Raw genomic sequence first — 57,403 nt, 5'->3', positions numbered from 1 at the left:
TCGTCGTCGCCTACGACGACTCCGACGGCTGGTACGACCACGCCTACGTCACGCCCCGCAACGGCTCCAAGGACACCACGGCCGGCTCCAACGGCAAGGCCCTGGACAGCGCGGCCTGCCAGTCCGGCCCGGCCGCGTCCGGCGGGTACGCCGACCGCTGCGGCCCCGGCACCCGGCAGCCGCTGCTGGTCATCTCGCCGTACAGCAAGGTGAACAAGGTCGACCACACGCTGACCGACCAGGCCTCGATCACCCGGTTCATCGAGAACAACTGGCGCACCGGCCGGATCGGCGACCACTCCTTCGACGCCACCGCGGGTTCCCTGAACGGCATGTTCGACTTCAAGCACCCCAACGGCAAGCAGGTGCTGCTGAAGTCGGACGGCTCCGTGAAGTCCGTCGGCCCGATCCGCCACGTCGCTCCGGTCAGCACGCGGATCACCCCCGGCCCGGCGCTGGTGGACACCGCCGCCACCACCGGCTCCGGCGGGTTCCCGGCGGTTCCGGTGACCCTCGGTGCGGGCGCCCTCGTGGCCGCCGGCGCCACGGGCACCTACCTGACGCTGCGCCGCAGGCAGCGCGCCACCGCCTGACGCCCACCGCGTCCTGACACCGCTCGGCACGGTCCTCCTCCCCGGACCGTGCCGAGCGGTGTTCCCACGCGCCGACGATGGCTGGAACCAATCACCCATTCGGGCGGAACGGGGCATTCCTGGAACGTCGGCGCGACCTCGGGAGTCCTGTGGGGTGAAGGAACAGACCACAGAACACACGGGGGTGTTCGACCTTGACCGACATCATCGAAAGGACCACCGGGAGCGACGCGGGGGAAACCGCGCCGACGCCCGACGAACTGGCGCCCTACACGGCGCCGCTGCCCGTCCCGCCGGTCCTGCGGCCCGGCGGCGCGGACGTCCTGCGCGAGACGGAGATCGCGCTGCGCCCGGCCTGGATCCGGCTGCACCCGCAGCTCCCGCCGACCCTGATGTGGGGATACGACGGGCAGGTGCCGGGCCCCACCATCGAGGTGCGCCGCGGGCAGCGCGTCCGCATCGCCTGGACCAACCGGATCCCCGAGGGCAGCGAGTATCCGGTCACTTCGGTGCAGGTGCCGCTGCGCACGGACGGCCGGCCGCAGGCGAGCACCGAGCCGGGCCGCGAGGGCGTCGAACCGGACAAGGACGTCGCCGCCCTGCCCGCGTGGACGGTGACCCACCTGCACGGGGCGCAGACCGGCGGGGGCAACGACGGCTGGGCGGACAACGCCGTCGGCTCCGGCGACGCCCAGCTCTCCGAGTACCCGAACGACCACCAGGCGGTGCAGTGGTGGTACCACGACCACGCCATGAACATCACCCGGTGGAACGTGCACACCGGCCTGTACGGCACCTACCTCGTCCGTGACGACGAGGAGGACGCCCTCGGACTCCCGTGCGGGGAGCGGGAGATACCCCTGCTGCTCGCCGACCGGAACCTGGACACCGACGAGGACGGCCGGCTCAACGGGCGGCTGCTGCACAAGACGGTGGTCGTCCAGCAGCAGAACCCGGAGACGGGCAAGCCGGTCTCCATCCCGTTCACCGGCCCGTACACCACGGTCAACGGCCGTATCTGGCCGTACGCCGAGGTGGCCGCAGGCTGGTACCGCTTCCGGCTGGTCAACGCGTCCAACGCGCGCATCTACGAACTGGTCCTCGTCGACGAGGACGGCAACCCGGTGCCGGGCGTCCTGCACCAGATCGGCAGCGACGGCGGGCTGCTGCCCCGCCCGGTGCCGGTCGGCTTCGACGCCGCGCTGCCCACGCTGACCGCGGCCCCGGCGGAGCGATTCGACCTGCTCGCCGACTTCCGGGGCCTGGAGGGCCGGAAGCTGCGGCTGGTCAACAAGGGCCGCAACCAGCCGCCGGGAGTGCCGGACCCGGCGGGTGACGTGCGCTACCCCGCCGTCATGGAGTTCCGGGTCGGCTGCGCCGACGAGCCCGACACCTTCGAGCTGCCGGAGGTGCTCTCCGGCTCCTTCCGCCGGCTCACCCACGACGTCCCGCACGGCCACCGGCTGATCGTGCTCACCCCGCCCGCCACCAAGGGGGCCGGCGGCCACCCGGAGATCTGGGAGATGACCGAGGTCACCGACCCGGCCTCCGTCCAGCTCCCCGCCGACGGCGTCATCCAGCTCACCGGGGCGGACGGCACCACGAAGACGTACCGGCGCACCTCCCGGACCTTCAACGACGCGCTCGGCTTCACCATCGCCGAGGGCTCCTACGAACAGTGGAGCTTCCTCAACCTGGCGCCGATCGTCCACCCGATGCACATCCACCTGGCGGACTTCCAGCTGCTGGGCCGCGACGCCTACGACGTCTCCGGCTTCGACCCGGCGACGGGCGGCACCGTCGAGCCGATCGCGTACGACGCGGCCACCCGGCTCCCGCTGGCGCCGAACGAGCTCGGGTACAAGGACGTGTTCCGGGTGCCGGGCGGTCAGGTCCTGCGGGTCATGGGGAGGTTCGACGGCGCGTACGGCCGGTTCATGTACCACTGCCATCTCCTCGAACACGAGGACATGGGCATGATGCGGCCCTTCGTGGTGATGCCCGAGGAGGCGATGGCCTTCGACCACGGCGCGGCCCACGGCGGCCACGGCGCGGATCACACAGGCTGAGCCGGTACGACGGGGTCACACGGGCTGACCCCGTCGTACGGTCCGCGTCGGCCCGTACCCGCTGGATACGATGATCAAGGTCACCTTCCGGGGCTGTCGCACACCGTGACGGCCGCCGCGGCCCGCTGCGTTGACCTGCGGGGATTCGTCGGTGTCCGCTGCTGGCGCGGTCACCCGCCGGGCGGCCGCGGCCGGACCCCGGGTGTGCGGTTGTCGTCCGTCGTGCGGCACGGGATGCTGAGGGGGCACGGAGGGAAGCGGTGCCATGGATCGTTTTCCGCACGCGGCCGACGTCGACTTCCACAGCCCCCTGGATCTCTCGAAGGCCGCCGCCGCGGTGCTGGACGCCGAAGGCCGCGTCTCCGGGTGGGGTGCCTCGGCGCAGCGCCTCCTCGGCCATTCCCCCGAGGACGTGCTGGGCCGGTCGGCCGCCCGGCTGGTGGCGCCGGGACAGCGGCTGTCCGCTCTCTGCCGGGCGCACCACCCCCGGAGCACGGTCCTGGACCTGTGCTGCCGGGACGGACGCACCCTGCGCGCGGCCGTGACGGTCAGCCCGCTGTCCGACCGGGGCGGCGCCGCCACCGTCGTCGTCGCGGCGGATCTGGCGGCGTTGCGGGGCTGGGAGGCGCAGCTGGCGATGTTGCAGGGGCTGGCCACCGAGTCGACCGTGGGGCTGACCGTCTTCGACACGGACATGAACGTGGTGTGGGGCAACGCCTCCACCGACATGGAGCTGGCGGGGGTCGCACAGTACGTCGGCCGGCCCGCGAGCGACCTCTTCCCCGAGGGCGAGTTCATCTCCCGCCACCATCCTCCGGACGAGGACCAGGTGATGGCGCACGTCCTGGCGACCGGGGAGCCGATCCTGGGCATGCACTACCGCGGCCGGGCCCCCGCCGACCCGGTCCGTGAGCACGTCTGGTCCTGCTCGTACCACCGGCTGGTGGACGCCCGGGGCGAACCGCTGGGGCTGTTCGAGGAGTCCCTGGACGTCACCGACCGCTACCGGGCCCAGGAGCGGCTGTCGCTGCTCGTCCGCGCGGGCAAGCGGATCGGTGCCTCGCTGGACGTCCGCCGGACGGCCGCGGAGCTGGCCGACGTGGCCGTACCGCAACTCGCCGACGAGGTGCTGGTGGACCTGCCGCCGGCGGTCATCGAGGGGCGGCAGCCGCCGACGGGCTCGGCTCCGGGGCACAGTCTGCTGCGGATGCACGGCCGGACCCCGGAGGAGTTCCGGACCAGCCCCGTCTCCTACCCGCCCACGTCACCGCAGGCCCAGAGCCTGGCCACCAGCCGCCCCGTCGTCGACGCCGGCCAGGCCGGCGGCGGGTCCCCCGGCCGGTGCTCCAGTCTGTTCGTCCCGCTCCTCGCCCGTGACGCGGTCCTGGGCCTGGCCACCTTCCGGCGCAGCAGCAACCCCGACCCCTTCGGGCCCGAGGAGCAGGCTCTCGCGGTGGAGCTGGCCGAGCGGGCCGCCGTAGGCATCGACAACGCCCGCCGGTACACCAGCCAGCACGCGGCGGCCCTGGTGCTCCAGCGCAGCCTGCTGCCGCAGCGGCTGCCGGAACAGAGCGCGGTCGACGTGGCGTACCGCTACCTCCCCGCCGACAGCCGGGTGGGCGTGGGCGGCGACTGGTTCGACCTGATCCCGCTGTCCGGTGCCCGGGTCGGGCTGACCGTGGGTGACGTGGTCGGCCACGGGGTGCACGCGGCGGCGACCATGGGCAGGCTGCGCGCCACCGTACGGACGCTGGCCCTGCTGGACCTGGACCCGGCCGAGCTGCTCACCCGCCTGGACGGTCTGGTCGCCCTGGACTCGGAGCCCCACGGGGACGACGGGCTCAGCGACGAGGCGCTCGGGGTGACCTGCCTGTACGCGATCTACGACCCGGTGAGCGGCCGGTGCGTCTGGGCGAGCGCGGGCCATCCGCCGCCGGTCGTGGCGGACGCGAACGGCTCGGTGGCGCTGTCCGCGCTGGCACCGGGGCCGCCCCTGGGCCTGGGCAGCCTGCCCTACGAGAACGTCGAGCTGAGCCTGTCGAACGGCAGCGTGGTGGCGCTGTTCACGGACGGCGTCGTGGAGGACCGGCGCACCGACATCGACAGCGGGATCGACCGGCTCGCCCATGTGCTCACCTGGCAGCGCTGCCCGCTGGAGGAGCTGTGCGACCGGGCGATGGCGACGCTCCCGCCGGGGCCGCAGGCGGACGACGCGACGCTGATGCTCGTGCGTACCCGGCGGCTCGACACCCGGCAGGTGACGGACCTGGAGCTGCCGCCCGACCCGGCGATGGTGGCCCGGGCCCGTACGGACACCGAGCGCCAGCTGGACCGCTGGGGCCTGTCCGACCTGTCGTTCACCGCCGAACTCGTGGTGAGCGAGCTGGTCACCAACAGCATCCGGTACGCCACCGGGCCGGTCGTGCTGCGCCTGATCAGGGACCGCTCGCTGCTCTGCGAGGTCTCCGACAACGCGCACACGGCCCCGCATCTGCGGCGGGCACGCCGGGACGACGAGGGCGGCCGGGGCCTGTTCCTCGTCGCCCAGGTGTCCCAGCGCTGGGGCACCCGGTACACCTCGTCGGGGAAGACGATCTGGGCCGAACTGGCCATCCCCTGACGGCCGCGGCGATCAGCTCCCGGCCGTCTCGGGCCCGGCCGTCAGCACCCACCAGTACTTGGCCAGGTCGGGCGGCCGGTACGCGAGCGGGATCGCCGTGGCGAGGACCCGCACGTGCAGCAGGTCGCGGCGCACCGCCCCGCGCGGCGGCGCGGGCGTGGCGTCCGGGGTGGCCGACACGGGGGCGGCCGGCAACCGCTGGTACGTCGCGCGGGGAAGGGCGAGCGCCAGGGTGATGGCACCGGGTGTGCGTCGACGACGTGGGACGGCCGCGGGCTGCGGCCGTCCCACGCGCGGGTGGCGGACCGGACCGGTCAGCCCTCGATGCGGTGGGTGGTCCAGAACGACGTCAGGTCCGTGCTGGTGGCCGCCTGGGCCGCCGCCTTGAACTCGGCGGTGGTCGAGACGCCGTACCAGTGCGAACTCGCGTAGCTCTTCAGGAGGTTGGTCATGGCGGTGTCGCCGATCAGGCGGCGCAGGTCGTGCAGGGCGCACTTGCCGTAGCCGTAGACGACGGTGGAGTAGCGGGAGGAGTGCGCGTCCCAGTACGCCATGGAGTTGGTGATCTTCTCGGCCGACGAGGCCCAGGACACGCTGTTCCAGCAGTTGGTGCCGGTCAGGCCCTGCGCCAGGTCGGTGGCGTAGTCGGTGAACGCCTCGTCCAGCCAGGGGCTGTTGTACTCGTCGTCGCCGACGATGCCGTACCACCACTGGTGGCCGATCTCGTGGGTGAGCGCGGTGGTGCTGACCAGGTCGAGGACGAAGCCCGGGTACTCCATGCCGCCGAACCAGAAGTTGTTGTCGATGACGGCGTCCAACTCGCCGTACGGGTAGGCCCCGAAGCGGCCGGCGTGGGCGTCGACCGCCGACTTGGCGGTGGTGAGCATCGACTGGGCGCTGGAGGAGCTGATGCCCGAGACGGAGTAGATGTTGATCGGGACGCCGCCGGGCGAGGTGCCGGAGATCTTGCTGAACGGACCGGCCGCCCAGGCGAAGTCACGGACCTTGGAGGCGGTCGCGGTGGTGACGGTGCGGCCGCTGGTGCCGGGGGTGTCGACCGAGGTGCCGGTGGCCGGGACCAGCAGGCTGCTGGGGTGGTCCAGGGTCACCTTGAAGTCGGCGGCCAGCGAGTAGAAGGACTCGCCGTTGTTGGTGTACGGGTCCAGGTGCCAGCCGGAGCCGTCCCGGACCGCGAGGACGGGCAGCGCGTTGCCGATCATGCTGAACGCGCCGTCGTAGCCGAAGCGGTCGGCGCCGCTGGGGACGGTGATGCCGAGGTCGAAGCCGATCGTGGTGCTCTGGCCCTGTGCGAGCGGGGTCGGCAGGGCGATCTCCAGTGCCGTGCAGGCGACCGAGAGGGCCCCCGCGGTGCCGCCGGTGACGTTGCTGACGGTGATCGGCGGGGCCGAGCAGGTGCCGTGGTAGTTGTCCCACAGCCGCAGGTAGATCTCGCTGAGCGCGGTCGCGGAGGCGTTGGTGAAGGTCACGCTCTCGTGGCCGGTCCAGCCGGTGCCGGAGGAGTTGCTGGTCAGGCTGACGGTGTACGACGGTGCGGCCGGGGTGCGGGTGGTGTCGCCGGGGGTGGTGGCGGCCGAGGTGTCCAGGGCGACGTCGTCGACGACGAAGCTGGTCTGGAGGCTGGAGTCCTCGGTGCCGGTGAAGGCGACGGTGACGGTCTGGCCGGCGAACGCGGACACGTCGAAGGACTTCTTCACGTACCCGGTGTTCTTGTCCAGGTTGGAGTAGGTCGCCAGGGTGGTGCTGCCGATCTTCGCGGTGAGCTTGTCGTACGCCGTCGAGGAGGTCGTCTCGGCGGTGTCGACGTGCAGCCAGAAGGTCAGGGTGGCGGCGCATCCGGACGGGACGGTGACGCTCTGCGAGAGCGTGTCGGTGTGGGTGCCGCCGGTGCCGTCCAGCCAGGCGAAGCTGGAGCCGCCGTGGGCGGACTGGCCGGAGCGGCTGGTGATCACGCTGGTCGAGGACTGCGTCCAGGGTGAGGTACCGCTCTCGAAACCGCCGTTGGTGATCAGCTGGGCCGGTGTGCAGGCCGCCTGGTCGGCGGCCGACGCCGTACTGCCGGGGAGCAGGGCCGCGGTGAGTGCCGCGACGGCCGACGCGATGGTCACGAAGGCCTTGTGGGGGGTCGATCTCACACGAAACTCCTCTACGCCGGCCGGGATTCCGGCCTGCTCGGAGACCGCCCGCCCGACAGGGGTGTGCCGGGGAGCGGTCACGGGTCACGCGCTATGAGTGGTGCGAGTCGGAAGCCTGACAGATTTGACCAGGCCATGTCACTAAGGGATTACCCGCGGGTCAGATGTGGTCCGCGCAGCACGGGGTCGGATCGGGCACCTCGAAGGGGGCCAGCAGTCCGCCGGCCGCCGGCATCAGGGCGAGGGTGAGGACGCCGTCGCGCCACTCCGGGCGTACGTGGTCCTGGGTCAGCACCCCGGCGGTGGGCGGGAGTTCGGCGGCCGGGGCACCGAGCACGACCAGGCGCTCGACGGCGGTGCGGTCGAGCAGGTCCGCGACGGTGACGGTGCCGGTGAGATGGGCCACGCCGGGGTAGACCACCGCGCGGCCGGAGGCGGGGGGCGCGAGCGCCGCGCCGCGGGCGGCGGCCACCGCCTCGCCGGGGCCGTGGACCCGGTCGGCCAGGACCAGGCCGGCGCCGGCCGGCAGCAGGGCCGGCAGTTCCCGCCACACCGCGTCCGGGTCCGGGACGTCGAGCGACACCGCCGTACCCCGGCGGTCGTCGGTGCGGTGCAGGTGGGTGCAGGCGAACACGCCGTCGGTGAGCGCCAGTTGCGCCAGCAGCTCATGGATGAGGTGGTCGGCCTCCCGCAGGGTCGCCGAACCGGCGTCCACCCCGATGACGGGGCGGACGCCGGGCGGGTGGTGCGGGGAGGTCATGCGGGCAGGACCCACATCGGGTTGGAGTAGAACCAGAGGTCCTTCCACGGGTCCGCGTCGCCGAGGACGTCGATGGCCGGACCCGCCGGGTCCACGGCGGCGCCGTTGACGCCGACCGCGGAGCGGTTGCCGTCGGTGCCGCGCAGCCGGACGTAGACGGGCTTGTCGAGGCGGCCGAGGGAGTACGTCAGCCGGACCGCGCCGGTCGACTTGTGCACCTCGAAGGACTTCACCACCTTGGTGGCGGGCGTGGCGAAGGTGTCCCGGTCGCCCACCTCGCCGGTGACGTCACCCTGGATGACGTCGACGCGGGCCAGACTCGGCACGAACTGGGCCCAGTTGGGGCCGTTGGCGAGGCTGATCTCCACGACCAGGTCGACCTGGCTGCCCTTCTTCACCGGCAGCACACCGCCGAGGGTGACCGCGCGGGAGCCGGCGCGCAGTTGCGCGTTCAGGCCGCTGATCAGGCCGCCGTGGTCGACCCAGACCCGGCCGGCCCGGATGCCGTCCATGACCGACTGGTAGGAGAAGGAGGCGGCGCCGACGTGGGTGCGGGAGTACTGGCCGGGCCAGAAGTCGGTGTCGGTGAGGCTGATGCCGGTGCCGTAGACCGGGTCCTCGTAGCGGCCGTTGGCGGTGAAGTCACTGTTCGGCCCGCGCACCGCGGTGTCCGCGTACACATTGTGGGAGTCCGAGTTGGCGGTGATCCACCAGGGCTTGCCCTCGGCGAGGAGGCTGTCCCACAGGCCGCCGACGGTGGCGGTCATCCAGTCGAAGCCGCCCCAGGTGCGGTAGCTCTCCAGCGGGTAGGCGGCGAACGAGTCGGCGCTCGGGCTGTTGTCGTAGATGCCGCGCGCGGAGCCGGGGCCGTTCGGCTTGGGCAGGCCGCCCGCCTGGTGGCCGGGGGCGCCCTCCATGCCGACGGCGATCGAGGGCTGGGCGTCGCGCCAGGCGCGGATCTCGTGCGGGGAGTCGATGCCCTTGCGCGCCGGGTGGTTGGCGAGGAACAGCGCGTCCCTGACCTTGCGGCGCCGCACCTGCTCGGCGAGGAAGTCGAGGCCGGAGATGGCCAGCGCCTCGTTGGCCGCGGTACCGGCGGAGGCGCCCTTGACCGAGCCGTCGAAGGAGTTCTCGAACTCCTTCAGGACGGCGACCTCGTTCTTGCCGGGGTGGACGAAGACCGTGCCGTGCTCGGCGGCCGGGATGTTCCACTCCAGGCCCTGGAAGACGAGCGTGTCGTCGATCTGGTCCCGGGCCGCGACGATGTCCGGGTTGACCTTCTCGACGCCTATCTTGGCGTGCGCCTCGCTGCCGTGGTCGGTGATGACCATCCAGTCCAGGCCGTGCGCGTTGGCCTGCCGGACGTGGTCGAGGACCCGGTACTTGGCGTCGGAGCTGTACTGGGTGTGGATGTGGTGGTCTCCGGCGAGCCACAGGTAGCCGCCGGACCGGCCGTTGCCGGAGTGCGAGGAGGAGACCGCCGCGGCGGCCTGGCCCGCGCCGGCGAGGACGCTGCCCGCGGCGAGCCCGGCGCCGAGCAGGCCGGTGCGGCGCAGCATCGAGCGGCGGGAGAGCTGACCGGGCGTCAGCTCCTCGTCGGGGACCGACAGATCGAGGGCGGGCGGCAGCGACGTGGGAGCGTCGCCGTCCCCGTGGTGGTGATGGTGGTGGTGACCGTGGTCGTGGCTGTGACCGTGACTCATGCTCGTACTCCCGCGGGCGGCCGGTACGGGGGGTGACTCAAGGACGTGCAGAGTCTGCGAAGGCCGCGTGAACAACGGGAGTCGGGGTCATGGTGGAGTAAAGAACGACTCATGTGCAGCGCACTATGCGGTGCTGCCGGCGGGGAGTCGGCCAAGGGCCCGTGAAGACGGCGATGCCCGGGCCGGCTCACGAGGAGCCGGCCCGGGCATCAGGCCGGGGGCCGGTCAGACCAGGTCGAACCGGTCCGCGTCGGCGACCTTCGTCCAGGCGGCGACGAAGTCCCGCACGAACTTCTCCTTGGCGTCGTCGCTGGCGTAGACCTCCGCGACGGCACGCAGCTCGGAGTTGGAGCCGAAGACCAGGTCGGCACGGGTGCCGGTCCACTTGACCGCGCCGGTGGCCAGGTCACGGCCCTCGAAGGTGGTCTGGTCCTCGGAGGTCGACTTCCACTCCGTGCCGTAGTCGAGCAGGTTGACGAAGAAGTCGTTCGTCAGCACGCCCGGGGTCTCGGTGAGGACACCGTGCTTCGACTGGCCGTGGTTGGCGCCGAGCACGCGCAGACCGCCGACCAGGACGGTCAGTTCGGGGGCGCTGAGGCCGAGCAGGTTGGCGCGGTCGAGGAGCAGGTACTCGGCCGGCAGGCGGTTGCCCTTGCCGAGGTAGTTGCGGAAGCCGTCCGCGCTCGGCTCCAGCGCCGCGAAGGACTCGGCGTCCGTGTGCTCCTCGGTCGCGTCGACCCGACCCGGGGTGAAGGGCACCTCGACGTCGACACCGGCGTCCTTGGCGGCCTTCTCCACGGCGGCGGCACCGCCGAGGACGATCAGGTCGGCCAGGGAGACCTTCTTGGCACCGGTGTTGAAGTCGCGCTGGACGCCCTCCAGGACACGCAGGACCTGGGCGAGCTGGTCGGGGTCGTTGACCTCCCAGCCGCGCTGCGGCTCCAGGCGGATCCGGGCGCCGTTGGCACCGCCGCGCTTGTCGCTGTTGCGGTACGTCGAGGCCGACGCCCAGGCGGTGGAGACCAGCTGCGAGACGGTCAGACCCGAGTCGAGGAGCTTGGCCTTGAGGGCCGTGACGTCGGCGGCGTCGATGGTCTCGCCCTCGGCCTGCGGCAGCGGGTCCTGCCACAGCAGGGTCTCCGCCGGGACCTCCGGGCCGAGGTACAGGGACTTCGGGCCCAGGTCACGGTGGGTGAGCTTGTACCAGGCGCGGGCGAACGCGTCGGCGAACTCCTGCGGGTTCTCGTGGAACCGGCGGGAGATGGGCTCGTAGATCGGGTCGAAGCGCAGCGACAGGTCGGTGGTGAGCATCGTGGGCAGACGCTTCTTCGACGGGTCGTGGGCGTCGGGGATGATCGCCTCGGCGTCCTTGGCGACCCACTGCTTGGCGCCGGCCGGGGACTCGGTCAGCTCCCACTCGTAGCCGAAGAGGATGCTGAAGAAGTCGTTGCTCCACTGGGTGGGCTTGGTGGTCCAGGTGACCTCCAGACCACTGGTGATCGCGTCGCCGCCCTTGCCGGTGCCGTAGGTGGACTTCCAGCCCAGGCCCTGCTGCTCGATCGGCGCGCCCTCGGGCTCGGCGCCCACGTGGTCCGCGGGGCCGGCGCCGTGGGTCTTGCCGAAGGTGTGGCCGCCGGCGATCAGCGCGACGGTCTCCTCGTCGTTCATCGCCATGCGGCGGAACGTCTCACGGATGTCGCGGGCCGCGGCGATCGGGTCCGGGTTGCCGTTGGGGCCCTCCGGGTTGACGTAGATCAGGCCCATCTGGACGGCGCCGAGCGGGCTCTCCAGGTCGCGGTCGCCGGTGTAGCGCTGGTCGTCGAGCCAGACCTTCTCGGGACCCCAGTAGACGTCGTCCTCCGGCTCCCAGACGTCCTCGCGGCCGCCGCCGAAGCCGAAGGTCTCGAAGCCCATCTGCTCCAGGGCCACGTTACCGGTGAGGACCATGAGGTCGGCCCAGGAGATGGACTGGCCGTACTTCTTCTTGACCGGCCACAGCAGCCGGCGGGCCTTGTCCAGGTTGCCGTTGTCCGGCCAGCTGTTGAGCGGGGCGAAACGCTGCTGGCCGGCGCCGGCGCCGCCGCGGCCGTCGGAGATGCGGTAGGTGCCCGCGCTGTGCCAGGCCATCCGGATCATCAGCGGGCCGTAGTTGCCGAAGTCGGCCGGCCACCACTCCTGCGAGTTGGTCAGCACCTCGGCGATGTCCCGTTTCACGGCCGCGAGGTCGAGCGCCTGGAACGCCGCCGCGTAGTCGAAGCCCTTGTCGAGGGGGTTCGCGACGTCGGGGTTCTTGGCAAGGATCTTCAGGTTGAGCCCCTCGGGCCACCACTGGCGGTTGCCGCCGCCCTGGGTGGGGTGCGGGGCGCGGTCGTGCGCGACCGGGCACTTGCCCGCGGCGTTCTCCTGGGTCTCGGACATTGGGGGGAAATCCTTCCGGAAGGGGCGGATCGACGTTCTCAGGAACTGACGGTGGAACAGGCGGGGCACAGGCCCCAGTAGATGACCTCGGCCTCGTCGATCGCGAAGCCGTGGTCGTCCGAAGCGGTCAGGCACGGGGCGTCACCGACCGCGCAGTCGACGTCGGCGACGGCACCGCACGACCGGCACAGCAGGTGGTGATGGTTGTCGCCGACGCGTCCCTCGAACCGGGCCGGGCTGCCGGCCGGTTCGATACGGCGTATGAGTCCGGCCGTGGTGAGCGCGTGCAGCGCGTCGTACACGGCCTGGAGCGATATGTGGCCCACGCGGTCGCGGACGCCCGAGGCGATGGTCTCGACGTCGAGGTGGTCGCCGTGGCGGACGGTCTCAAGGAGCGCGACACGGGCGGCCGTCACCCGCAGGCCGGCACCGCGCAGCTCATCGGCGGTCGTCGGGGGCTGGGATGCGGTCATGGCGACAACCTAACCTCAAAGACTCGAATGATTCAAGAAAACAAGCTAATCAAGTCTGGCCAGGTGGCCGCCCGGGCATCCCGCGAGGGACTTTGCCTTCTCTTTACAACCCGTCCCGGAGCCGGTTCGTCTCTCCGCTCGATCCGTTGTCCAGCCCGCCCGACCACGGCGGGCCGACGAAAGAGAGCATCCTCATGCGCCGAACCGTCCTGAGCGCCACGGCACTCGCCTGCACCGCCGTGCTGGGCGCCACCGTGCCCGCCTTCGCCTCCGGCACCGCCCCCAGCCCGGTCGCCAGCGCCGCGCCGACCACCGCCCCCTCCCCCGTCCCGTCCGAGGCGAGGTCCGCCGCGCCCACCCCCGCGCCGGCCCGCGACCGGGGCCAGGTCGCGCGGGTGCCGCAGGGCGCCCCCGACACCGGGGTCACCGAGTCGTCCTCGGGTTCCGGTTCCGACGGCACGCTGATCGGCGCCGGCGCGGGCGCCGTGGTGCTCGCCGCGGGCGCCGCCACGCTCGTCGTCCGCCGCCGCCGGGCGACCGGGGCATGACCCCGCTCTCCAGGCGCGCCCTCCTCACCGCCGCGACGGCCTCGCTGCTGGCGGGCTGTGCGGGGCAGGCACCGCACCGGGCGGTCACGACCGCACCCCGGCAGCAGCCCCCCGGACCGTCCGCCACGCCCGCCGGGTCCACCACGCCCGCCGGGTCCGCCACGGCGACACCGCTCGGCCGGTCCGCACCGGTCCGGCTGCGGGTCCCGGCGATCGGGGTCGACACCCCGTTGCTGCGGCTGGGCCTCGCGGTCGACGGCACGGTGCAGGTGCCGCCGGTCACCGCGCACGACCGGGCGGGCTGGTACCGCTACTCCCCCACTCCGGGGCAGGCCGGTCCGTCGGTGATCCTCGGCCATGTCACGGTCGGCGCCTACGGCGACGGCGTCTTCCGCCGCCTCGCCGAGCTGCGCCGGGGCGAGCAGGTCGTGACGCGCCTGGAGAACGGCAGGTCGGCGGTGTTCACCGTCCGCGAGGTCCGTACGGTCGCCAAGTCCGCGTTCCCGACGAAGGACGTGTACGGGGACGTGGCCCGCCCGGAGCTGCGGCTCATCACCTGCGGCGGGCCGCGCGGCGGGGACGGCTACCTCGACAACGTGATCGTCTTCGCCTCGCTGACCGGCACCGCGCCCTGACCCGCCGGACGGACGCGGGACCGGCGGAACGTCCGCCGCCGGTCCCGCATCCTCCCCGGTGGGTCCTTCCGCACCCCGCACCTCTCCCTCGACCCTGGAGAACGTTGAAACGGTCCCGTGACACGGCGGCCTCCGAGCTGTTCGCCGCCCTGTACCCGCGCCTGGCCGGCTGGTGCCGCCGTCTGGTCGACGACGACGAGACGGCGCACGAGGTCGCCTCGGAGGCGTTCACCCGGCTGTGGGCCCGGTGGACGAAGGTGGAGGAGCCGCGCGGCTTCCTCTACGTCACCGCGGCCAATCTCGTCCGGGACCACTGGCGCAAGCTGGAGCGTGAGCGCCGGGCGGTGCGCCAGGTCGGCTCGGAGGCCGCGACCCGCCCGCACGCCGAGCAGGCGGACCCCTCGGTGCGGCTGCTGGTGCAGTCGCTGCCGGAGCGACTGCGCGTCCCTATCCTGCTGCACTACTACGCTGACATGCCGATCCGGGAGGTCTCCGCACTGACCGGCCGCAAGGAGGGAACCGTCAAGGCCGATCTGCACGCGGCCCGAGAACTGCTCCGCGTCCATCTGAGGAGAAGCCTTGACCACACGCTTTGACGACGAGCCGGAGTTCGACGGCCCGGACGATCCGCTCGCCGTCATCCTGCGCCCGCCCGCCGCCCACCTCGGTCCGCCACCGGGCCGCTACGAGGAGGTACGGCGCGCGGCGGGCCGCCGCCGGCTGGTCCGAGCGGCCGCCGGGGCCGGCCTGACCTGCGCCGTCGCCGCCGGGGTCGCCCTGTCGCTGCATCTGACGGCGCCCTCGGCGCCCGTCTCTCCCCGGCTGCCGCTCGCACCGCCGGCCGCCAGTCCGACGGCCCCGCCGCACCGCTCGACGTCCCCGGCACCGGCCGACCCGAGCCCGAGTCCGAGCGTCGCGCCGACGCGCGGCGGCACCTCGCAGGAGCCCACGCCCGAACGGCCGGCCCGGAGCACCGCGCAGCCGTCCGCGCGGGAGCGGTCGTCGTCCCCCTCGACGGCACGGGACGCACCGTCCGAGAGCCGGCCGAGCGCCGTCGCCACGTCGCCCCGCTCCTAGGGCCCGCCGGAGACCCACCCGGAGCCCCGCCCGGGATCCCACCCGGAGCCCCACCCGGGGTCTTACCCGGAGCCCCGCCCGGGGCGCCCTCGCGGGGTCAACGCGTGGAGGGGTGGCTCACACGTTCGTGCGCCCGGGTTTCGGCGCGCCGCACGGGGCCCGAAGGCACGGGCCACGGCGTCGCGCCGGGTGCCGCGGCGCCCGGCGGGGGCCACGGCGCGTGTCGGCCGTCCGGGTAGGGTCGCACCCGCCCGTCCGGCCCCGGCGGCGGCCCGTATGGCCGAGGCCTTCCCTCGGCGTTGGTGTGATGTTTCGTCCGTGGCCGGAGTGAAAGGTGTGGAACGGGCAACGCTCCGTTTCATGCTCCACGCGCGAAACCCCCGGCAGGTGACCAGATGACGACGGCGACGCAGGCTCCCTCGACCGCTCCGGCCGCCGCGCCCCCGTCCCCCGCCGCCCAGTCGTCCGCCCCGGCACCGGCACTGCCGTCCCTCACCGGCCTCAGATGGATGGCCGCGGTGCTGGTCTTCGGGCTGCACGTGCACAACTTCCGCTACTTCGGCGGGACCGGCGGCCGGCTGGTGTCCTGGGGGTTCGAGGCGGGCGCCTCGGGGGTGTCGTTCTTCTTCATCCTGTCCGGGTTCGTCCTGATGTGGTCGGCGCGGCCGGGCGACCGGGCACCGCGCTTCTGGTGGCGCCGCGTCGCGCGGATCTACCCGGTGCACCTGGTCACCGTCGTCCTCGCGCTGGTCATGGCGTTCACGCTGCCCCGCCAGCCACGGCCGACCCTGCCGCAGGGACTCGCCGACGTCTTCCTGGTGCACTCCTGGTGGCGCCCCTGGTGGCAGACGCTGGACCCGGTCAGCTGGTCGCTGGCCTGCGAGGCGTTCTTCTACGCCGCGTTCCCGCTGCTGGCGCTGCTGCTGCGGCGGCTGGGCGGCCGGGGGGCGACGGCGCTCGCCGCGCTGTCCGTGCTCGCGGTGCTGGCGCTGGCCTGGACGGACGCGCACCACTGGTGGGACCAGCCGATCAGTTCCTTCCCGGCCGCACGGCTGCCCGAGTTCGTGCTCGGCGCGGCCACCGCGCGCCTCGTGCTGCTGGGCCGGTGGCGCGGCCCCGGCCTGGAGGCATCGCTCGCGCTCGCGGTCATCGGCTACTTCCTGGTCCCGCAGGTCACCGACGACTACGCGGCCACCGCCTGCACCCTCATGGGGTTCGCGGTGCTCATCCCGGCGGCGGCCCAGGCGGATCTGCGGGGGCTGCCCTCACTGTGGCGGCGGCGCGGCCTTGTGCGGCTCGGCGAGCTGTCGTTCGCGTTCTACATGGTCCATCTGCTGGTCCTGCGGGCGGGCACCCACCTGCTCGGCACCCGCCCGCGTTTCGACCTGCTCACCGGCACGGCCGCCGCCCTCGTCGCCTTCACCGTGTCGCTGGGCCTGTCCTGGCTCCTGTACGAGGGCGTGGAGGGCCCGGCGCGCCGGCTGCTGCTGCGGCTCCCGGCGCGGCGGAGGGCGGCGGCCTAGCCGGTCACGGGAACTGGGTCACCTTGGACGGGGTGGTGCTGGTCCCCGAGGTGGGCGATCCGGTGGTGTTGACGACGTGGGCGTACTGGCCCATGCCGCCGAGGGAGATCACCAGCAGGTCGTGCATCTTGATGCCCGAACCGGTCGGCACCTGGAAGCCGTTGGACTGCACGATCGTGGGATCGGCCGTGTAGTTGCAGTAGCTGCCCAGGCCCCAGGCCTCGTGCGTGCCCACGGTGTCGGCGACCTTGTAGGCCGCGTAGCCGACCACGCCGTCGTGGGTGATGGCGGCGGCGTTCGGGGCGTCGTACGCCTTCTCGTTCTGGAAGAAGATCGTGCGGCCGCGTTCGCCGTTCCAGTAGACGTCGTACTTGTTGAAGTGCTCGACGAACAGGCCGGTGGCCAGGACGTCGTTGCCGTTGACGCGCAGTCCGTAGTCGGCCCGGTTGGTGGTCCAGCCGACTCCGCTGCCGTGGTCGGCGCGCCAGAGCCAGGTGTGGTCGATGATCACGTTGTTGCTGTTGACCACGACCGAGTTGGTGGCGAGGCCGGGTCCGGCGCCGCCGATGCGGACGAACACGTCCTGCATGGACGTGGGGTTGGCGGAGTGGTCGGCGGTGGAGCCGGGGTCGCCGATCCGCAGCAGGGTGTCGGAGTTGACCGGGCCCGCGTCGATGAGGAACCCGGCGAGCTTCACGCCGTCGACGTCGGCGACGTGCACGGCGTCGACGCCGTTGTCCGGGACCAGGGTGGCGAGGCCCAGACCGAGGACGACGGTGTTGGCCCGGGTGACGTTGATGGTCCGGTCGAGGTGGTAGACGCCCGGGGTGAACAGGAGGTTGAGGCCCTGGGCGAGGGCCTGGTTGATGGTGGCCGCGGTGGCGCCGGGCTTGACCACGTAGAACTGGTCCAGCGGGATGGAGGTGCCCGCGTTCGCCGGCCAGGAGACGCCCCGGGCGTTCGTGCGCTTGGCGGGGACGAAGACCTTGTAGGCGCTGCCGTCCAGGTAGAGGAACGGCTTCTCACGCGAGACGGGGGTGGTGTCCAGCGTGGTGTACGGGCCGGAGTCGAAGTTGGTGACGGGGGCGCCCTGGACGCCGGAGAAGGTCATGTTCCAGACGCCGTTGGTCCAGCCGCCGACCGAGCTGTCCCGGGTGTACCACTGCTGCTGGGAGTACGGGCCGACGGTGCCGTCGATCTTCGAGTCGGCGATGTAGCCGCCGGAGGCCCAGCCGTAGCCGTTCGGGGCCAGGTTGAGGCCGCCCTTGACGTGGATACGGCGGAAGGGGGCCGCCTGAGCCACGGCCCACCGGTCGGTGCCGTTGGACGGCGTGATGGCGAGGTTCTCCGCCGAACGCCAGAAGTTCTGCGTGGCGTTGCCGTTGAACCAGCCCGCGTCGACCGTGATGTCACCGTTGATCTGGGTGTCGTCGGGGTTGAGGCCGAGCCCGGAGATCGAGGTGTAGAAGCCGAGCTGGGCGTTGATGCCGTTGTAGGTGCCCGGCTTGAGGAGGAACTGGTAGCGGCCGGAGCCGAACTGGGCCGACTCCTGCTGGGCGAAGACGGAGTCGAACTTCGCCTGGAGGTTCGGCGTGGACGGGTCGACGACGATCACGTTGGGACCGAGGTCGCCGCCGCCCTGGACCGGGGGCGTGCCCGTGGTGGTGCCGTACACCTGGAACTCCCAGAGGGAGTAGCCCCACTGGGTGGCGCGGTGCACGCCCTGCATCCGGACGTACTGGCCCTGCCCGGACACGTCGAGGGTGTCGGTGCCGCCGTCACCGCCGGTGACGGTCTTCAGGTCGGTCCAGTTGGTGCCGTCCGGGGAGATCTGGACCTTGTAGTCCTTGCCGTACGCGGCTTCCCAGTTGAGGACGACCTGGGTGACGTTGGCGGTGGCGCCCAGGTTCACCTGGAGCCACTGGTCGTCGGTGAAGGCCGACGACCAGCGGGTGCCGGTGTTGCCGTCGACCGCGTTCGCGGCGGTGGTCCCGGCGTTCTCCTCGGAGGAGGCGGTGGCCGCCTTCCCCTGCGACAGCGGGGCGTCGGCCGCGTGGGCGGCCGGCGCGTGGGCGGTGGGCAGGGCGAGCAGCGCCGCCATCGCGGCGAGCACTACGCCCAAGGATCTCAGTCGTCTCATCAGCGGCTCCCTGAGGTGAGCGTGGAGGTGCGGACAACGACCGCACCCCACTGCTTAGTTCAGGTTTTGATTTAAGTGGTGAGGCAACTCGCCGACAAGCCTTCGGGAGCGGTTTTTTCGGCCGCCGCGGCCCCCGTCACAGGCCGCGCTGCGCGTACATGGCGGCGAGGTCGCCCGACAGGGCACCCTTGGCCCAGCGCGTGATGTCGTCGGCGAGCACCTCGTAGGCGCCCGACTCGACGCCGTCCAGGGCCGCCGCGGCGATCTCCTGCGGCTTCGCCTTCGGCCCCTCGGCGTGGGCGGCCATGTCGGTGTCGACGTAGCCCATGTGCAGGCCGGTGACGCCGATGCCGCGCGGCTTGAGCGCGAGGCGCAGGCTGTTGGTCTGGGACCAGAGGGCCGCCTTGGACGCGCTGTAGGCGCCGCCCTCGGCGACCCAGGACAGCACCGAGTGGACGTTCAGGATGTGGCCGCCGCCGTTGCGCTCGATGACCGGCACGAAGGCACGGGCGAGCAGCAGGGGGCCGTAGAAGTTGATCTCGAACTCGCGGCGGACGTCGTCGAGCGGCGAGGTCAGGAACTCGGTGCCGAGGGCGACCCCGGCGTTGTTCACCAGGACCGTGACGTCCTGCGCCTGCTCGACGACGGCGGCCAGCGAGGCGGGGTCGGTCACCTCCAGGGGCAGTGCCACCGCATCGGGGTGGGTGACGGAACGCGGGTCGCGCGCGGTGGCGTAGACCTTTCCGGCGCCGCGTGCGTACAACTCCTCCACCAGCGCCTTTCCGATACCGCGGCTGCCGCCGGTGACGAGGACGACGGAGTCCTTGATCGCGGTCATGACACTCACACTCCAGATGCCGGAGAGATGGAAAACCGATCGGTTTCCAGCGGGACGACACCCACTGTAAACCGATCGGTTTCCGACTTCAATCGCGGCCGCCCCCACCGGCCCGTAGCCCGGACCGGATTCCCTTGCGCGCAGGGCGGGTTACTCGATCCAGTTCATTGCGTCCGACCTCTGGCTAGGGACTCCTACCGGGCGGTATACAGACCCCCGACACACGCGTGCGGGCCGCCCGTCGGGACCGGTTCCGTACGCGTCCCGGTTAGGGGGGATCTTCATGGCGTACGGCACCCCGTCGCGGAGTTCGGCGCGAGGGCACCGGCGGAGGGCGACCGTGGCGGCGGCGCTGGGCGGCTGCGCCCTGGTGGCCGCGTCCACGACGCCGGCCGCGGCGCACGACGGCGGCCACGGCCCCGGCCACGACCGCGGCACGAGCTATGTGGCGCTCGGCGACTCCTACACCTCGGGCCCCGTCATCCCGACCCAGGTCGACGCGGCCTGCGCCCGCTCCGACCACAACTACCCCTCGCTGGTGGCGGCGGCGCGGAAGGTGAGCGCGTTCAAGGACGTGAGCTGTTCCGGCGCCACGACCGCGGAGATGTGGAAGGCACAGGGCACCAACGGCCCGCAGCTCGACGCGGTGCGGCGGGACACCGACCTGGTCACGGTCCAGATCGGCGGCAACGACATGGGGTTCGGCTCCATCATCGCCACCTGCGCGGCGCTCAGCTCCAAGGACCTCACCGGCAACCCGTGCCAGCAGTACTACAACTCCTCCGGCACCGACCAGCTGGTGCTCAACATCGCGCAGACCGCGCCCAAGGTCGACAAGGTGCTGCGGGCCGTGCGGGCCCGGGCCCCGCACGCCCGGATCCTGGTCGTCGGCTACCCCGACCTGCTGCCCGACGACGGCAGCGGCTGCTATCCCACCGTGCCCTTCGCAGCCAAGGACTTCCCCTACCTCCGCGACACCGGCAAGCGGCTCAACCTGATGCTGCGCCTGGTCGCCGCCTGGAACGGCGCCCGCTACGTGGACACCTACGGGCCGACCGTCGGGCACGACATGTGCAAGGCCCCCGCCGACCGCTGGATAGAACCCCTCCAGCCGTCCTCACCCGCCGCTCCCGCGCACCCCAACGCCAAGGGCGAGGCCGCCATGGCCCAGGCCGTGCTGAACCGGCTGGCAGGGCACCGCCGGGCGTGACACCCCGGGCCGCCCGGCCCCTCGGGAGGGGCCGGGGAGCGGTTCGCGATAGGTTGGCCTGCATGAGCGACAACGTTTATTTCGACATTTCGATCAACGACGAGCCGGCCGGCCGGATCGTGTTCAACCTGTTCGACGACGTGGTGCCCGAGACCGCCCGCAACTTCCGCGAGCTCGCCACCGGGCAGCACGGCTTCGGCTACGCCGGTTCCGGCTTCCACCGGATCATCCCCCAGTTCATGCTCCAGGGCGGTGACTTCACGCGCGGTGACGGCACCGGCGGCAAGAGCATCTACGGCGAGAAGTTCAAGGACGAGAACTTCCAGCTCAAGCACGACCGTCCGTTCCTGCTGAGCATGGCCAACGCGGGCCCGAACACCAACGGCTCGCAGTTCTTCGTCACCACCATCGTGACCGACTGGCTGGACGGCAAGCACGTGGTCTTCGGCGAGGTCGTCGAGGGCCAGGACCTGGTCAAGAAGATCGAGGGCTACGGCACCCGCAGCGGTGCCCCCAAGGCCAAGGTCGAGATCACGGCGAGCGGCACCGTCTGACGGCGGCCTCTCCACCGCGACGGTGACCGGGCGACGCCCGGTCACCGTTCGTCCTTCCCGGGTGGCGCCCGCCCGGCCGGGGTGTCGTGCGCGCTGAGGTGCTCCAGCGCCTCGGCCAGCTCCTTGCAGGCCGCCGCGACGGACATCCTGGTGTTGCGCTGCTCGCTGATCACAGCCGACAGCAGCAGCGCGGTCAGGGCCATCGAACCGTTGAACAACTGCAGCTTCACCATCACCTCGACGGGGGACAGCCGGCTGAACGCGCCCACGCCGTCCGTGGCGGCGACCGTGGCCAGCACCGAGGTGAACAGGGCGCACAGCATGCTGCCAGCCAGCCTGAACCGCAGGGCGCCCCAGATCAGCAGCGGGTAGACGAGGAAGAGCGCGCTCAGCGAGCTGTGCGTGGCCACCGGGGCCAGGACGACGGTGGCGACCCCGAGCGCGAGGGCCTCCTTCCAGCGGCCCAGCGGCGGGGGCCGGCGGGCTTCGAGGAGCAGCAGCAGGACCGGGGTGACGAGCAGGACGCCCATCGCGTCGCCGACCCACCACGCCAGCCAGCTCGGCCAGAAGCTGCTCGTGGCAACCTTGCCGACGAGAAGCAGGGAGACCATGCCGACGACGGAGCTGACCAGCATGGCGGTGAGCGCCCCCAGGAACACCAGCGCGACGCCGTCCCGCAGGCGGCTGAGGTCGGTGCGGAAGCCGGCCCGGCGCAGCAGCAGGTACGCGCAGACCGGGCCGCCCGTGTTGCCGACGAGGATGCCGACGACGTCGAGGCCGGGCGGGCCGAGCGACGTGACGAGGAGGAACGCGCCGAACGTGACGCCCGGCCAGCAGCCCAGGCCGAAGACCAGCAGGCAGGCCAGCGCCACGCCCGTGGACGGGAAGATCGGGGTGAAGACGGCGCCCTCGACGGTGAACCGGCGCAGCAGACCGAGCCGGGCCGCCGCGTAGTAGCAGGCGGCGACGGCCAGCGTCCGCAGGACGAGGACGGCCGGTCGGCGCAGTTCCCGGAATGCCACCACAGCAGCCATCACACACCGAGGCGGACACGTCGGCGAGGCGAGCGCCGGGTCGGGTGGCGCGCTACGGCGTGAAGTCGAGGCCGTCGTGGCCCAGGACCAGGACGGCCGCGTCGTCCTCGTGGCCCACCTGTTCCGCGCCCTTGATCACGGCGGCCGCCAGGGACTGCGCCTCCAGGCGGGCGACGGCGGCGACACCGGTCAGGCGTACCACCTGGTCGAGGCCCTCCTCGATGCTCATCGACGGCCCTTCCACCACCCCGTCCGTGAGCAGGACGAACATCCCGCCGGTGGTGAGCCGGAACCGGGTGACCGGGAACTCGATGCCCGGGTCGATCCCCAGGGGCGGTCCGCCCTCGTCCTCGCCGATCCCGGACTTGCCGTCGGCGGTGGCCCAGACGAAGGGGGTGTGACCGGCCCGGGCGCTCTCCAGGACCCCGGTCTCCGGGTCGAGCCGCATGAAGATGCAGGTGGCGAAGAGGTCGCTGCCCAGGGACACCAGCAGGTCGTTGGTGCGGGCGAGCAGCTCGCCCGGCTCGCCGGCCACCGAGGCGAGCGCCCGCAGCCCCGCCCGGACCTGGCCCATGAAGGCGGCCGCCTCGATGTTGTGGCCCTGGACGTCCCCTATGGACAGCCCGATGCGGCCGTCGGGCAGGGTGAAGGCGTCGTACCAGTCGCCGCCCACGTTGAGGCCGTAGCAGGCGGGCGCGTACCGGACGGCCACATGGAAACGGGGGGTGTCGGGCAGGTCCCGGGGCAGCATGCCGCGCTGGAGGGCGACGGCCAGTTCGACCTGCGAGCGCTGGTACTCGGCCCGCTCGCGCGCCTGGGCGGTGAGCGACCTGAGTCTGACCAGGAGCTCGTCGTCGTCCATCGAGTGCTTGCGGGACATGGATCACTCCGGCCGGGGCGACACCCTTCCAGGGCAGAACCGCAGATTTTTACCTTTACAGGATCATAGTGCGAATGACGGCCGGGTCACCCCCCGGTCGGACCCTCGGACCGGCGGGACGTCCGCAGGGTGCCGACCGTCCTGAGCAGCCGGTCCGCGGGCTCACGCAGCCGCGGATGGGCGAGCACGGTGTTGCGCAGGCCGCGGACCGGGCGGCGCCACAGCCGGTGTGCCGCCGCCACCGGGTGCCCCCGGGTGGCGAAGCCCTCGCCGACCCGCAGCTCGCGGGTCTTCAGCCAGTCCTTGTACTCCTTGTCGCCGCGGCCCAGGTCGACGAGGGTGACCCCGGCGCGCGCGGCGGCCTCGGCGGTGCGCAGATGCATCATCAACCCGGGCGAGTAGTAGCGCAGTTCCGGGTCGTACGCGGTGAACCAGGCGGCGAGCACGGTGGCCGAGCGCGGGCCGAAGTGCGCGGCCACCGGCCGGTCCCCGGCGTAGAGCACGGACAGCACCCCGGTGAAGTGTTCCTCGCGGACGTGGAAGAGGTGGTCCACGAGGTCGACGATCCAGGGGCGGGCGAAGCGGTCCATGCGTCCGGTCCGCCGGTACTGGGCGGACTTCCAGCGCATCAGGGTGCGCAGCGCGGCCGGATCGCGCTCGTCGAACTCGAAGCGCAGCTCGCCGAGGTCGCGGCCGAGCCGGCGTTCCTTCTTCAGCGTGGTCTTCGCCAGGCCCGGGTAGGTGGCGCGCAGCCAGTAGGGATACCCGCCGTCGCCGGGTTTGACGTCGATCACCGGGGAGGCGAAGGTCCCGGTGACATGCGGAGCGAAAGGTCTCTGCTCGCTGACCAGATGGTCGAACTCGAAGATGGCCATCCCGCACGCGCCGAGCAGCGCCTGCGCGTCCCAGGTGACGCCGGGTCGGTGCACCAGCGCCTGGCAGTCGGAGAGGCCGAGCCCGACGGCCCGGCCGACGCCGAGGGCGTTGCGCTCGTACGGGAGGAAGCCGACGGGTTCGCCGCCCTCCCGCAGCACCGCCACCCGCACCCCGGAGCGGTGTCTGCCGACACCGATCGTGAACTCCGGGGCCAGAAAGGGGTTGGCGTACTCCGGTGACTCGTCCATCGCGCGGTGCCAGGCCCGGCGGAGCGGCTGGGTCAGCTCGCCCGGTCTGTAGATCGTGATCTCCACCTCAGATCAACCGCCCTTCGGCTGACGAGGTGCCTGACGCATGACTTCTGCACTGGCCTTCGGATCGCATGGGCGACCGCTCCCCCCCATAACGCGGATACTGCGTTCTGCCGTTCCGCCGTTCCGCCGTTGCCACGAACAGCTTCTGCTCCCCGCCGTGCACCGGCGTTCCCGGACCGGTGACCGCGTCGCCGGTCCGGAGGTGCCGCTCAAACGTCGCGAAACAGTACGCACACTGTCAAGAGTGCCACTGTCAGGGCGAGATGGGGGTGGGATGACCAGGACTCTCCCGGCCGTTTCCGTCAGGTGGCCGTCGCCGCGGCCGCCGCCCGGCCCGCCTGCCGGCCGGAGAAGAGGCAGCCGCCGAGGAAGGTGCCCTCCAGCGAGCGGTAGCCGTGCACCCCGCCGCCCCCGAAGCCGGCCACCTCGCCGGCGGCGTACAGTCCGGGCACCGGGGAGCCGGCGCTGTCCAGGACGCGGCCGGAGAGGTCGGTCTGAAGGCCGCCCAGGGTCTTGCGGGTGAGGATGTTCAGCCGGACGGCGATCAGCGGGCCGGCGCTCGGGTCCAGGATCCGGTGGATCGGCGCCGTACGGCTGAGGGAGTCGCCGACGTAGTTCAGCGCGTTGCGGATCCCCATCACCTGGACGTCCTTGGTGTACGAGTTGTCGATCTCGCGGTCCCGGGCCTCGATCTGCCGTCTGAGGTCGGCGAGGACGATGAGGTTGTCGCCGGTCAGCTTGTTCATGCCGGTGACGAGGTCGGTGAGGTTGTCGGCGACGACGAAGTCCGCGCCGTTGTTCTTGAACTTCTCGATGGGCTCCGGGGTCTGCCAGATCCGGGAGAGCAGCTGCCAGACGTTCTTGTCGGTGAGGTCGGGGTTCTGTTCGGAGCCGGAGAGCGCGAACTCCTTGGCGATGATCTTCTGGGTGGTGACGAACCAGGAGTAGTCGTAGCCGGAGGCGGTGATGGTGCCGAGGGTGTGCAGGGTGTCGTAGCCAGGTATGTCCGGGCTGGTGAACCGGCGGCCCCTGGCGTCGAACCACATCGAGGACGGTCCCGGCAGGATGCGGATGCCGTGGTTCGGCCAGATCGGGGCGTAGTTGCGCAGGCCTTCGGTGTAGTGCCACATCCGGTCGGGGTTGACGATCCGCCCGCCCGCCTGCGCCGTGATGCCGAGCATCCGGCCGTCCACGTGCGCGGGGACGCCGGTGACCATGGACTTGGGCGGGGTGCCGAGCCGGGCCGGCCAGTTCTGCCGTACCAGATCGTGGTTGGCGCCGATCCCGCCCGAGGTGACCACCACGACCGGGGCCCGCAGTTCGAAGTCGCCCACGACGGTACGGCTGCTGGGGGTGCCGCGGGCCGCGCCGCTGGGCTCCAGGACCGCACCGCGGACGCCGGTCACCGCACCGCCCGTGGTCACCAACTCGTCCACGCGGTGACGGAACTTGAAGGTCACCTTGCCGGCCGCGACCGCCGCCCGCACCTTCTTCTCGAAGGGTTCGACGACGGCGGGGCCGGTGCCCCAGGTGACGTGGAAGCGCGGTACGGAGTTGCCGTGGCCGTCGGCGAGCCCGCCGCCGCGCTCGGCCCAGCCCACGATCGGGAACCACTGCACGCCCAGCCCGGAGAGCCAGGAACGCTTCTCGCCGGAGGCGAACTCCACATAGGACTGGGCCCACTTGTAGGCCCAGTAGTCCTGGCCCCTCGGGTCGTCCACGCCCCGGTCGAAGCCCGCCGTGCCGAGCCAGTCCTGCCAGGCGAGGTCGTGGGAGTCCTTGACGCCCATCAGCCGCTGTTCGTCGGAGTCGACGAAGAACAGGCCACCGAAGGACCAGAAGGCCTGACCGCCGAGGCTCGCCTCCGGTTCCTGGTCGAGCAGCAGCACCTTGCGGCCGGCGGCGGCGAGTTCGGCCGTCGCGACCAGACCGGCGAGGCCGTGGCCGACGACGATGGCGTCCGCGTCCCGCGACTCGGCGGCGAACGCGCCGGCCTGCCCCAGGGACAGGCCGGCCAGCGCGCCGCCGGCGACCGTCAGCACCTGGCGACGGGTGATACGGGACGGCTCGTCCGGGCCTGCGGGGGCGCCGGCGACTGGTCTGGGAGTGTCCATGAACTGCCTTCCGTACGGATGCGGGCGGTGCGGGAGACATGACCGGGACTGCCGGGACGGCAGGGTGTTACCGACGGTAGCCCACGGTGGCGGGCACCGACCAGCCTCCTGCGCCACCGGGAAATGCCAGTCCTTGACCCACCCTTTGGGTCGCTGCGGGTGACCTCTCAAGCACCCAATGACTTCCTATAGGATCTGAAGCCCCCTCCTTCGGGCTGACCGCCACCCCTCCCGGATCACCGCAGTTCGAGACCGGTCGTGTCGCAAGCCTTGACGCGCGAGCCCGCCTGCCCCACGATCGCCGCATCGTTTTCCTATCTGATTCCGCAGGGGTGGGAGATGCACTTCCCGACCAGATCCGTCCTGTCCGGCGTCCTCACGACGGCATTGCTCGCCGCGGGGGCCACGGCCTGCACCTACCGCAACGCGCCCGCCCCCGCCGGCCAGGCGTCGGCAGCCCGGCACACCGGTGCCGGTGCCGGTGCCGGTGCCGAGCTGGTGGACGGCGCCGGCACCCGGGTCGCACTCGTGCCCGGCGGCGCCCACCCGTACTTCCAGCCCTGGAAGACGGCGGGCGCCGCCGCGCAGAAGACCTACAAGCTCGGCGCCGTCACCTTCGACGAGACCGCGGAGTGGGACCAGCAGAAGCAGAACAACCTGCTGTCCACGCTCGCGGCGCGTGGCTACAACGCATTCGGGATCTTCGGGGTCTCCCCCACCGACATCAACACGACCTTCGCGGACCTGAAGTCGCAGGGATTCCCGGTGGCTTCCCTGGGCTCCTGCCCGGCCGGCAGCACCGACAAGGCCGACTTCTGCCTCTCCACGAACGTCGAACTCGCCGCCTACAAGGCCGCGAAGGCGGCCATCACCGCCATGGGCGGCAAGGGCACCCTGGTCCATCTGACCGGCAACAACGTGGACGCCAACACCCAGTTGCGGATCAAGGGCGTCGCCAGGGCCGTCAAGGAGTCCGGTGGCAAGGTGAGACTGCTGCAGACCGTCACCGACATCGACACCGACCTGGGGACCGCGCAGAAGGCGGTGTCCGACCTGATGGCGGCCAAGGGCGGCCGGATCACCGGGATCGTCGCCACCGCCTACAACCCGGCGGTCGCCGCCGCCGACGCCGTCAAGTCGTCCGGTTCGAAGGCCAAGGTCATCGCCATCGACGACGACGCCAAGATCCTCAGCGGCATCAGGCAGGGCACGGTCACCGCCACCGTCGTACAGAACCCGGTCGGGCAGGCCGAGATCGGCACCTGGGCGCTGGCGCTGCTCCAGACGAAGCAGTGCACCGTGCGCGACCCCGGGGTGGAGGTGGACTCCGGTTCGTTCGTCGTCACCAAGGCGAACGTCGCCGACTACGACACCGCCCGGCAGGCGAGGACCGCGCAGCTGAGGACCGAGTTCGCCGACAGGTACCTGTCGTGCGGCTGACCGCCCGGCGGGGAACGGCGCCCCACTCCACCGCGCCCGACTCCACCTCCGCAGAGAACGGACACGGATGAGCATCATCACCACCGCGACCGCCAGGCTGGCCGACATCGCCGTCGAGACGGACCGCACCGACGCGGTGCAGTCCTTCGTCAAACAGGAGACGGTCCTGGTCGACCTGACCACGGCGGACGGCCTCACGGGCACCGGCTACGCCTACACCATCGGCACCGGCGGCACCTCGGTCCTGGCACTGCTCCGCGACCACCTGCTGCCCGCGCTGAAAGGTCAGGACGCCCGCAACGTCGAGGCGCTGTGGCAGCGGCTGTTCGCCCTGACCCGGGCGACCACCACGGGCGCCATCACCTCGCTCGCGCTCGCCGCCGTGGACACCGCCCTGTGGGACGTGCGCTGCAGACGGGCGGGCGAACCGCTGTGGCGGCTGGCCGGCGGACACCGCCAGGAGGTACCCGTCTACGACACCGAGGGCGGCTGGCTCCATCTGAGCACCGAGGACCTGGTCAAGGGCGCCCTGCGGGCCCAGGAGGCGGGCTGGGCCGGCGTGAAGATCAAGGTGGGCCGGCCGCATCCCGCCGAGGACGCGGAACGGCTGGCCGCGGTACGGGCGGCGGTGGGACCGTCGCTGCACGTCATGACCGACGCCAACCAGTCCCAGACGGCGTCCTCGGCGCTCCGGCTGGCGGCCGCGCTGGAGCCGTACGACCCGTACTGGCTCGAGGAGCCGCTGCCCGCGGACGACATCAGCGGGCACGCCCGGCTCGCGCGGGCTACCCGGATCCCGGTGGCCGTCGGCGAGTCCATGTACGCGCCCATGCAGTTCCGCGGCTACCTGGAGACGGGCGCCGCGTCCGTCGTACAGGTCGACGCGGCCCGGATCGGCGGCATCACCCCGTGGCTGAAGGTCGCGCACCTCGCGGAGAGCCACAACGTGCCGGTGTGCCCGCACTTCCTGATGGAGCTGCACGTCAGCCTCGCCGCCGCGGTGCCCAACGGCGGCTTCGTCGAGTACATCCCGCAACTGCGCGCGGTGACCCGCACCGAGCTGGCCATCCGCGACGGCAGGGCCCTCGCCCCGGACGTGCCGGGCATCGGCATCGACTGGGACCTGGACGCCCTGGACGACCGGAGGGTGGCATGACGACGTCCGTCAGCCCGCCGCGGACCACCGCCGGGGAACCCGCCGCCAGACACCGGATGCCGTTCTGGGTCAACCAACGGCTCGGTCTGCTGGTGCTGGTCATCGCCCTCGGTGTGCTGTTCGGGGTGCTGCGGCCGGCGTTCCTCGACCAGCGTCTGGTGCTCTTCCCGCTGCTGCGGGACGTCGCCACCCTCACCGTGGTGGCCCTCGCCCAGCTGGTCGCGCTGTCCGTGGGCCACATGAACCTCGCGGTCGGCCGGATGGCCGCGTTCGGGGCCATGTTCGCCGGCCTCGGCTACGACAAGCTGCATCTGCCCATGCAGGCGGGCCTGTTGCTGTGTCTGGCCGCCGGTGCGGTGATCGGCGCGGTCACCGGCTGGCTGATCGCCCGGACCGGGGTGAGTTCGTTCGTCGTCACGCTGGCGATGGACTTCGCCCTGCTCGGCCTGGTGTCGCTGACGTACTCGGCGCTCACCGAGGACGCGGCCTTCACCACCCGCCCGGCCGGCATCGACGCGCTGCGGTCCTACTCGCTCGCCGACATCTGCCTGGGCCCGGTCTGCGGCTCCCCGGCGATCCCGCAGCTGGCCCAGTTCACCGTCCTCGCCATGCTCGGCCTCGGCTTCCTGTACGGCGGTACCCGCATCGGCAGGGAACTGCTGCTCACCGGGGCCAACCCGGCCGCCGCCGAGCTGTCCGGCATCCCCACCGGCCGCCGGGTGCTGCTCGCGCACACGCTCTCCGGGGTGCTCGCGGCGCTCGCCGGGTTCATGGCCGCCGCGGGGACCGGCACGTTCCGCGCCTCCATCGGCGACGACTTCATGCTGCCGTCCTTCCTGGGCGCGGTGCTCGGCGGCACCCTGCTCACCGGCGGGGTGGTCTCCGTGCTGGGCACACTGCTCGGCACCGCGCTGGTCGGCGTGATCCGCAAGGGGCTCGACCTGCTCGGCGTCGGCCTGGAAAGCCTGAACATCTACCTCGGCTGCATCCTGCTGCTGGCCCTGTCGGCGGACCGGATCCGCACCGTGGTGTCCTATCGCAAGGTGGTGCGCTCCACATGAGCACGATCCGCGACCAGCAGAGCCGGGCCGTCACGGCGCTGCACCGGTTCTCCCGTACGACGACGGCCATGCTGCTCCTGGTCGTCGTGGCCGGTTCCGTGGCCCTGGAGGTGGCGTCCTCCGGCTCCTTCCTCGAGGGCCCCTCGGTTCGGGTCTTCCTTCAGTACCTGGCCACTCCCGTCCTGATCGGCCTGGCCCAGATGGTGGCGCTGTGCGTGGGCCAGCTCAACCTCGCCGTCGGCGCACTGGGCGGCTGCACCGCCTGCCTGACCGGGGTCCTGATGGCGGACCACGGGGTGCCCGCCGGGGTCGCGGTGCTCGTGGGCCTGCTGACCGCGACCGCCGTCGGACTCGTGACCGGCATCGTCATCGTGGCCACCCGGATCAACGGCTTCATCGTCACCCTCGCCACGATGACGATCCTGCTGGGCGCGCAGTACCGGCTCACCGGCACCCGTACCGTCGACGGCTACTCGGCCACCCTGCGCCACCTGGGCACGGCGGCCCCGCTGAACGTACCGCTGGTCTTCGTCACCGCCGTGGTGGCGGCCGCTCTGCTGGGCGCGTTCATGTACCGCACGGTCGCCGGGCGGCGGCTGCTCGCGGCCGGCGGCAACCCGCTGGCCGCCCGGCTGTCCGGGATCTCCACCGACCGGCAGGTCGTCGCCGCGCACACGCTGTCCGGACTCCTCGTCGGAGTGGCCGCGGTGACGGCGACCGCCTCGCTGCCGGGCGTCAACCGCAGCGTCGGCGGGGACTGGCTGCTGCCCAGCTTCGCCGCGCCGATCATCGGCGGTGTGGCCCTGACCGGCGGGTCCGTCGCGGTGTTCGGGACCGTCCTGGCGGCCTTCGTGACCCGGCTGATCGACGCGGCCCGCGCCCAGTTCTCACTGGACCCGAGCTGGGTGAACCTGCTGATCGGCCTGGTCGTCCTCGGCACGGTCGCCGGCGGGCACCTGCACCAGAGCCGGCTCGCCAGGAGTACGCCCGCCGCGCCGGGCGCACCGGCTCCGCGACCGGAGGGCGCCCTGTGAACACCGTCCTCCTCGAATGCCAGGACCTGGTCAAGGTCTTCCCGGGCGTACGGGCCCTGGACGGCGTGGGCCTGCGGCTCACCGCCGGATCGGTACACGCGCTGCTCGGTGAGAACGGCGCCGGCAAGTCCACCCTGATCAAGGTGCTCACCGGGGTGCACTCCCCCGACGGCGGCACTTTCACCTGGTGCGGGGAGCCGGTGCGGCCGCGCTCGCCGCTGGAGGCGGCCCGGACCGGCATCGGGGTCGTCCACCAGGAGCGCAACCTGATCCCGGGCTTCTCGGTGGCCGAGAACATCACGCTCCAGACACCTCCCTCCCGCCACGGGCTGGTCGACTACGCGGCCATGAACGGACCGGCCGTCGCCTGCCTCACGGAACTGGGCGTCGACCTCGACCCCGCCCGCCCGGTGCGGGAACTCTCGGTCGCGCAGCAGCAGTTGGTGGAGATCGCCAAGGCCCTGTACACCGAGAGCCGGGTGCTGCTGCTCGACGAGCCCACCGCGTCCCTCTCCCCCGAGGAGACGGAGCGGCTGTTCGGGGCGGTGCGGCGGCTGGCCGACCGCGGTGCCTGCGTGGTGTTCGTCAGTCACAAACTGGAGGAGGTCTTCGCCGTCTGCGACACGGTGACCGTGCTGCGCGACGGACGGTCGGTGCTGGAGTCGTCCCCGCTGGCCGAGCACTCCCACGACGACATCGTGAGCCTCATGGTGGGCCGCGCCCACGCGGCGGCCCGGATGCGCCCCCGCACGGTCGACCGGTCCGCCGCGCCGGCTCTGGAGCTGACCGCGGTCGCCACGGCCGGCGGCCACCGGGACATCGGTCTGACGGTGCGGCCCGGCGAGATCGTCGGCCTGTACGGGCTGGTCGGTGCCGGGCGCAGCGAGCTGGTCAAGGCGGTGCTGGGCCTCGACCGGATCACCGCCGGCGAGGTGCGGGTGCACGGCAGGCCGGCCCGGATCGGCTCTCCCCGGCAGGCACTGCACGAGTTCGGCATCGGCTACGTGACCGAGAACCGCAAGGAGGAGGGCGTCTTCCTGGAGCAGCCGATCGTCCGGAACATCACCGTGACGGTGTGGAAGCGGCTGGCCCGGGTGCTCGGGTTCGTCCCGGCGCGCGAGGAGCGCGACGTCGCCCAGGACCTGGTGGACCGGCTGGGCATCCGCACCGCCGGGCTCGCGCAGCACGCCGGTGAGCTCTCCGGCGGCAACCAGCAGAAGGTCAGTCTCGCCAAGTGGCTGGCCGCCGACACCCGGCTGCTGATCGTCGACGAGCCGACGGTCGGCGTGGACGTCCGTACCAAGCGTGCCTTCCACGAACTGATCTGGGAGCTGGCCCACGACGGGCTGCCCATCCTGCTGATCAGCAGCGACCTCGCGGAGATGGTCACCCTCGCCGACCGGGTCGTGGTGATGACGGACCGCCGGATCCGTGGCGAGGTCGACAACGACCGGGACTACGACCGGATGAGCGGCCGGATCATCCGGCTGATCCACGACCGGGACGCGGTGCGCCCATGAGGCGGGTGGTCCAGGTCGTCGCCGTACGCCCGGAGAAGCTCGCCGAGTACCGGGAGTTGCACCGGGCCGTGCCGGAGCCGGTCCTGGACCGGCTCCGGCGCTGCCGGATCGCCAACTACTCGATCCATCTGCTGGGCGACCGGCTGTTCGCCTACTTCGAGTACCACGGCGACGATCTGGCCGCGGACCTCGCGCTGATGGCCGAGGACGAGGCGACCCGGGAGTGGTGGCGGCTGACGGCTCCCTGCCAGAGCCCGGTGCCGGAGGCGGCACCCGGTGAGTGGTGGACCACGGCGGAGCGGGTGTTCCTCATGGAGTAGCGGGCGGGCCGCCGGCTTCGGTCTCCTCGCGCTGGCGTTCCATGCTGCGGGTGAGGTGCTCCGTCATCGCCTCGGCCGCCCGCTCGGGATTGCGGCGCAGGACCGCCCGTACGATCCGCTCGTGTTCGGCGACGGTCGGACCGCCGGCGCCCACGACCTTGCTGAGCCGGAAGATGTGCAGGTGGGCGTGGAGGCGTTCGACCGCGTCGGCGAGGAGCGGGCGGTGCGCGGCCTGCCCGATCGCCTCGTGGAAGCGCTGGTCGAGGGCGGCGAAGTCGCGGTACGACGCGTACCGGCCGTTGGGGCTGGGCTGGACCTGCATCTCCTCCAGGATCCGCTCCAGCCCGTCGAGTTGCTCCTCGGTGGCGTGGGCGGCGGCGAGGGCGGCGGCCCGTGGTTCCAGCAGCAACCGCATCTCGAAGAGCTCCGCGAGGCCCTGGCGGGTCAGCAGCTCGGTGGCCCGGTATCCGGACAGGGCCCGCTTGACGACCAGTCCGTCCGACTCCAGACGGGCCAGCGCCTCCCGGACCGGGGTGGGCGAGACCTTGAGGGCGCGGGAGAGCGCGTCGATGCCGACGCGGGCGCCGGGGGCGATCTCGTGGTCCATGACCATCGCCTTGATGCTCTCGTACACGCTGTCCGACAGCGCCTGCCGGACGGGCGGCGGCTCACCCGGCCCGGCGCCGTCGCCCGGGGCACCGGCCGCGGAAGAGCTGTGCGGCGGCATCCCGGCTCCCCCTTCGCAAGGCCTGTGTGTCGCCCCACAGTTTACCCGTGCCAGCGGGCCGGGCGGCGCGGAAGTCCTGATCAGCGGGGCTCGCCGCGGTGCGGCACACCCGGCGGGACGGGCGGCGACCCGGTCTCGCGGAACCCTCCCGTCGACTCGTACTGGCGTGCTATCAAGCTGTCATGGAGACCATGGCGGCCGAGGCCGTGACCCCGTCCACCCCGCGGCCGGTACGGCGGCCGACGATGGTGCAGGGGTGGTACGACCTGACCTTCCTGCACTGGCCGGTGGAGCCGGAGCGGGTGGCGGGGCTGCTGCCCGCCGGCACCCGGCCGGACACCCTGGACGGCGTCACCTACGTCGGTCTCGTCCCGTTCCTGATGCGGGGCACCGGTTTCGGGCCGGGGCCGGGACTGCCGTACCTGGGCACCTTCTGCGAGACGAACGTGCGGCTGTACTCGGTGGACGGGCACGGCCGGCGCGGGGTGGTGTTCCGGTCCCTGGACTCGGCCCGGCTGCTCCCGGCACTGGTGGGCCGGTACGGGTTCCGGCTGCCGTACCTGTGGTCCGCGATGCGGCTGCGCCGTGACGGCGACGCGATCACCTACACCTGCCGGCGGCGGCGTCCGGTGGCCGCGAGCCGGGCGGTCGTGCGGACCGGGCCGCCCATCGCCGAGCCCTCGCCGCTGGAGCACTTCCTGACCGCGCGCTGGGGGCTGCACGTCACCTGGCACGGCCGTACCGCGCACCTGCCGACCGAGCATCCGCCCTGGCCGCTGCACCGGGCCGAACTCGTCGATCTGGACGACGAGTTGGTGGCCGCGGCAGGTGTGCCGGCGCCGTCCGGGCCACCGGTCAGCGTGCTGTGGTCGCCCGGGGTGAAGGTGCGGTTCGGGACGCTGGAGCTGCTGCGCCACAGCGGGTAAAGAGATCGTATGGTCTAGTCCAAAGTGTTCTTTGGTCCAGTCCAATTCGTTGACGTGACCGCGACACCTCCGGAAGCTGGGGCGACTCCCCACCCCCTGGAGGCACCAGTGAGACCCCTTCGCGCATGTCTGGGCGCGGCGGCCGCCGTCACGCTCGCCGCCGCCGGCACCACCGCGCTCGTCACGACCGACGCCTCGGGCGCGACCACCGCGCTGAGCAACCGGTGGTACGCCGCCGCCCCCTACCTGATGCCACTGGACAACGACCCGCCGGACCCGGCCGCCATCATGGACGCCACCGGCCTCAAGGCCTTCCAGCTGGCATTCGTCCTCGCCCCGAACGGCGGCGGCTGCTCCCCCACCTGGGGCGGCACGGCGGCCGTCTCCTCCGACACCGCCGTCCAGTCGGTCATCAGCACCATCCGGGCCAAGGGCGGTGACGTCTCCGTGTCGATCGGCGGCTACGGCGGCACCAAGCTGGGCCAGACCTGCGCGGACGCGGCCTCGACCGCGGCCGCCTACCAGCAGGTCATCACCAAGTACGGGCTGCACGCGATCGACTTCGACCTGGAGGAGCCGGAGTACGAGAACACGGCGGCGATCAGGAACGAGATCGGCGCCGCGAAGATCCTCCAGCAGAACAACCCGGGCCTGTACGTCTCGGTGACGACGGCCGGCACGGCGGACGGCACGGGCTGGTTCGGCAAACAGATGCTGCTGGAGGCGAAGTCGCAGGGGTTCACCCCCAACAACTTCTCCATCATGCCGTTCGACGGCGGCTTCAACGGCGCGGCCTCACAGACCGCCGCGCTCACCAACTTCAACTCGATCCTGCAGTCCACCTTCGGCTGGGACCAGGCGACCGCCTACGCCCACGAGGGCTTCTCCGGGATGAACGGCCGCAGCGACACCGGCGAGTACTTCACCCAGGCCGACTTCCAGACCGTGCTGGACTACGCCACCAGCCACAACATGGACCGCTTCACCTTCTGGTCCCTCAACCGCGACCGCCAGTGCACCCCGGCCGACAACGGCGGCCGTACGTCAGGCACCTGCTCCAGCGTCGCGCAGAACTCCTGGGACTTCGCCAAGTACTCGGTGAAGTTCGCCGGGGTCACCCCGCCGACCACCACCCCCACACCGACCCCGACACCGACCCCCACCTCCTGCAAGGCCGCCTGGAGCGCGACCGCGGTCTACGTGAAGGACGACGAGGCGTCGTACGGCGGCCACAACTGGAAGGCCAAGTGGTGGACCCAGAACGAGGTGCCCGGCGCCTCCGAGTGGGGCCCCTGGCAGGACGAGGGCGCCTGCTGAACCTCTTGACGGGGTTGGTCCGGACCTTTACCTTCACGGGTCATCGGCTGGTTACGGATACGTCCGGAGTTCACATACAGGAACGACATGGAGCTCCGGACGCCTCCCTCTGACGGAAGGACCCCCCACATGTCCCGTTCCCGGCTGCTCGCGGCGCCCACCGCCGCGGGCCTGGCCCTCGCCCTGACCGTCCTGTTCGGCGGCAGCGCGCGGGCGGCGAACCCGAACGTCGCACCCGGCGGCAACTTCGACCTGTCCATATGGCAGCTCCAGGAGCCGGTGGGCTCCCCCGGCTCGCCGACCACCATCCCCTCGTCCCGGCTCCAGGGCGCGGGCGGCTACCAGGACGCGTACTTCTACACCGACACCCGCGACGGCGCGATGACCTTCTGGGCGCCGGAGAAGGGCGTCACCACCCCCAACTCCAGCTACGCCCGCTCCGAACTGCGGGAGATGAACCGGGACGGCTCCGCCGCCAACTGGTCGCTGAGCGGCAGCCACCGGATGAGCGCCACACTGCGGGTGGTCTCGGTGACCAAGAACGTCTGCGTGGGCCAGATCCACCTCGGCACCGGCGGCTCCTCCACCAAGCCGCTGCTGGAGCTGTACTACCACTCCGGCGGCGACATCGTGCTCGGCACCGAGAACTCCCCCGACGGCGGCCAGACCACGCACGCCGTGGGCCACGTGTCCATCGGCAAGACGTGGACCTACACCATCGCGGTCTCCGGCGGGAACACCATCGACCTGACGGTCAACGGCACCACCACGCACTACGCCATCCCGTCCTCCTTCAACCAGTACAAGCAGTACTTCAAGGCGGGCTCGTACAACCAGTCGTCCTCCGACAGCACCACGAACGGGGCCCGGGTCGCGTTCTACGGCCTGACCGTCAGCCACGGCTGAGCCCCGGCTCGCCCGGGCTTTCGAATACTCCGCAAGTGGTACATCCGGTGGGTCGGTCGTAGCGTCGTAGAGAAGCACTCACGGCGGTACGGGCGGGAGCGACCATGCGCAGTCCAGTGGTGGGAACGGCGATCGGACTCGGAGCGGCCCTGCTGCTCACGGCGGGTATGACGACGGCCTCCGCGACGCCGCCGACACCGGCCGCGCCCCGGGCGGCCCAGCACCCCGTGCTCGTCGACTGCCTCTGGCACCAGCGGTACCGGCCCACCGACTTCATCCTGGCCTGCGGCGACGGCAACAGCCGGCTCGCCGGTATGCGCTGGACGCAGTGGAACGACAACAGCGCGGTCGCCCAGGGCTTGAACTGGGTGAACGACTGCAAGCCGTACTGTGCGGCCGGCACCTTCCACCGCTACCCGGTGACGGTGAAGCTGGACCGTCCCACGGCATGGAAGAAGCATCCGAACGTCCAGCAGTTCACACGGCTGAGCATGACCTACCCGGGCGCGAGGCCTGAGGGATTCACCCAGGTCATGACCATTCCGCTGTGGAACTGAGCGGAACCGTCACCCGGCTGCGCGGCATGCGGGGCCACGCCGTGCGCCGGGCGGGCGACGTCCCGGCCGGGGCTGACGGCGGCCGGGGCCGGGGAGCCGTCATGTTGGTGTGACCGGTACGCCGGAGCCCTGCGCTCCCGTCGAAAGAGGTCACATGCCCCGATTTCCCCGCGCGGCCGTGCTCGCCCCGGCCGCGCTCGTGATCGGTCTGCTCGCGGCGGCTCCGGCCGCGAGCGACGAGCCGGTCGTCTCGAACCCCCGCGTCGTCGCGCACTTCGATCTGGCCGGCGGCCAGACCCCCGAGAGCGTCGTCGCCGAGCGCGGCGGCTCGGCCGACGTGTCCTTCTCGTACGCCCGTCAGGTCGCCAGGGTCACCCGCGAGCGCCGGGTACGGGTCCTCGCCACCCTGCCCGCCGAACGCAGCCCCCGCACACCCCTGCTGAACAGCGCCGTCACCCTCGGTCTCGCCCGCGCGCTGGACGGCACGCTGTACGTCAACTACGCCACCGGCACCGGCAGGACCGGCATCTGGCGCATCCCGGCGGGCGGCGGCACGCCGGAGCAGATCGCCGAGCTGCCGTCGGACGGTCTGCCCAACGGCCTGGCCCTCGACGAGCGGCACGGCGTCCTCTACGCCGCCGACTCGGCGCTGGGCACGGTGTGGCGCGTCCCGCAGGCCGGCGGCACGCCCACGGCGTGGGCCACCGGCGCCGCCCTGGCCGCGCTGCCCGGTACGGCCGCCGGGTTCGGTGCCAACGGGGTCAAGGTCCATAAGGACGCGGTCTGGGTGACCAACAGCGACCGGGGCACGCTGCTGCGCATCCCGGTCCGCGAGGACGGCTCGGCAGGCCCCGCCGAGACCCGGGCGACCGGTCTGACCGGCGTGGACGACTTCGTCTTCCCCGGGCACTCGGACGTCGTGCTCGCCGCGCTGAACCCCTCCAACGAGGTCGTCCTGGTCCACCCGGACGGCACCCGCGCCACCGTTCTCTCGGTGCAGGACGGGCTGTCCAACCCGACCTCGCTGGCGGTGCAGGGCCGGGACGTGTACGTGGCCGGCGCCGCCTACTCCACCCAGCGCGACCCCAACCTGCTGAAGGCGCACCTGCGCGCCCACTTCGTGCGGTCGTAGCGGGGACGCGGCTGACCTGGGTGGGGGCGGGCCGGTCGACCGGCCCGCCGCCACCCTTTCCGCTCCGGTGCGGGTCAGGCGATCTCGACCAGCAGGTCGCCGCCCTCCACCTGCTGGATGCGGTTGATGGCGAGCCGGGAGATCCGGCCGGCCTTCGGCGCGGTGATGGTGGCCTCCATCTTCATGGCCTCGATCGTGGCCACCGTGGCGCCCGCCTCGACCTCCGTGCCCTCGGTCACCGCGAGGGTGACGACCCCGGCGAACGGGGCCGCGACGTGGCCGGGGTCGGCGCGGTCGGCCTTCTCCGTGACCGGGACGTCGGAGGCCGCGGCGCGGTCGCGGATCTGGATGGGCCGCAGCTGGCCGTTGAGCGAGGACATCACCGTGCGCATACCGCGCTCGTCGGCCTCGCCGACGGCCTGGAGCTCGATCAGCAGCCGGACGCCGGGTTCCAGGTCGACCGCGTACTCCTTGCCCGGGCGCAGGCCGTAGAAGAAGTCCTTGCTGTCCAGGACGCTGGTGTCGCCGTAGGTCTGGCGGTGCGTCTCGAACTCGCGGGTCGGGGCCGGGAACAGCAGCCGGTTGAGGGTGGCGCGGGGCTCCTTGGCGAGGCCTTCGCGGTCCTCGGTGGACAGCTCCGGCGCCGGCTTGGCGGCCGCGCGGCCCTGGAGCGCCTTGGTGCGGAACGGCTCCGGCCAGCCGCCGGGCGGGGTGCCCAGCTCGCCGCGCAGGAAGCCGATCACCGAGTCCGGGATGTCGAACTTGTCGGGGGTCGCCTCGAAGTCCTCGGGCCTCACCCCGGCGCCCACCAGGTGCAGGGCGAGGTCACCGACCACCTTGGACGACGGGGTGACCTTGACCAGCCGGCCGAGGATGCGGTCGGCGGCCTCGTACATCGCCTCGATGTCCTCGAAGCGGTCGCCGAGGCCGAGCGCGACGGCCTGGGTGCGCAGGTTGGAGAGCTGGCCGCCGGGGATCTCGTGGTGGTAGACGCGGCCGGTCGGGGCGGCGAGGCCCGCCTCGAAGGGGGCGTAGACCTTGCGGACGCTCTCCCAGTACGGCTCCAGGTCCTCGATCGCCCTGAGGTCGAGCCCGGTGGGCCGCTCCGAGTAGTCGGTGGCTGCCACGATCGCCGACAGGGAGGGCTGCGAGGTCGTACCGGCCATGGAGGCCACCGCGCCGTCCACCGCGTCCGCGCCCGCCTGGACCGCGGCGAGGTAGGTGGCCAGCTGGCCGCCCGCGGTGTCGTGGGTGTGCAGGTGGACCGGGAGGTCGAACTCGCGGCGCAGCGCCGAGACCAGCCTGGCGGCGGCGGGGGCGCGCAGCAGGCCCGCCATGTCCTTGACGGCGATGATGTGGGCGCCCGCGTCGACGATCTGCTCGGCGAGCCGCAGGTAGTAGTCGAGGGTGTAGAGCCGCTCGTCCGGGTCGGACAGGTCGGCGGTGTAGCAGAGCGCGACCTCGGCGACCGCGGTGCCCGTCTCGCGTACCGCCTGGATGGCGGGGCGCATCTGGCCGACGTCGTTGAGGGCGTCGAAGATGCGGAAGATGTCGATGCCGGTGGCGGCGGCCTCCTGCACGAAGGCGTCGGTGACCTCGGTCGGGTAGGGGGTGTAGCCGACGGTGTTGCGGCCGCGCAGCAGCATCTGGAGGCAGATGTTGGGGACCGCTTCCCGCAGCGCCGCGAGCCGTTCCCAGGGGTCCTCGGCGAGGAAGCGCAGCGCGACGTCGTAGGTGGCGCCGCCCCAGCACTCCAGGGAGAGCAGTTCGGGCAGGGTGCGGGCGACGACCGGGGCGACCGCGAGCAGGTCCTTGGTGCGGACCCGGGTGGCGAGCAGGGACTGGTGGGCGTCGCGGAAGGTGGTGTCGGTGATGCCGATGGTGGGCGACTCGCGCAGGGCGCGGGCGAACCCTTCGGGGCCGAGCTCCACGAGCCGCTGCCGGGAGCCGGCGGGCGGCTCACCGGGCGGCAGCTGGGGCAGCTTGCTGGTCGACTCGACCAGGTGGGGGCGCTCGCCGTGCGGCTTGTTGACGGTGACGTCGGCCAGGTAGGTGAGCAGCTTGGTGCCGCGGTCGGCGGAGGTACGGGCGGTCAGCAGGTGCGGGCGCTGTTCGATGAACGACGTGGTGATGCGGCCGGCCTGGAAGTCCGGGTCGTCGAGGACGGCCTGGAGGAAGGGGATGTTGGTGGACACTCCCCGGATGCGGAACTCGGCGACGGCACGCCGGGCACGGCCGATGGCGGCCTTGAAGTCCCGGCCCCGGCAGGTGAGCTTGACCAGCATCGAGTCGAAGTGGGCGCTGATCTCGGTGCCGGCGTGGGTGGTGCCGCCGTCCAGCCGGATGCCGGAGCCGCCCGGCGAGCGGTAGGCGCTGATGCGGCCGGTGTCGGGGCGGAAGCCGTTGGCGGGGTCCTCGGTGGTGATACGGCACTGGAGGGCCGCTCCGTGCAGCTTCACCGTCTCCTGGGAGAGGCCGAGGCCGGCGAGGGTCTGGCCGGAGGCGATGCGCAGCTGGGCCTGGACCAGGTCGACGTCGGTGACCTCCTCGGTGACCGTGTGTTCCACCTGGATGCGCGGGTTCATCTCGATGAAGACGTGGTTGCCGTCGCGGTCGAGGAGGAACTCCACGGTGCCTGCGTTGCGGTAGCCGATCTCGCGGGCGAAGCGCACGGCGTCGGCGCAGATGCGGTCCCGGAGTTCCGGGTCGAGGTTCGGCGCGGGGGCCAGCTCGATGACCTTCTGGTGGCGGCGTTGGAGCGAGCAGTCCCGCTCGAAGAGGTGGATGACGTCGCCCTCGCCGTCGGCGAGGATCTGCACCTCGATGTGGCGGGGGTCGACCACGGCCTTCTCCAGGAAGACCGTCGGGTCGCCGAACGCGGAGGCCGCCTCCCGGGAGGCCTGCTCGATGGACTCGCGCAGCGCGGCGGGTTCCTCGACCCTGCGCATGCCGCGGCCGCCGCCGCCCGCGACGGCCTTAACGAACACCGGGAAGCCGATCTCGTCGGCGGCCCGGACCAGTTCCTCGACGTCGTTGGAGGGCGCGGAGGAGCCGAGCACCGGGACACCGGCGGCGCGCGCGGCGGCGACCGCGCGGGCCTTGTTGCCGGTGAGTTCCAGCGTCTGGGCGTTCGGCCCGACGAACGTGATGCCCGCCTCCTCGCAGGCGCGGGCGAGTTCCGGGTTCTCGGAGAGGAAGCCGTACCCCGGGTAGACGGCGTCGGCCCCGGCCCGCCGGGCGGCGGCCACGATCTCCTCGACGGAGAGGTAGGCACGCACCGGATGCCCGGGTTCGCCGATCTCGTAGGCCTCGTCGGCCTTGAGCCGGTGCAGCGAGTTGCGGTCCTCGTAGGGGAACACGGCGACCGTGCGCGCACCCAGCTCGTAGGCCGCGCGGAACGCGCGGATGGCGATCTCTCCACGGTTGGCGACCAGCACCTTGCGGAACATCCCTGGATCCCTTCAGCCTGCCGGCGACAAACACCATGGTGTCAGCCGAACCCTGCCGTGACCTGCCGTAGCTCGCCGCAACACTAGGGGTTGCCCGCATGGGCTGAAGTGCGAAAACCATCACATTGACGTCGTTGAACGGTTCGGCGGGTCGGCCGCGTGACTTATGGGGTTCCGGGGAAGACGGAAGGGTTGGCTGTTTCAGGGGAGCCGCAGGGACGGCACGGGGTGGCGCTGGGGGTCGGGGCGGTGCACGGGCGGGCCGGAACGGGGCGGCGGCGGTGGGGTGTCGAGGCGCTGCGTGAAGCGGGCCAGGAGGGGCGGCCGACGGCCGTGCAGCAGGCCGAGGAGGACCGCGCCGGTCACCGCGATCAGGTGCTCCCGGCCGGCGAGGTTCGGTACGGCGATCGACTCCCACACCATCGAGCCGCCGGTCAGTGTGAAGACGACGGGGGCCCGGCGGACCACGGCCAGATAGGTGAACAGCCCGACCACGGCGGCGGACGGCCCGGTGTCGAGGACCCGGCCCACCGCCGGGGGCAGGCCGAACCCCCACCAGCCGGGGCCCACCGCGACCATCATCCGGGCGGTCATGGTGCCGGCCACGGTGGTGAGGTAGGCGACGGCGAGGGTCCGGCCGCGGCCGAGGGTGAGTTCGGCGAGCGCGAAGGCGAGGAAGAGCTGGGTGATGCCCGCCCAGACGGGCAGGTCCAGGGCCGGGACGTAGAGCGAGACGGGGGTGCGGAGCAGGGAGAGCCACAGCGGGAGGTCGGCGGTGACACCGCCGAGGTGCCATACGAGTCTTCTGCCTAAGGGGTGCTGGGCGACGGCGTGGAAGAAGATGACGCCGGACGCGGCCACGAACGCCAGCACGATCCCGCTGAGCCCGCGGCGTACGAGCTGCCGTACCGGCTCCACCACGATGCCGTGCCATTCGTCGCGCAGCGTGCGCCGCAGGAACCGGACCGCTCGCGCGGTCAGCCGGGTCCAGTCGCCCCTCATGAAGGCATCGCCCCCTCGACACCGCCCCGCCGTCGGCCTGCCCACGGACCCGTGCACACGGACCCGCGCACACGGAGAAGAGGTTCTCCACGCCCCGGCCGTTTCACGCGTCATCGTATAGACGTTTGGATCATTTGCGACGATGCGGGAGCTACGACTGGCCGGAATTCCGCGTCGCGTTCATCACCCGTCCACGACGGAACCCTCCTGCCCGCCCGCGCGTCCCCCTCCCCACTCACAGTCGATCCACAGCAAGTCACCTTCGCTGTCATGGCTTTCAGGTAATGCGGCCGGAACCGTTCTGTTTCGATCACGGACTCTCGTATAGTGACGCGAAGTTCAGCACCGAGCGTCACAACTCCTTTACCGGACACACATCCCTACCTGCTCCGAGGACCAGACCGGACTGATGACCGCGCCCACGCATCCCGGCGACCGACCGTCCCCCCGTACGCTCGCTCCGACCCTCGCACTGACCGCCCTCGTGTCGGCTCTCGCGGTGGTGGCCGCGGTGACCGCCGCTCCGGCCTCGGTACGTACGCCCCTCGCCCTGGGGGCGAGCGCGGCCGCGCTGCTGCTCTGCGCGGCGGTGACCTGGGCCGTCCACGCGGCCCGCACCGCGCGCAGTGCCCGGCGCCGGCTGGAGGCGGTGAGCCAGGACATCGGGCGGCTGCTCCAGCAGCAGGCCCGCACGACCGAGGAGGCGCGCCAGGAGCAGCAGCGGCTCATCGACGAACTGGCCCAGCAGCGCAGCGAGTTCGCGGAGTCCTTCGAGCAGGAGCGGGCCCGCGTCCAGGAGGAGAGCGGCCAGGAGCTGGACTGGTACCGGCAGGAGAACGTCCGGCTCGCCGCCGCCCTGGAGCGGGCCTCCCGGGAACGGGCCGCGGCGATCGCCGCCGCCGGCAACGCGGCCGGGCGGATGCAGGCCCTGGCCACCGCCACCCTCGCCGACCTGCGGGGCATGGAGGAGCGGCACACCGAGGAGGACGTGCTCGCGGACCTGCTGCACCTCGACCACCGCACCGCCCAGGCGGGCCGGCTCGCCGACTCCATCGCGGTACTGACCGGGGCGCGTTCCGGCCGCCGGTGGGCACGTCCGATCGGCATGGAGTCGATCCTGCGCGGGGCGATGGGCCGGATCAGCGGCTACCGCCGGGTGCGGGTGCACTCGGTGAGCGAGGCGGCCGTCGCCGGACACGCCGCCGAGGGTGTCATGCACGCGCTCGCCGAACTCCTCGACAACGCCGCCAACTTCTCGCCGCCGACGGCCGAGGTCCACGTGTACGTGGAGGAGGTGCCGGCCGGGGTCATCGTGTCCGTGGAGGACAGCGGGCTGGTCATGGGCGACGTGCAGTTGCGCCGCGCCGAGCGGGCGGTCTCCGGCGACACCACGGAGCTGGGCGGTCTCACCGGCACCCGGCTCGGTCTCGCGGTGGTGGGCCGGCTGGCCGGCAAGCACGGTCTGAAGGTGTCGTTCCGGCCGTCGGCACGCGGCGGCACCGGCGTGCTGATGCTGGTCCCGCAGGACCTGCTGACCAGCCCGGTCGGCGACGAGCCCGTGCCCCCGAAGGCGGCCGGGTCGCCCGCTCGGGTGCCGGCCGCCGCGGACCCGGCACCCGAGCACGAGTCCGCCGCGGCGGGCGAGGCCGGCGAGCCTGCCGAGTCGGCCGAGGCAACCGGACCCGCGGCAACCGGACCCGCGGCCGCCGAATCCACGGGCGCCGAATCCGCCGACGACGCGGACGAACCCGCCGGGCTGCCGAGGCGGCGCCGCGGCCGGACCCTCGCCGAGGCCGAGCGCAGGTCGTCGCCGCAGCCGGAGCAGCCGCGCCCCGCGCCCGCCGCCGAGGACGCCCGGGTGCGCGCCGCCCGCTTCAACAGCTTCCGGCAGGCCGTACGCACCGCCGCGCCCGACTCCGCCGGCGCCCACGGCGCGGCCGGCGAGACAGACCCGTACGCCCCCACGCCCGTGCACGACCCGGCCCCCGCGCCCCACCCGGAGTCCGGATCCGAGCACACCTCTCACCCGCACGCGTACCCGGAAGGCGACACCACTTCATGACCGGCAGGACCACCGCCGACGACAAGCTCACCTGGCTCATCGAGGGCCTCCTGGAGCGCACCCCCGGTGCTCGGCATGCCCTGGTGCTCTCCCGCGACGGGCTCAAGCTCTGCCGTACCCCGGAGCTCTCCGTCGACCAGGCCGACCAGCTCGCGGCGATCGCCGCCGGCATCCAGTCGCTGTCGCACGGGGCGTCCGTGGAGTTCGGCGACGGCAGCGGGGGCGTGCGGTCGGCGATGACCGAGTTCTACGGGGGCGTGCTGTTCATCGTCGAGGCCGGCGAGGGCGCCCACCTGGCCGTGGTGACCAGCGAGGACGCGGAGCCGGGGCTGGTCGGGCACAACATGAGCGAACTGGTCGAGCAACTCGGCGAACACCTGACCGCGCAGCCCCGCAGCGCATGAGCCGGCCCGGCAGGGACGACGCGCCCGACCGTCTCTACACCATCACCGGCGGCCGCAGCGGTGCCGGCCCCGACAACCCCTTCGACCTGGTCACGCTGGTCGTGGCCGAGTCGGAGCCGGCCACCGGCATGCAGTCGGAGCACGCGGCGATCCTGCGGCTGGCCGAGTTCCCGGTCTCCGTGGTCGAGATCGCCGCGGAGCTGGCGCTGCCGGTGAGCATCACCAAGATCCTGCTGGGCGACCTGCTGGCGGCCGGCCGGGTCAGTGCCCGCCACCCGTACCGGCCGGCCATCACCGATCCCGACATCCTGGAGCAGGTGCTCGTTGGACTCCGCAACCTCTGACGCGCGCACCCCGTTGGGTGCCTCCGCCGACAACGGCTTCAAGATCGTGGTCGTGGGCGGCTTCGGCGTCGGCAAGACCACGCTGGTCCGCTCGGTCAGCGAGATCCGTCCCCTGAACACCGAGGAGACGATGACCCAGGCCGGCGCGGAGGTCGACGACATCCGCGAGGTGCGCGGCAAGTCCGCCACCACCGTCGCCTTCGACTTCGGCCGGATCACGCTGGACGCCCGCAACGTGCTGTACCTGTTCGGGGCGCCGGGCCAGGAGCGGTTCTGGTTCCTGTGGGACCGGCTGTTCTCCGGCACCCTCGGGGCGGTCGTGCTCGTCGACACCCGGCGGATCGACGACTCCTGGTACGCCATCGACCGCCTGGAGAAGCACGGCACGCCGTTCATCGTCGCCTGCAACGACTTCGGCGGCGCCGTGCACACGCCGGAGGCCGTCCGGCACGCCCTCGACCTGGATCCGCAGGTCCCCCTGGTGAACTGCGACGCCCGTTCCCGGGAGTCCGGCAAGCAGGTGCTGATCACGCTCGTCCAGCACGTCAAGAACCGGTACGCCGGCCCGTCCGCGCCGGCGGACCTGCCCCGACAGGAGTTCGTGTGACCCCCGAAGCCGTGCCGCTCGGCGGCCCCCGGTTCCAGACCGAACCGGCGCGTCTGTACCGCGAGATGCGGCGCGACCACGGCGCCGTCACCCCCGTCGTGCTCGACGGTGACGTGCCCGCCTGGCTGGTCGTCGGCTACCGCGAGCTGCACCAGGTGACCGGGGACCCGGTGCTGTTCAGCCGGGACTCGGACCTGTGGAACCAGTGGGACATGATCCCCGACGACTGGCCGCTGCTGCCGATGATCGGCCGTAAGCAGCCCTCGATCCTGTACACGGTCGGCGAGCGGCACCGCGAGCGGGCCGGGATGATCAGCGACGCGCTGGAGGCCGTCGACCCGTTCGAACTGCGCGGCCACGCCGAGCGGTTCGCGGACGAGCTGATCGACGGGCTGTGCACGAGCGGTGAGGCCGACCTGATCGGCCAGTACGCGATGCTGCTGCCGGTGCGGGTGCTGGCGCGCCTGTACGGCTTCTCCGACGAGGAGGGCCCCGGTCTGGTCACCGCCCTCAACGACATGATCGACGGGCGTGAGCGGGCGATCGCCGGGCAGACCCATCTGGCCACGTCCATGGCCCAGTTGCTGGCCGACCGGAAGGCGGACCCGGCCGACGACGTGGTGTCGCGGATGCTCCAGGACAAGAGCGGGTTCACCGACGAAGAGATGATGAACGACCTGATGGTCATGATGGCGGCCGGGCACCAGCCGACCGCCGACTGGATCGGCAACTCGCTGCGGCTCATGCTCACCGACGACCGGTTCGCCGCCTCCCTGTTCGGCGGCCGCAACAGCGTCGCGGAGGCGATGAACGAGGTGCTGTGGGAGGACACCCCCAGCCAGAACATCGCCGGCCGCTGGGCGTCCCGCGACACCCAGCTGGGCGGCCGCCGGATCCGCGCCGGTGACCTGCTGATCCTCGGTCTCCAGGGCGCCAACTCCGATCCGCAGGTGCGCACCGACGCCTCCGCGCTGACCGGCGGCAACAACGCGCACTTCTCCTTCGGGCACGGCGAGCACCGCTGCCCGTTCCCCGCCCAGGAGGTCGCCGAGGTGATCGCCCGGACCGGGATCGAGGTCGTCCTCGACCGGCTTCCGGACATCGACCTGGCGGTCCCGGCCGACTCCCTCACCCGGCGGCCCTCGCCGTGGCTGCGCGGGCTGACCGCGCTGCCCGTCCGGTTCACCCCCGTACCCGCCCTCTGATCCGCTGATCCGCTTCGAGAGACAGGCGCAGCACCGCATGGCTCAGTTATCCGACCCTGCCCTGGGAGGCACGTCACGATGACGACCGGTACCGAACAAGCCCGGATCGCCCTCGACCCCTTCGTCGGTGACCTGGACGGCGAGAGCGCGCGGCTGCGCGCCGCCGGCCCGCTCGCCGCCGTGGAACTGCCCGGCGGGGTGCCCGTCTGGGCGGTCACCCGGCACGCCGAGGCCAAGGCGCTGCTGACCGACCCGCGGCTGGTCAAGGACATCAACGTGTGGGGGGCCTGGCAGCGCGGGGAGATAGCGCCGGACTGGCCGCTGATCGGCCTCGCCAACCCCGGCCGTTCGATGCTGACCGTGGACGGCGCCGACCACCGCAGGATGCGGGTGCTGGTCGCGCAGGCGCTCACCCCGCGCCGGGTGGAGCAGATGCGGGAGCGGATCCAGAAGCTCACCCAGGACCTGCTCGACGCCCTGCCCGTGGACGGGGAGCGCGTCGACCTCAAGGCGGCCTTCGCGTACCCGCTGCCCATGTACGTCATCGCCGACCTGATGGGCATCGACGAGGCTGAACTGCCGCGTCTGAAGGTGCTGTTCGAGAAGTTCTTCTCCACCCAGACCCCGCCCGCCGAGGTCATCGCCACCCTCACCGAGCTGGCCGGGATCATGGCCGCGACGGTCGCCGCCAAGCGGGCCGCGCCCGGGGACGACCTGACCAGCGCGCTGATCCTGGCCTCGGAGGACGGCGACCACCTCACCGACGAGGAGATCGTCTCCACCCTCCAGCTGATGGTGGCGGCGGGCCACGAGACCACCATCTCCCTGATCGTCAACGCCGTGGTCAACCTCTCCACCCACCCCGACCAGCGGGCCGCCGTGCTCGCCGGGGAGGTGGACTGGTCGTCGGTGGTCGAGGAGACGCTGCGCTGGTCCACCCCGACCTCGCACGTGCTGATCCGGTTCGCCACCGAGGACGTCCAGGTCGGCGACAAGGTGCTGCCGGCGGGCGACGCGCTCATCGTGTCGTACGCCGCGATCGGCCGTGACGAGGACGCGCACGGGCCGAGCGCCGGGGAGTTCGACGTCACCCGGGAGTCGGGGAACCGGCACATCTCCTTCGGGCACGGGCCGCACGTCTGCCCGGGCGCGGCGCTCTCCCGGCTGGAGGCGGGCGTCGCGCTGCCCGCGCTCTACGAACGCTTCCCCGGCCTGGACCTCGCGGTGCCGGCGTCCGAGCTGCGCAACAAGCCGGTGGTCACCCAGAACGACCTCTTCGAGCTGCCGGTGCGGCTCAACCCCTGACGGGCGAAGGCGGCCCGGGACGCGGTACGCCGCGCCCCGGGCCGTTCGCGTTTGACTTCGAGTGCGCTTGAAGTCGTAGCGTCCGAAGGACAGCACCAATCAGCAGGAAAGGCTGGGAGTCACATGCGACAGCGCACTCTCCGGGATCTGCAGGTCTCCGCCATCGGTCTCGGCTGCATGGGCATGTCCGCCTTCTACGGCACGGCCGACGAGGACGAGGGCGTGCGGACCATCCACCGCGCCCGGGAACTGGGCGTCACCTTCCTCGACACCGCGCAGCTCTACGGTCCGCTCACCAACGAGACGCTGGTCGGCGAGGCGATCCGCGGGCACCGCGACGAGTACGTGATCGCCACCAAGTTCAACTACCGGATGGACCACGCCGTACCGGGCGACATGAGCAGCATCGGCCGGCAGGACGGTTCCGCCGACCACGTCCGCAGCTCGGTGCACGGCTCGCTGGAGCGGCTGGGCACCGACCACATCGACCTGTACTACCAGCACCGGGTCGACCCGAACGTGCCGATCGAGGAGACCGTCGGCGCCCTGGGCGAGCTGGTCGCCGAGGGCAAGGTGCGGCACATCGGGCTGAGCGAGGCGAGCCCCGAGACGATCCGGCGGGCCCACGCGGTGCACCCGGTCACGGCCGTGCAGACCGAGTACTCACTGTGGTCCCGTGACCCGGAGGACGGGGTCATCCCGACCTGCCGGGAGCTGGGCATCGGATTCGTCCCGTACTCGCCGCTGGGCCGCGGTTTCCTCGCCGGCCGGTTCTCCTCCCCCGACGAGCTCGACGCGAACGACTTCCGGCGCAGCGGTCCCCGGTTCACCGGCGACAACCTGGAGGCCAACCTCCGGCTCGCCGCCAAGGTGAAGGAGATCGCCGCGGAGAAGGACGTCACCCCGGCGCAGCTGGCGCTCGCGTGGGTGCTGGCCCAGGGCGACGGCATCGTCCCGATCCCCGGCACCAAGCGCCGCAGCTACCTGGAGCAGAACGCGGCGGCCGTGGACGTCGAGCTGACCAAGGACGACCTGGCCCGCATCGACGCCGAGGTGCCGCGGGCCGCGGGCGAGCGCTACGACGAGTCCGGGATGCGCTCCGTGAACCTGTGACGGCCGGCGCGCGGTGGCCGGTCGGACGGGGGTGGCGCACGCTGGTGCCATGCGGACGCGGTGGATCGGAGCGGCGGGTCTGCGGCAGTCGTGGCAGTCCTGGCAGTCGTCCCACGCGCTGCTGCTGCTCCCGATCGCCCTCATCCTGGTGATCACGGTGGCGGACCTCCGCACGCCCGAGGACATCCATCTGGGCCCCGCCCTGGTCATCGCCCCCGCCCTCACCCCGTCCTTCGCCGGCCCCCGGGCGACCGCGCTGGTCGGGGCGCTGGCGGTGGCCGCCCAGGTGGTGATCGCCCTGTTCCACGGCGGGCTGACCACCGCCAACCACATCGTGCAGAGCGTCACGCTGGCCGTGCTCTCGGTGTTGCTGGTGGTCTACAGCGCGGTCCGGGAGCGGCGCCGCGCCCAGCTGGCCCAGGTCCGCTCGGTCGCCGAGGCCGCGCAGCACGTGCTGATGTGGCCGCTGCCCGAGCAGATCGGGCCGCTGCGAATCGCCTCGCTGTACCTGGCCGCCGAGGACGAGGCGCAGATCGGTGGCGATCTGTACGCGGTCACCCGCTCGGCCGACCTGGTCAGGGTGCTGATCGGTGATGTGCGGGGCAAGGGCCTGGCCGCGATCGGTGAGGCGGCGCTGCTGCTCAGCGCCTTCCGGGAGTCCGCGCACCGGGACATCAGCCTGCCGGAGCTGGCCGACCTCCTGGAGCAGAGCGTGATCAGGAACGCGGCGGACCTGGACTCGTCGGAGGAGGCGGACGAGCGGTTCGCGACCGCCCTGCTGATCGAGATCCCGGACCGGGACCCGATCACCCGGATGACCAGCTGCGGCCATCCGCCACCTCTGCTGCTGAGCCCCGGGCACGCGGTCACCGACCCGAGCCTGCATCCGTCGCCGCCGCTGGGCGTGCGCGGGACGGCGGCCTCGGAGCACACGCTGGACGTGTTCTCCTTCGAGCCGGGCGACACCCTGCTGCTGTACACCGACGGGGTCACCGAGGCACGGGACGCCCGGCGCCGCTTCTATCCGCTCGCGGACCGGGTGGCGCAGTGGACCGACTCCTCCCCCGAGGCGCTGATCCACCACGTCCGCCGCGACCTGCTGGCCCACGCGGGTGGCCGGCTGGGCGACGACGCCGCCCTGATCGCCCTGCACCGCACCCCGGCCGGGCACCGACGTCACCATCACGGCGCCCTCGGCCACGGCTCGGCCCGGGCCTGAGAGGGGTCAGAACTCCTCGGTCCCTGATTCCAGGTACGTCTTCACGAAGGCGAGCCTGGCGTCGCTGTCGGCCACCGCGAGGGTGCCGAACCGGGCGCCGAGTTCCATGGTCGCCGGGGTGTCGGCGGCGAGGGCCGGCCAGGTGGGCAGGGAGGTGCCGTTCGGGTCGCCGGTGGCGGCGAACCGCGCGACGCAGGAGGCGGTGGTGTCGGCGATGTCGTAGTCCTGGGAGGTCCAGGGCCGGTCGGTGTCGTAGAGGAAGCCGAGCAGGTAGTAGACGTCGGAGCCCTGGAAGGCGCCGGTCGCCGTGGTGCCGATGGCCGGGTTGGTGTCGTCGTACCCCGGTGGCACGCGGGTCCAGTAGTAGGTGTGCACGGGACCGGAGTTGCCGGCCGTGTCGAGGAACTGGCCGCCCCACAGGAAGGCGGAGACGCGTTCCTCGTCCCGGGCCCAGGCGCTGAACTGCTGGGCGGCGGCCGTGTCGGTGTCCGCCGGGTAGAGCGTCAGGAAGGTGTCCGCCAGCCCCAGCGGGCCGAACTCGGAGGCCGCGTAGGCCCGGAACGCGTCCAGCGTCAGGTCGGGCGCGGCGCCGCCCGCGTCCTTGCAGACGCCGGTGAGGACGGGTACGTCGGTCTCGGCGCGGGCCGCCAGTACGGCGGTGTAGGTGTCGGGCAGCACGTATCCGTCGAGGACGTGCCCGAAGTCGGCGGCGGGATCGGCGGCGGCCCGGGTGACGAGGTCGTCGGCGTCCAGGGCGCGCAGTGCGGCGAGGCCGTCGGCGCCCAGGCGGGCGGCGAGGCCGGTGCCGTCGGCCTCGGCGTCGGCGAGGCTCCGGTGGCGGGCGGGCCCCCGGGCGATCGCCGGGTCCTTGGTGTACCGGACGCCGGAGGAGAGCAGGGCGCGGTGGTAGAGGCCCCGGGCGCGCCGGGACGCCAGCAGGACGTTGACGACGGCGGCGCCCTGCGACCAGCCGCCCAGGGTCACCCGGCCCGGGTCGCCGCCGAACGCGCCGATGTTCCGCGCCACCCACTCCAGGGCCGCGACCACGTCCAGGGTCCCCCAGTTCCCGGAGCCGCCGTAGGCAGACTCGGCGGTCAGCGCGGGGTGGGCGAGGCCGCCGAGGACGCCGACGCGGTGGTTGAGGGTGACGACGACCACGCCCTTGGCCGCGAGCAGGGAGCCGTTGTAGATCTCCTGGCCCGACCACAGGGCGGTGTCGCCGCCGTAGAGCCAGACCAGGACGGGGCGGGCGTCGCCCGAACTCGTCGCGGCCGTCCAGATGTTGAGGTTCAGGCAGTCCTCGCTCAGCTCGGGCACCTGGTCGCTCGGGATGCCCGTGACCGGCTGCGGGCAGGCCGGTCCCCAGGAGTCGGCGGCCCGTACCCCGTCCCAGGACGGGGCCGGCTGCGGCGGGCGCCAGCGGTTCGCTCCGGCGGTGGAGGCGGCGTACGGGACGCCCTTGTAGACGGTGACGCCACGCAGGCCGCCCTGGACCCCGGTGACCTGGCCGGATTCCGTGGTGACCGGGTCGGTGGCGGCCGCGCTGCGCGCCGCCTCGGCCGGGGTGGGCAGCGTGCCGAGCAGTCCGGCAGCGGCGGCGGCGCCGAGGAAACCGCGCCGGTTCAGCGCGGCGGAACGCGTCCTGCTGTTGTTCACTGGGTTCCCTTTCGGGCGGTGGGGGGACGAGCCGACCAGCAGCCTGGCGCCGGGCGAACGGTGCGGCAAGCGCATCCGGTTGACTGACAGCAACTCAACAGCCGCTCACAGAAAGGGTGTTGAGACCGCTGTTCAACCGGCTTTGGAGAAAAGTTCAGTCCGACAGGTGGTCTCGACCACAGGTGGCCTGCCAGACTCCGCTTCGCCTTTCCGAAACAGGGAGTCGACATGTCCGACCTGCAACCCCCCACCCGCAGACGGCCGTTCCGCAAGGCGCTGGCCGCCGCGCTCGGCGCGCTCGCCCTCGTCGTCGCCGTGCCCGCCACCGCGCACGCGAACGTCCTGACCCTGCTGCCGCAGAACGCCGACGGTCTGGAGCAGACGTTCTCCCCGGCGTACGACTACGACGGCGACGGCTGCTACACCACCGCGGCCATCGGCGCCGACGGCACCATCAACCCCGGTCTGGCGCTGGGCGGTGACGTCAACGGCCACTGCCACGACTACGCGCAGCTCGCCAACGCCAACACCTACTCGCGCGAGAAGTGCAACAACGGCTGGTGCGCGGTGATGTACGCCAGCTACTTCGAGAAGGACCAGGCCACGCTCGGTCCGCTGGCCATCGGGCACCGGCACGACTGGGAACACGTCATCGTGTGGATCCAGAACAACCAGGTGCAGTACGTCTCGGTGTCCCAGCACAGCAGCTACCAGGTGGCCGCGGCCTCGGCCGTCCGGTTCGACGGCACCCACCCGAAGATCGTCTACCACAAGGACGGCGTGTCCACCCACGACTTCCGGTTCGCCAACTCCAACGACGAGCCGCCGGAGAACGTGACGGGTGGCTGGTTCTACCCGCGGCTGGTGGGCTGGGACGGCTACCCGGCGGGCTACCGGGACAAGCTGATGAACGCGGACTTCGGCGACGCGACCATCAAGATCAAGGACGGCTCGTTCAACGCCAACCTGTCGTACTCCAGGCCGTCGGGGATCTCGTTCGACCCGAACGCCTGAGCACGGACGCGTCGGTACGGACGCGTCGGTACGGACGCCCTGTCGCGGGCGCCCGGGTGAAAGACCGTGCCGGGGCCGGGAAGGTGAGCCCGGCCCCGGCACGGAGCATCTGTCACGGCTTGCGGGCGACCGCGCCGTACATCGCGATGTCCTCGTCGCGGATGCCCTGCTCGCCGGTGCCGTCCGGGTGCCACTTGTGGACCTGGACGATGCCCGGCTCCACCAGCTCCAGGCCCTCGAAGAACTCGTGGGCCTCGTCGATGGTGCGCAGCCGCATCGGCATGTTGCGGGCCGCGTACTCGCGGGCGACCCGGCCCACCTCCTCGGGCGCGAACTCGGCGGTGCCGATGGACATCGCCAGGTAGCTGCCGGAGGGCAGCGGTTCGAGGAGACGCCGTACGACGCCCACCGCGTCGTCCGCGTCGAGCATGAAGTGCACGATGGCGATCACCGTGAGCGCGACCGGCTTGCCGAGGTCGAGGGTCTCGCGGAGCTCGGGGGCGTCGAAGAGGTCCGTCAGGTCGCGGAAGTCGGCCTCGATGTACGCCGTCCTGCCCTCGGGCGTGCTGGAGAGCAGGCCCTGGGACAGGGTGAGGACGATGGGGTCGTTGTCCACGTAGACGACCCGGGAGTCCGGGGACACCGCCTGGGCTATCTCGTGCAGGTTCGGGGAGGTGGGGATGCCGGTCCCGACGTCCAGGAACTGGCGCATCCCCGCCTCCTCGGCGAGCCAGCGCACGGCGCGGTTCATCCAGTCGCGGTTGGCGCGCATGTGGATCGGGAGCGCGGGCCACTCGTGCGCCATCGCGTCACCCGCCTCCTGGTCGGCGGGGTAGTAGTCCTTGCCGCCCAGGATGTAGTCGTAGATCCGCGCGGAGTGCGCGTTCTCGGTGTCGATGCGGTCGGCCGGCCATCCGTTGTCGGGCAACGCCGTGTCTCCCATTCAGGTGAGGGGGATGCGGGGGTGTTCGGGGACTGCGGGGGTGCTGTGTCAGGTGGGGGCTGGTTGAACGATCAGCTGTAGCAAGGAAGTTCCCGGGAAAGGGGTCACATCAGGAAGTCGGCGTCACCCGCTTTCACACCGGTCAGGAAACTCGTCATCTCGCGGGGTGTGAAGACCAGCGCCGGACCGTCGGGGTCGGTCGACTGGCGTACCGCCACCCGGCCGTCCGACAGCTTCTTCACTTCCACGCAGGCGCCGCCGGCGTCGTCGCTCCACGGCTTGGACCAGCCGCGCGCGCCGAGTTGCCGGGACGTGATGCCGTTCTGTACGGGGTGGTGCACGTCAGAGCTCCTTGCGAATCGCACCGAGGAGGACCTCGGTCTTTCTGGCGGGCGCCGCCTGGGCGCCCAGCCGGTCCAGGGCCTCGCGGTAGACCACGACGTCGTCGCCCTTGTCCAGGTAGACCGCGCCCACCAGGCCGTTGAGATAGACGATGTCGGGGAGTTCGGGTGCCTTGAACCGGAAGAGGTGGTACGCGCCCGCGCGCATGGCGGGGTGCGGGCCGTTGGCGAACGGCATGATCTGCAAGGTGACGTTGGGCAGCCGGTTGAGCTCGATCAGATGGTCGATCTGGGCGCGCATGACGGCGGCGCCGCCGACCGGCCAGCGCAGCACCGTCTCGTCCATCACGACCCAGAGCCGGGGCGGCGACTGCCGGGTGATCAGCTCCTGGCGGCGCATGCGCAGCGCCACCATCCGCTCGGTGGCCTCGCCGGGCGCGTGCGGGTTGCCCGCGCCGAGCAGGGCGGCGGCGTACTCGCGGGTCTGCAACAGGCCGTGCACGAACTCGTTCTCGTAGGCGCGGATCTGCAACGCGGCCTGTTCCAGGCTCAGGTACGCGGCGAACCAGTCGGGCATCACATCGCGGTAGGTGTGCCACCAGCCGCGCTTGTTGGCCTCGCGCACGGACTGCAGGAAGGTGTCGACCTCCTGGCGGTCCGTCACGCCGTAGGTCTGGAGCAGTTTCTCGGCGTCCGCCAGCCGGAGCCGGGCCACCTTGGCGGCCTCCATCCGGCGGATCGTGGAATGGCTGACGCCGATCGCGGCGGCTGCCTGCTCATAGGTCAGGCCGGCCCGGGTGCGCATCTCCTCCAGCTGCCGGCCCAGGATCATGCGCAGGACGGAAGGGGCACCGCCCCAGTCGGTCTCCGAGGTCACGCCCTACCCCCTCACACCAGGTTTCAGGGTCACCGTCTCACGTGCGTGTGATCGGCTCGCGGACTCATTCGATCACTTCTTGTCGGGAGCAGCATGCACTTCGCTTCTTGCAATTTTCAACTTGCCGGTTGCGAGACGATGTTGGCAGATGCCAGAGTGGGCTTACTGCTCCGGCCGACCAAGGAGCAGGCGAAGCAGAGCAGTTGGGGGAAACTGAGCTGCGGCCCGGCGCCGCCCAGGCACGGGTCGTCGTCTGCCCCCGAGCGGCCCGGGGCGGACGCGACCGCTCAGCCCCACGCTGCGAAGCCGGACGAAAGGCGCACGGCGATGGCCCCGCCCTCTCTCCCCCAGCCGCTCGACCGACTCCCCGACGACCGGATACCCGGTCTGCCCCGGCCGGCCCTGATGGCCGCCGCCGAGGGCGCTCACCGCCCGTCGGACGTGACGGGCGCCCCCCTGCCACCCGGAGGCGAACGCCTCGGTCGACTCCCTGGGCCGCAAGGCCTCGACCGGTTCGCCTCCGGGGACCGCTCCGCCGCTGCCCGCAGCCGCGTCTTCGACCTGGCACCGACGCCGCGCGCGGTGGGCAACGCCCGCCGGAGCGTGGGCGAACTGCTCGGCACCTGGGGCGTGTGCGACGAGGCCCGCGACAACGCGGTGCTGGTCACCTCCGAACTGGTCACCAACGCGATCGTGCACTCGGCCGGCCGGCGGATCGTGTGCCGGGTGCACGCCACCGACGACCGGGTCCGTATCGAGGTCGAGGACCAGAACGGCGGCTTCACCCTCCCGGCGCCCCGGCGGGCCAGACCGGACGAGCAGAACGGCCGCGGCCTGTTCCTGGTCGACGCGCTCAGCCTCGACTGGGGCGTCCAGGTCGCGCCGGAGGGATCCACCGCCCGCGTCGTCTGGGCCGAGTTGCCGACGGCACCGGACGACTGCTCCACCACCCCCCACGCCCCAGGAGACCCGTCGCCCCATGGACCGTCCCCCCACTCCTGACCTCCCCGCCGACCCGTCCTGGACCCGCACCCGCCCCAAACCCGGCCCGGAACAACCCCACACCGCTCCGGCCGCCTGATCTCCGCCCCGAGCCGTCCGCCCGCCCCCGCGGCCAGGCCCTCCCCCGGGAGGCCGAGCCGCGGAGCGGGCCGTCGCGTTCTCACCGCGGCGGGCGCCGGCCGGCATGGGCCAGCAGGGCGGCCGCCGCGGCGCGCAGCCGGGCCGCCGCGGT

General features: G+C 72.1%; 51 protein-coding genes (1 of these 51 cut by a window edge). 32 read left to right on the top strand and 19 right to left on the bottom strand.

Features of this window, described 5'->3' with window-relative positions:
- From MB828_RS05135 to MB828_RS05125, 3 genes are all read left to right on the top strand, one after another.
- Nucleotides 1-593 carry the 3' end of a phospholipase C gene (locus MB828_RS05135; protein WP_301647110.1) on the top strand. It extends 1,243 nt beyond the left edge of the window, so 593 of the gene's 1,836 nt are visible here — the last part of the coding sequence; its start codon lies off the left edge, out of view; its stop codon occupies nt 591-593.
- A 194-nt stretch (nt 594-787) separates the two neighbouring features.
- Nucleotides 788-2,662: an O-aminophenol oxidase PhsA gene (gene phsA / locus MB828_RS05130; RefSeq protein WP_301647109.1), complete on the top strand. Its 1,875-nt coding sequence runs from the start codon at nt 788-790 to the stop codon at nt 2,660-2,662.
- Between the two features lie 265 nt (nt 2,663-2,927).
- Nucleotides 2,928-5,282, top strand: coding sequence for a SpoIIE family protein phosphatase (locus MB828_RS05125; protein ID WP_301647108.1), 2,355 nt, complete (start codon nt 2,928-2,930; stop codon nt 5,280-5,282).
- A 12-nt stretch (nt 5,283-5,294) separates the two neighbouring features.
- On the opposite strand, the gene MB828_RS05120 is transcribed toward MB828_RS05125, so the two are convergent.
- The 6 genes from MB828_RS05120 to MB828_RS05095 form a co-directional block, all read right to left on the bottom strand.
- A complete protein-coding gene (locus MB828_RS05120) occupies nt 5,295-5,573 on the bottom strand; it encodes a hypothetical protein (protein ID WP_301647107.1) in 279 nt (92 codons plus the stop codon).
- Nucleotides 5,574-5,596: 23 nt separating this feature from the next.
- Entirely contained in the window at nt 5,597-7,435 is a 1,839-nt protein-coding gene (locus MB828_RS05115; protein ID WP_301647106.1) for a M1 family aminopeptidase, read from the bottom strand.
- Nucleotides 7,436-7,595: 160 nt separating this feature from the next.
- Complete coding sequence (locus MB828_RS05110; RefSeq protein WP_301647105.1) at nt 7,596-8,195, bottom strand: hypothetical protein; 600 nt, start codon at nt 8,193-8,195, stop codon at nt 7,596-7,598.
- Nucleotides 8,192-9,898 (bottom strand): PHP domain-containing protein, encoded by a 1,707-nt coding sequence (locus MB828_RS05105; protein WP_301647104.1) that lies wholly within the window; start codon nt 9,896-9,898, stop codon nt 8,192-8,194. The genes MB828_RS05110 and MB828_RS05105 overlap by 4 nt, the downstream gene beginning before the upstream one ends.
- A gap of 225 nt (nt 9,899-10,123) precedes the next feature.
- A complete protein-coding gene (katG, locus tag MB828_RS05100; protein WP_301647103.1) occupies nt 10,124-12,316 on the bottom strand; it encodes a catalase/peroxidase HPI in 2,193 nt (730 codons plus the stop codon).
- A 38-nt stretch (nt 12,317-12,354) separates the two neighbouring features.
- On the bottom strand, nt 12,355-12,789 hold the full coding sequence (locus MB828_RS05095) for a Fur family transcriptional regulator (RefSeq protein WP_133022904.1): 435 nt from the start codon (nt 12,787-12,789) through the stop codon (nt 12,355-12,357).
- Nucleotides 12,790-12,983: 194 nt separating this feature from the next.
- On the opposite strand from MB828_RS05095, the gene MB828_RS05090 reads away from it, so the two are divergent.
- The 5 genes from MB828_RS05090 (at nt 12,984) to MB828_RS05070 (ending at nt 16,572) form a co-directional block, all read left to right on the top strand.
- Nucleotides 12,984-13,337, top strand: a complete 354-nt coding sequence (locus MB828_RS05090) for a hypothetical protein (protein ID WP_301647102.1) — start codon at nt 12,984-12,986, stop codon at nt 13,335-13,337.
- Complete coding sequence (locus tag MB828_RS05085; RefSeq protein ID WP_301647101.1) at nt 13,334-13,972, top strand: class F sortase; 639 nt, start codon at nt 13,334-13,336, stop codon at nt 13,970-13,972. The genes MB828_RS05090 and MB828_RS05085 overlap by 4 nt, the downstream gene beginning before the upstream one ends.
- A gap of 104 nt (nt 13,973-14,076) precedes the next feature.
- Nucleotides 14,077-14,568, top strand: coding sequence for an RNA polymerase sigma factor (locus MB828_RS05080; RefSeq protein WP_301647100.1), 492 nt, complete (start codon nt 14,077-14,079; stop codon nt 14,566-14,568).
- Nucleotides 14,552-15,049, top strand: a complete 498-nt coding sequence (locus MB828_RS05075; RefSeq protein ID WP_133022900.1) for a hypothetical protein — start codon at nt 14,552-14,554, stop codon at nt 15,047-15,049. Before MB828_RS05080 ends, MB828_RS05075 begins: the two co-directional genes overlap by 17 nt.
- Before the next feature lie 395 nt (nt 15,050-15,444).
- Entirely contained in the window at nt 15,445-16,572 is a 1,128-nt protein-coding gene (locus tag MB828_RS05070) for an acyltransferase family protein (RefSeq protein ID WP_301647099.1), read from the top strand.
- A gap of 4 nt (nt 16,573-16,576) precedes the next feature.
- Here MB828_RS05070 and MB828_RS05065 read toward each other — a convergent pair whose 3' ends face one another.
- Both MB828_RS05065 and MB828_RS05060 read right to left on the bottom strand, forming a co-directional pair.
- The gene (locus MB828_RS05065) at nt 16,577-18,712 is read right to left on the bottom strand and encodes a discoidin domain-containing protein (protein WP_301647098.1); all 2,136 of its coding nucleotides are present in this window, start codon (nt 18,710-18,712) and stop codon (nt 16,577-16,579) included.
- 136 nt (nt 18,713-18,848) lie between these two features.
- The gene (locus MB828_RS05060; protein WP_301647097.1) at nt 18,849-19,550 is read right to left on the bottom strand and encodes an SDR family oxidoreductase; all 702 of its coding nucleotides are present in this window, start codon (nt 19,548-19,550) and stop codon (nt 18,849-18,851) included.
- 283 nt (nt 19,551-19,833) lie between these two features.
- On the opposite strand from MB828_RS05060, the gene MB828_RS05055 reads away from it, so the two are divergent.
- A complete protein-coding gene (locus MB828_RS05055; protein WP_301647096.1) occupies nt 19,834-20,760 on the top strand; it encodes an SGNH/GDSL hydrolase family protein in 927 nt (308 codons plus the stop codon).
- A 62-nt stretch (nt 20,761-20,822) separates the two neighbouring features.
- Complete coding sequence (locus MB828_RS05050) at nt 20,823-21,314, top strand: peptidylprolyl isomerase (protein ID WP_301647095.1); 492 nt, start codon at nt 20,823-20,825, stop codon at nt 21,312-21,314.
- 41 nt (nt 21,315-21,355) lie between these two features.
- Here MB828_RS05050 and MB828_RS05045 read toward each other — a convergent pair whose 3' ends face one another.
- The 4 genes from MB828_RS05045 to MB828_RS05030 form a co-directional block, all read right to left on the bottom strand.
- Nucleotides 21,356-22,339 carry an MASE1 domain-containing protein gene (locus MB828_RS05045; RefSeq protein ID WP_430381331.1) on the bottom strand — a complete coding sequence of 328 codons (984 nt, stop codon included), beginning with the start codon at nt 22,337-22,339 and terminating at the stop codon, nt 21,356-21,358.
- 61 nt (nt 22,340-22,400) lie between these two features.
- Complete coding sequence (locus tag MB828_RS05040) at nt 22,401-23,228, bottom strand: PP2C family protein-serine/threonine phosphatase (protein ID WP_133022893.1); 828 nt, start codon at nt 23,226-23,228, stop codon at nt 22,401-22,403.
- An 86-nt stretch (nt 23,229-23,314) separates the two neighbouring features.
- Nucleotides 23,315-24,418, bottom strand: a complete 1,104-nt coding sequence (locus tag MB828_RS05035; RefSeq protein WP_301647093.1) for a GNAT family N-acetyltransferase — start codon at nt 24,416-24,418, stop codon at nt 23,315-23,317.
- Nucleotides 24,419-24,720: 302 nt separating this feature from the next.
- A complete protein-coding gene (locus MB828_RS05030; RefSeq protein ID WP_301647092.1) occupies nt 24,721-26,532 on the bottom strand; it encodes an FAD-binding dehydrogenase in 1,812 nt (603 codons plus the stop codon).
- A gap of 339 nt (nt 26,533-26,871) precedes the next feature.
- Here MB828_RS05030 and MB828_RS05025 point away from each other — a divergent pair, with 339 nt between their 5' ends.
- The 6 genes from MB828_RS05025 (at nt 26,872) to MB828_RS05000 (ending at nt 33,063) form a co-directional block, all read left to right on the top strand.
- Entirely contained in the window at nt 26,872-27,972 is a 1,101-nt protein-coding gene (locus MB828_RS05025) for a sugar ABC transporter substrate-binding protein (RefSeq protein WP_301647091.1), read from the top strand.
- 67 nt (nt 27,973-28,039) lie between these two features.
- A complete protein-coding gene (locus MB828_RS05020; RefSeq protein WP_301647090.1) occupies nt 28,040-29,128 on the top strand; it encodes a mandelate racemase/muconate lactonizing enzyme family protein in 1,089 nt (362 codons plus the stop codon).
- Nucleotides 29,125-30,189: an ABC transporter permease gene (locus MB828_RS05015; RefSeq protein WP_301647089.1), complete on the top strand. Its 1,065-nt coding sequence runs from the start codon at nt 29,125-29,127 to the stop codon at nt 30,187-30,189. Before MB828_RS05020 ends, MB828_RS05015 begins: the two co-directional genes overlap by 4 nt.
- Entirely contained in the window at nt 30,186-31,223 is a 1,038-nt protein-coding gene (locus MB828_RS05010) for an ABC transporter permease (protein ID WP_301647088.1), read from the top strand. Before MB828_RS05015 ends, MB828_RS05010 begins: the two co-directional genes overlap by 4 nt.
- Nucleotides 31,220-32,743 (top strand): sugar ABC transporter ATP-binding protein, encoded by a 1,524-nt coding sequence (locus MB828_RS05005; protein WP_301647087.1) that lies wholly within the window; start codon nt 31,220-31,222, stop codon nt 32,741-32,743. Before MB828_RS05010 ends, MB828_RS05005 begins: the two co-directional genes overlap by 4 nt.
- The gene (locus MB828_RS05000) at nt 32,740-33,063 is read left to right on the top strand and encodes an L-rhamnose mutarotase (protein WP_301647086.1); all 324 of its coding nucleotides are present in this window, start codon (nt 32,740-32,742) and stop codon (nt 33,061-33,063) included. The genes MB828_RS05005 and MB828_RS05000 overlap by 4 nt, the downstream gene beginning before the upstream one ends.
- On the opposite strand, the gene MB828_RS04995 is transcribed toward MB828_RS05000, so the two are convergent.
- Nucleotides 33,053-33,790, bottom strand: a complete 738-nt coding sequence (locus MB828_RS04995; RefSeq protein ID WP_301647085.1) for a GntR family transcriptional regulator — start codon at nt 33,788-33,790, stop codon at nt 33,053-33,055. The two genes, MB828_RS05000 and MB828_RS04995, sit on opposite strands and share 11 nt — an antisense overlap.
- 191 nt (nt 33,791-33,981) lie before the next feature.
- Here MB828_RS04995 and MB828_RS04990 point away from each other — a divergent pair, with 191 nt between their 5' ends.
- The 6 genes from MB828_RS04990 to MB828_RS04965 all read left to right on the top strand — a co-directional run bounded on the left by MB828_RS04990 (nt 33,982) and on the right by MB828_RS04965 (nt 38,628).
- Nucleotides 33,982-34,716 (top strand): YqjF family protein, encoded by a 735-nt coding sequence (locus MB828_RS04990; protein ID WP_301647260.1) that lies wholly within the window; start codon nt 33,982-33,984, stop codon nt 34,714-34,716.
- Between the two features lie 108 nt (nt 34,717-34,824).
- The gene (locus MB828_RS04985) at nt 34,825-36,033 is read left to right on the top strand and encodes a carbohydrate-binding protein (RefSeq protein WP_301647084.1); all 1,209 of its coding nucleotides are present in this window, start codon (nt 34,825-34,827) and stop codon (nt 36,031-36,033) included.
- 129 nt (nt 36,034-36,162) lie between these two features.
- The gene (locus MB828_RS04980; RefSeq protein WP_133022883.1) at nt 36,163-36,939 is read left to right on the top strand and encodes a polysaccharide lyase family 7 protein; all 777 of its coding nucleotides are present in this window, start codon (nt 36,163-36,165) and stop codon (nt 36,937-36,939) included.
- 104 nt (nt 36,940-37,043) lie between these two features.
- Nucleotides 37,044-37,496, top strand: a complete 453-nt coding sequence (locus MB828_RS04975; protein WP_301647083.1) for a hypothetical protein — start codon at nt 37,044-37,046, stop codon at nt 37,494-37,496.
- Nucleotides 37,487-37,609, top strand: a complete 123-nt coding sequence (locus MB828_RS04970) for a hypothetical protein (protein ID WP_276207602.1) — start codon at nt 37,487-37,489, stop codon at nt 37,607-37,609. Before MB828_RS04975 ends, MB828_RS04970 begins: the two co-directional genes overlap by 10 nt.
- A 41-nt stretch (nt 37,610-37,650) precedes the next feature.
- Nucleotides 37,651-38,628, top strand: coding sequence for a hypothetical protein (locus tag MB828_RS04965; RefSeq protein ID WP_301647082.1), 978 nt, complete (start codon nt 37,651-37,653; stop codon nt 38,626-38,628).
- A 74-nt stretch (nt 38,629-38,702) separates the two neighbouring features.
- On the opposite strand, the gene MB828_RS04960 is transcribed toward MB828_RS04965, so the two are convergent.
- The gene (locus MB828_RS04960; protein WP_301647081.1) at nt 38,703-42,077 is read right to left on the bottom strand and encodes a pyruvate carboxylase; all 3,375 of its coding nucleotides are present in this window, start codon (nt 42,075-42,077) and stop codon (nt 38,703-38,705) included.
- 201 nt (nt 42,078-42,278) lie between these two features.
- The gene (locus MB828_RS04955; protein WP_301647080.1) at nt 42,279-43,079 is read right to left on the bottom strand and encodes a hypothetical protein; all 801 of its coding nucleotides are present in this window, start codon (nt 43,077-43,079) and stop codon (nt 42,279-42,281) included.
- A gap of 409 nt (nt 43,080-43,488) precedes the next feature.
- On the opposite strand from MB828_RS04955, the gene MB828_RS04950 reads away from it, so the two are divergent.
- The 8 genes from MB828_RS04950 to MB828_RS04915 all read left to right on the top strand — a co-directional run bounded on the left by MB828_RS04950 (nt 43,489) and on the right by MB828_RS04915 (nt 51,338).
- Nucleotides 43,489-45,141, top strand: coding sequence for an ATP-binding protein (locus MB828_RS04950; protein WP_301647079.1), 1,653 nt, complete (start codon nt 43,489-43,491; stop codon nt 45,139-45,141).
- On the top strand, nt 45,138-45,545 hold the full coding sequence (locus MB828_RS04945; protein ID WP_301647078.1) for a roadblock/LC7 domain-containing protein: 408 nt from the start codon (nt 45,138-45,140) through the stop codon (nt 45,543-45,545). Before MB828_RS04950 ends, MB828_RS04945 begins: the two co-directional genes overlap by 4 nt.
- Nucleotides 45,542-45,889, top strand: a complete 348-nt coding sequence (locus MB828_RS04940; protein ID WP_046732216.1) for a DUF742 domain-containing protein — start codon at nt 45,542-45,544, stop codon at nt 45,887-45,889. Before MB828_RS04945 ends, MB828_RS04940 begins: the two co-directional genes overlap by 4 nt.
- Nucleotides 45,870-46,496 carry a GTP-binding protein gene (locus tag MB828_RS04935; protein ID WP_430381330.1) on the top strand — a complete coding sequence of 209 codons (627 nt, stop codon included), beginning with the start codon at nt 45,870-45,872 and terminating at the stop codon, nt 46,494-46,496. The genes MB828_RS04940 and MB828_RS04935 overlap by 20 nt, the downstream gene beginning before the upstream one ends.
- On the top strand, nt 46,493-47,701 hold the full coding sequence (locus MB828_RS04930; RefSeq protein WP_301647077.1) for a cytochrome P450: 1,209 nt from the start codon (nt 46,493-46,495) through the stop codon (nt 47,699-47,701). Before MB828_RS04935 ends, MB828_RS04930 begins: the two co-directional genes overlap by 4 nt.
- Before the next feature lie 78 nt (nt 47,702-47,779).
- Nucleotides 47,780-49,006 carry a cytochrome P450 family protein gene (locus MB828_RS04925; RefSeq protein WP_301647076.1) on the top strand — a complete coding sequence of 409 codons (1,227 nt, stop codon included), beginning with the start codon at nt 47,780-47,782 and terminating at the stop codon, nt 49,004-49,006.
- A 123-nt stretch (nt 49,007-49,129) separates the two neighbouring features.
- Nucleotides 49,130-50,119, top strand: a complete 990-nt coding sequence (locus tag MB828_RS04920) for an aldo/keto reductase (RefSeq protein WP_133022876.1) — start codon at nt 49,130-49,132, stop codon at nt 50,117-50,119.
- A gap of 49 nt (nt 50,120-50,168) precedes the next feature.
- The gene (locus MB828_RS04915) at nt 50,169-51,338 is read left to right on the top strand and encodes a PP2C family protein-serine/threonine phosphatase (protein WP_301647075.1); all 1,170 of its coding nucleotides are present in this window, start codon (nt 50,169-50,171) and stop codon (nt 51,336-51,338) included.
- 6 nt (nt 51,339-51,344) lie between these two features.
- Here MB828_RS04915 and MB828_RS04910 read toward each other — a convergent pair whose 3' ends face one another.
- Nucleotides 51,345-52,994 (bottom strand): carboxylesterase/lipase family protein, encoded by a 1,650-nt coding sequence (locus MB828_RS04910; RefSeq protein ID WP_301647074.1) that lies wholly within the window; start codon nt 52,992-52,994, stop codon nt 51,345-51,347.
- 228 nt (nt 52,995-53,222) lie between these two features.
- Here MB828_RS04910 and MB828_RS04905 point away from each other — a divergent pair, with 228 nt between their 5' ends.
- The gene (locus MB828_RS04905; RefSeq protein ID WP_301647073.1) at nt 53,223-54,008 is read left to right on the top strand and encodes an NPP1 family protein; all 786 of its coding nucleotides are present in this window, start codon (nt 53,223-53,225) and stop codon (nt 54,006-54,008) included.
- A 112-nt stretch (nt 54,009-54,120) separates the two neighbouring features.
- Here MB828_RS04905 and MB828_RS04900 read toward each other — a convergent pair whose 3' ends face one another.
- The 3 genes from MB828_RS04900 to MB828_RS04890 form a co-directional block, all read right to left on the bottom strand.
- Complete coding sequence (locus MB828_RS04900) at nt 54,121-54,936, bottom strand: SAM-dependent methyltransferase (protein WP_046732209.1); 816 nt, start codon at nt 54,934-54,936, stop codon at nt 54,121-54,123.
- A 119-nt stretch (nt 54,937-55,055) separates the two neighbouring features.
- Nucleotides 55,056-55,292, bottom strand: coding sequence for a DUF397 domain-containing protein (locus MB828_RS04895; protein WP_301647072.1), 237 nt, complete (start codon nt 55,290-55,292; stop codon nt 55,056-55,058).
- 1 nt (nt 55,293) lies between these two features.
- Nucleotides 55,294-56,169, bottom strand: a complete 876-nt coding sequence (locus MB828_RS04890) for a helix-turn-helix domain-containing protein (RefSeq protein ID WP_133022873.1) — start codon at nt 56,167-56,169, stop codon at nt 55,294-55,296.
- Between the two features lie 327 nt (nt 56,170-56,496).
- On the opposite strand from MB828_RS04890, the gene MB828_RS04885 reads away from it, so the two are divergent.
- Nucleotides 56,497-57,171 carry an ATP-binding protein gene (locus MB828_RS04885; RefSeq protein WP_301647071.1) on the top strand — a complete coding sequence of 225 codons (675 nt, stop codon included), beginning with the start codon at nt 56,497-56,499 and terminating at the stop codon, nt 57,169-57,171.
- The last annotated feature ends 232 nt before the right edge of the window (nt 57,172-57,403 follow it).

This window comes from Streptomyces arenae (genome assembly GCF_022343545.1).
Lineage (GTDB): Bacteria > Actinomycetota > Actinomycetes > Streptomycetales > Streptomycetaceae > Streptomyces > Streptomyces humi.
Note: the sequence above shows the minus strand (reverse complement) of the source record. Positions and strands in the feature narration are given on the sequence as shown.

Excerpts from the sequence above, each read along its gene's own strand:
- MB828_RS05125 (WP_301647108.1), top strand. The coding sequence starts at position 2,928 with ATGGATCGTTTTCCGCACGCGGCCGACGTCGACTTCCACAGCCCCCTG.
- MB828_RS05110 (WP_301647105.1), bottom strand. The coding sequence starts at position 8,195 with ATGACCTCCCCGCACCACCCGCCCGGCGTCCGCCCCGTCATCGGGGTG.
- MB828_RS05105 (WP_301647104.1), bottom strand. The coding sequence starts at position 9,898 with ATGAGTCACGGTCACAGCCACGACCACGGTCACCACCACCATCACCAC.
- katG (WP_301647103.1), bottom strand. The coding sequence starts at position 12,316 with ATGTCCGAGACCCAGGAGAACGCCGCGGGCAAGTGCCCGGTCGCGCAC.
- MB828_RS05095 (WP_133022904.1), bottom strand. The coding sequence starts at position 12,789 with ATGACCGCATCCCAGCCCCCGACGACCGCCGATGAGCTGCGCGGTGCC.
- MB828_RS05090 (WP_301647102.1), top strand. The coding sequence starts at position 12,984 with ATGCGCCGAACCGTCCTGAGCGCCACGGCACTCGCCTGCACCGCCGTG.
- MB828_RS05085 (WP_301647101.1), top strand. The coding sequence starts at position 13,334 with ATGACCCCGCTCTCCAGGCGCGCCCTCCTCACCGCCGCGACGGCCTCG.
- MB828_RS05070 (WP_301647099.1), top strand. The coding sequence starts at position 15,445 with ATGACGACGGCGACGCAGGCTCCCTCGACCGCTCCGGCCGCCGCGCCC.
- MB828_RS05065 (WP_301647098.1), bottom strand. The coding sequence starts at position 18,712 with ATGAGACGACTGAGATCCTTGGGCGTAGTGCTCGCCGCGATGGCGGCG.
- MB828_RS05060 (WP_301647097.1), bottom strand. The coding sequence starts at position 19,550 with ATGACCGCGATCAAGGACTCCGTCGTCCTCGTCACCGGCGGCAGCCGC.
- MB828_RS05055 (WP_301647096.1), top strand. The coding sequence starts at position 19,834 with ATGGCGTACGGCACCCCGTCGCGGAGTTCGGCGCGAGGGCACCGGCGG.
- MB828_RS05050 (WP_301647095.1), top strand. The coding sequence starts at position 20,823 with ATGAGCGACAACGTTTATTTCGACATTTCGATCAACGACGAGCCGGCC.
- MB828_RS05040 (WP_133022893.1), bottom strand. The coding sequence starts at position 23,228 with ATGTCCCGCAAGCACTCGATGGACGACGACGAGCTCCTGGTCAGACTC.
- MB828_RS05030 (WP_301647092.1), bottom strand. The coding sequence starts at position 26,532 with ATGGACACTCCCAGACCAGTCGCCGGCGCCCCCGCAGGCCCGGACGAG.
- MB828_RS05025 (WP_301647091.1), top strand. The coding sequence starts at position 26,872 with ATGCACTTCCCGACCAGATCCGTCCTGTCCGGCGTCCTCACGACGGCA.
- MB828_RS05020 (WP_301647090.1), top strand. The coding sequence starts at position 28,040 with ATGAGCATCATCACCACCGCGACCGCCAGGCTGGCCGACATCGCCGTC.
- MB828_RS05015 (WP_301647089.1), top strand. The coding sequence starts at position 29,125 with ATGACGACGTCCGTCAGCCCGCCGCGGACCACCGCCGGGGAACCCGCC.
- MB828_RS05010 (WP_301647088.1), top strand. The coding sequence starts at position 30,186 with ATGAGCACGATCCGCGACCAGCAGAGCCGGGCCGTCACGGCGCTGCAC.
- MB828_RS05000 (WP_301647086.1), top strand. The coding sequence starts at position 32,740 with ATGAGGCGGGTGGTCCAGGTCGTCGCCGTACGCCCGGAGAAGCTCGCC.
- MB828_RS04995 (WP_301647085.1), bottom strand. The coding sequence starts at position 33,790 with ATGCCGCCGCACAGCTCTTCCGCGGCCGGTGCCCCGGGCGACGGCGCC.
- MB828_RS04990 (WP_301647260.1), top strand. The coding sequence starts at position 33,982 with ATGGCGGCCGAGGCCGTGACCCCGTCCACCCCGCGGCCGGTACGGCGG.
- MB828_RS04980 (WP_133022883.1), top strand. The coding sequence starts at position 36,163 with ATGTCCCGTTCCCGGCTGCTCGCGGCGCCCACCGCCGCGGGCCTGGCC.
- MB828_RS04975 (WP_301647083.1), top strand. The coding sequence starts at position 37,044 with ATGCGCAGTCCAGTGGTGGGAACGGCGATCGGACTCGGAGCGGCCCTG.
- MB828_RS04965 (WP_301647082.1), top strand. The coding sequence starts at position 37,651 with ATGCCCCGATTTCCCCGCGCGGCCGTGCTCGCCCCGGCCGCGCTCGTG.
- MB828_RS04960 (WP_301647081.1), bottom strand. The coding sequence starts at position 42,077 with ATGTTCCGCAAGGTGCTGGTCGCCAACCGTGGAGAGATCGCCATCCGC.
- MB828_RS04955 (WP_301647080.1), bottom strand. The coding sequence starts at position 43,079 with ATGAGGGGCGACTGGACCCGGCTGACCGCGCGAGCGGTCCGGTTCCTG.
- MB828_RS04950 (WP_301647079.1), top strand. The coding sequence starts at position 43,489 with ATGACCGCGCCCACGCATCCCGGCGACCGACCGTCCCCCCGTACGCTC.
- MB828_RS04945 (WP_301647078.1), top strand. The coding sequence starts at position 45,138 with ATGACCGGCAGGACCACCGCCGACGACAAGCTCACCTGGCTCATCGAG.
- MB828_RS04940 (WP_046732216.1), top strand. The coding sequence starts at position 45,542 with ATGAGCCGGCCCGGCAGGGACGACGCGCCCGACCGTCTCTACACCATC.
- MB828_RS04925 (WP_301647076.1), top strand. The coding sequence starts at position 47,780 with ATGACGACCGGTACCGAACAAGCCCGGATCGCCCTCGACCCCTTCGTC.
- MB828_RS04920 (WP_133022876.1), top strand. The coding sequence starts at position 49,130 with ATGCGACAGCGCACTCTCCGGGATCTGCAGGTCTCCGCCATCGGTCTC.
- MB828_RS04915 (WP_301647075.1), top strand. The coding sequence starts at position 50,169 with ATGCGGACGCGGTGGATCGGAGCGGCGGGTCTGCGGCAGTCGTGGCAG.
- MB828_RS04905 (WP_301647073.1), top strand. The coding sequence starts at position 53,223 with ATGTCCGACCTGCAACCCCCCACCCGCAGACGGCCGTTCCGCAAGGCG.
- MB828_RS04885 (WP_301647071.1), top strand. The coding sequence starts at position 56,497 with ATGGCCCCGCCCTCTCTCCCCCAGCCGCTCGACCGACTCCCCGACGAC.